General features: G+C 43.5%; 47 protein-coding genes and 1 tRNA gene. 24 read left to right on the top strand and 24 right to left on the bottom strand.

Annotation, left to right across the window (positions count from 1 at the left end; all coding sequences use genetic code 11):
- Together ndhM and RMO55_RS08350 are read left to right on the top strand one after the other, a co-directional pair.
- Window positions 1-150: NAD(P)H-quinone oxidoreductase subunit M (gene ndhM / locus RMO55_RS08345; RefSeq protein WP_310425796.1), on the top strand; the 150-nt coding region annotated here is incomplete at its 5' end.
- Window positions 151-442: 292 nt separating this feature from the next.
- Window positions 443-1786, top strand: a complete 1344-nt coding sequence (locus tag RMO55_RS08350) for an AMP-binding protein (RefSeq protein WP_310425724.1) — start codon at window positions 443-445, stop codon at window positions 1784-1786.
- Here RMO55_RS08350 and RMO55_RS08355 read toward each other — a convergent pair.
- Window positions 1762-1983, bottom strand: coding sequence for a hypothetical protein (locus RMO55_RS08355; RefSeq protein WP_310425725.1), 222 nt, complete (start codon window positions 1981-1983; stop codon window positions 1762-1764). The two genes, RMO55_RS08350 and RMO55_RS08355, sit on opposite strands and share 25 nt — an antisense overlap.
- A 190-nt stretch (window positions 1984-2173) precedes the next feature.
- Between RMO55_RS08355 and lepA the strand changes: the two genes are divergently transcribed.
- From lepA to RMO55_RS08380, 5 genes are all read left to right on the top strand, one after another.
- Complete coding sequence (gene lepA / locus RMO55_RS08360; protein WP_310425727.1) at window positions 2174-3988, top strand: translation elongation factor 4; 1815 nt, start codon at window positions 2174-2176, stop codon at window positions 3986-3988.
- Window positions 3989-4090: 102 nt separating this feature from the next.
- Window positions 4091-4885 carry a methyltransferase domain-containing protein gene (locus RMO55_RS08365; RefSeq protein ID WP_310425729.1) on the top strand — a complete coding sequence of 265 codons (795 nt, stop codon included), beginning with the start codon at window positions 4091-4093 and terminating at the stop codon, window positions 4883-4885.
- A 105-nt stretch (window positions 4886-4990) separates the two neighbouring features.
- Window positions 4991-5695 (top strand): HAD family phosphatase, encoded by a 705-nt coding sequence (locus tag RMO55_RS08370; protein ID WP_310425731.1) that lies wholly within the window; start codon window positions 4991-4993, stop codon window positions 5693-5695.
- A 669-nt stretch (window positions 5696-6364) separates the two neighbouring features.
- Window positions 6365-7699 carry a TldD/PmbA family protein gene (locus RMO55_RS08375; protein WP_310425732.1) on the top strand — a complete coding sequence of 445 codons (1335 nt, stop codon included), beginning with the start codon at window positions 6365-6367 and terminating at the stop codon, window positions 7697-7699.
- Between the two features lie 194 nt (window positions 7700-7893).
- Window positions 7894-8739, top strand: coding sequence for an MBL fold metallo-hydrolase (locus RMO55_RS08380; protein WP_310425733.1), 846 nt, complete (start codon window positions 7894-7896; stop codon window positions 8737-8739).
- 57 nt (window positions 8740-8796) lie between these two features.
- Here RMO55_RS08380 and dndC read toward each other — a convergent pair whose 3' ends face one another.
- Window positions 8797-10362 carry a DNA phosphorothioation system sulfurtransferase DndC gene (gene dndC / locus RMO55_RS08385; RefSeq protein WP_310425734.1) on the bottom strand — a complete coding sequence of 522 codons (1566 nt, stop codon included), beginning with the start codon at window positions 10360-10362 and terminating at the stop codon, window positions 8797-8799.
- Window positions 10363-10522: 160 nt separating this feature from the next.
- On the bottom strand, window positions 10523-11350 hold the full coding sequence (locus RMO55_RS08390; protein WP_310425736.1) for an HNH endonuclease: 828 nt from the start codon (window positions 11348-11350) through the stop codon (window positions 10523-10525).
- Between the two features lie 240 nt (window positions 11351-11590).
- On the opposite strand from RMO55_RS08390, the gene RMO55_RS08395 reads away from it, so the two are divergent.
- On the top strand, window positions 11591-11842 hold the full coding sequence (locus RMO55_RS08395) for a hypothetical protein (RefSeq protein ID WP_310425738.1): 252 nt from the start codon (window positions 11591-11593) through the stop codon (window positions 11840-11842).
- On the top strand, window positions 11820-12206 hold the full coding sequence (locus tag RMO55_RS08400; RefSeq protein WP_310425740.1) for a type II toxin-antitoxin system PemK/MazF family toxin: 387 nt from the start codon (window positions 11820-11822) through the stop codon (window positions 12204-12206). The genes RMO55_RS08395 and RMO55_RS08400 overlap by 23 nt, the downstream gene beginning before the upstream one ends.
- A 138-nt stretch (window positions 12207-12344) precedes the next feature.
- On the opposite strand, the gene RMO55_RS08405 is transcribed toward RMO55_RS08400, so the two are convergent.
- Window positions 12345-12614, bottom strand: a complete 270-nt coding sequence (locus RMO55_RS08405; protein WP_310425742.1) for an MbcA/ParS/Xre antitoxin family protein — start codon at window positions 12612-12614, stop codon at window positions 12345-12347.
- A 169-nt stretch (window positions 12615-12783) separates the two neighbouring features.
- On the opposite strand from RMO55_RS08405, the gene RMO55_RS08410 reads away from it, so the two are divergent.
- Window positions 12784-14292: a DGQHR domain-containing protein gene (locus tag RMO55_RS08410; RefSeq protein ID WP_310425743.1), complete on the top strand. Its 1509-nt coding sequence runs from the start codon at window positions 12784-12786 to the stop codon at window positions 14290-14292.
- 46 nt (window positions 14293-14338) lie between these two features.
- Here the strand turns inward: RMO55_RS08410 and RMO55_RS08415 are convergent, their stop codons facing one another.
- From RMO55_RS08415 to RMO55_RS08425, 3 genes are all read right to left on the bottom strand, one after another.
- A complete protein-coding gene (locus RMO55_RS08415; protein WP_310425745.1) occupies window positions 14339-14953 on the bottom strand; it encodes a TetR/AcrR family transcriptional regulator in 615 nt (204 codons plus the stop codon).
- 132 nt (window positions 14954-15085) lie between these two features.
- On the bottom strand, window positions 15086-15715 hold the full coding sequence (locus RMO55_RS08420) for a YqiA/YcfP family alpha/beta fold hydrolase (protein WP_310425746.1): 630 nt from the start codon (window positions 15713-15715) through the stop codon (window positions 15086-15088).
- Window positions 15716-15838: 123 nt separating this feature from the next.
- The gene (locus RMO55_RS08425) at window positions 15839-16303 is read right to left on the bottom strand and encodes a periplasmic heavy metal sensor (protein ID WP_310425747.1); all 465 of its coding nucleotides are present in this window, start codon (window positions 16301-16303) and stop codon (window positions 15839-15841) included.
- A gap of 142 nt (window positions 16304-16445) precedes the next feature.
- Here RMO55_RS08425 and hemB point away from each other — a divergent pair, with 142 nt between their 5' ends.
- Window positions 16446-17459, top strand: a complete 1014-nt coding sequence (hemB, locus tag RMO55_RS08430; RefSeq protein WP_310425749.1) for a porphobilinogen synthase — start codon at window positions 16446-16448, stop codon at window positions 17457-17459.
- Window positions 17460-17646: 187 nt separating this feature from the next.
- Window positions 17647-18666, top strand: coding sequence for a DnaJ C-terminal domain-containing protein (locus RMO55_RS08435; protein WP_310425750.1), 1020 nt, complete (start codon window positions 17647-17649; stop codon window positions 18664-18666).
- Between the two features lie 95 nt (window positions 18667-18761).
- Here RMO55_RS08435 and RMO55_RS08440 read toward each other — a convergent pair whose 3' ends face one another.
- From RMO55_RS08440 to RMO55_RS08455, 4 genes are all read right to left on the bottom strand, one after another.
- Window positions 18762-20042 (bottom strand): ATP phosphoribosyltransferase regulatory subunit, encoded by a 1281-nt coding sequence (locus RMO55_RS08440; RefSeq protein ID WP_310425752.1) that lies wholly within the window; start codon window positions 20040-20042, stop codon window positions 18762-18764.
- A 168-nt stretch (window positions 20043-20210) separates the two neighbouring features.
- Window positions 20211-21119: a DnaJ domain-containing protein gene (locus RMO55_RS08445; RefSeq protein ID WP_310425753.1), complete on the bottom strand. Its 909-nt coding sequence runs from the start codon at window positions 21117-21119 to the stop codon at window positions 20211-20213.
- Window positions 21120-21370: 251 nt separating this feature from the next.
- Window positions 21371-22243: an inositol monophosphatase family protein gene (locus RMO55_RS08450; RefSeq protein ID WP_310425755.1), complete on the bottom strand. Its 873-nt coding sequence runs from the start codon at window positions 22241-22243 to the stop codon at window positions 21371-21373.
- A 138-nt stretch (window positions 22244-22381) separates the two neighbouring features.
- A complete protein-coding gene (locus RMO55_RS08455; RefSeq protein WP_310425756.1) occupies window positions 22382-22588 on the bottom strand; it encodes a hypothetical protein in 207 nt (68 codons plus the stop codon).
- Window positions 22589-22900: 312 nt separating this feature from the next.
- On the opposite strand from RMO55_RS08455, the gene RMO55_RS08460 reads away from it, so the two are divergent.
- The 3 genes from RMO55_RS08460 to RMO55_RS08470 all read left to right on the top strand — a co-directional run bounded on the left by RMO55_RS08460 (window position 22901) and on the right by RMO55_RS08470 (window position 25825).
- A complete protein-coding gene (locus RMO55_RS08460; protein ID WP_310425757.1) occupies window positions 22901-23248 on the top strand; it encodes a ferredoxin-thioredoxin reductase catalytic domain-containing protein in 348 nt (115 codons plus the stop codon).
- A gap of 495 nt (window positions 23249-23743) precedes the next feature.
- Window positions 23744-24397, top strand: a complete 654-nt coding sequence (gene hisIE / locus RMO55_RS08465; RefSeq protein ID WP_310425798.1) for a bifunctional phosphoribosyl-AMP cyclohydrolase/phosphoribosyl-ATP diphosphatase HisIE — start codon at window positions 23744-23746, stop codon at window positions 24395-24397.
- 126 nt (window positions 24398-24523) lie between these two features.
- Window positions 24524-25825 carry a glutamate-5-semialdehyde dehydrogenase gene (locus tag RMO55_RS08470; protein ID WP_310425759.1) on the top strand — a complete coding sequence of 434 codons (1302 nt, stop codon included), beginning with the start codon at window positions 24524-24526 and terminating at the stop codon, window positions 25823-25825.
- Between the two features lie 4 nt (window positions 25826-25829).
- Here RMO55_RS08470 and msrA read toward each other — a convergent pair whose 3' ends face one another.
- The 8 genes from msrA to RMO55_RS08510 all read right to left on the bottom strand — a co-directional run bounded on the left by msrA (window position 25830) and on the right by RMO55_RS08510 (window position 31967).
- A complete protein-coding gene (gene msrA, locus RMO55_RS08475; protein WP_310425760.1) occupies window positions 25830-26537 on the bottom strand; it encodes a peptide-methionine (S)-S-oxide reductase MsrA in 708 nt (235 codons plus the stop codon).
- A 64-nt stretch (window positions 26538-26601) separates the two neighbouring features.
- Window positions 26602-27321 (bottom strand): molybdopterin-dependent oxidoreductase, encoded by a 720-nt coding sequence (locus tag RMO55_RS08480; protein WP_310425761.1) that lies wholly within the window; start codon window positions 27319-27321, stop codon window positions 26602-26604.
- Between the two features lie 75 nt (window positions 27322-27396).
- Window positions 27397-27996, bottom strand: coding sequence for a cytochrome b/b6 domain-containing protein (locus RMO55_RS08485; RefSeq protein WP_310425763.1), 600 nt, complete (start codon window positions 27994-27996; stop codon window positions 27397-27399).
- A gap of 134 nt (window positions 27997-28130) precedes the next feature.
- Entirely contained in the window at window positions 28131-28484 is a 354-nt protein-coding gene (locus RMO55_RS08490) for a DUF1257 domain-containing protein (protein ID WP_310425765.1), read from the bottom strand.
- Between the two features lie 170 nt (window positions 28485-28654).
- Window positions 28655-30166 carry an AAA family ATPase gene (locus RMO55_RS08495; protein WP_310425767.1) on the bottom strand — a complete coding sequence of 504 codons (1512 nt, stop codon included), beginning with the start codon at window positions 30164-30166 and terminating at the stop codon, window positions 28655-28657.
- Window positions 30167-30238: 72 nt separating this feature from the next.
- On the bottom strand, window positions 30239-30589 hold the full coding sequence (locus tag RMO55_RS08500; protein ID WP_310425769.1) for a hypothetical protein: 351 nt from the start codon (window positions 30587-30589) through the stop codon (window positions 30239-30241).
- A 297-nt stretch (window positions 30590-30886) separates the two neighbouring features.
- Entirely contained in the window at window positions 30887-31306 is a 420-nt protein-coding gene (locus RMO55_RS08505; RefSeq protein ID WP_310425770.1) for a VOC family protein, read from the bottom strand.
- A gap of 106 nt (window positions 31307-31412) precedes the next feature.
- Window positions 31413-31967: a TIGR02652 family protein gene (locus tag RMO55_RS08510; RefSeq protein WP_310425772.1), complete on the bottom strand. Its 555-nt coding sequence runs from the start codon at window positions 31965-31967 to the stop codon at window positions 31413-31415.
- A gap of 659 nt (window positions 31968-32626) precedes the next feature.
- Between RMO55_RS08510 and RMO55_RS08515 the strand changes: the two genes are divergently transcribed.
- The gene (locus RMO55_RS08515; RefSeq protein WP_310425773.1) at window positions 32627-33622 is read left to right on the top strand and encodes an Hpt domain-containing protein; all 996 of its coding nucleotides are present in this window, start codon (window positions 32627-32629) and stop codon (window positions 33620-33622) included.
- Here RMO55_RS08515 and hisA read toward each other — a convergent pair.
- Window positions 33609-34400, bottom strand: a complete 792-nt coding sequence (gene hisA / locus RMO55_RS08520) for a 1-(5-phosphoribosyl)-5-[(5-phosphoribosylamino)methylideneamino]imidazole-4-carboxamide isomerase (protein ID WP_310425775.1) — start codon at window positions 34398-34400, stop codon at window positions 33609-33611. The two genes, RMO55_RS08515 and hisA, sit on opposite strands and share 14 nt — an antisense overlap.
- A gap of 261 nt (window positions 34401-34661) precedes the next feature.
- Between hisA and RMO55_RS08525 the strand changes: the two genes are divergently transcribed.
- Both RMO55_RS08525 and RMO55_RS08530 read left to right on the top strand, forming a co-directional pair.
- A complete protein-coding gene (locus RMO55_RS08525; protein WP_310425777.1) occupies window positions 34662-35177 on the top strand; it encodes a hypothetical protein in 516 nt (171 codons plus the stop codon).
- Between the two features lie 33 nt (window positions 35178-35210).
- A complete protein-coding gene (locus tag RMO55_RS08530) occupies window positions 35211-36098 on the top strand; it encodes a hypothetical protein (protein ID WP_310425778.1) in 888 nt (295 codons plus the stop codon).
- Between the two features lie 74 nt (window positions 36099-36172).
- On the opposite strand, the gene RMO55_RS08535 is transcribed toward RMO55_RS08530, so the two are convergent.
- Entirely contained in the window at window positions 36173-36526 is a 354-nt protein-coding gene (locus RMO55_RS08535; RefSeq protein ID WP_310425779.1) for a hypothetical protein, read from the bottom strand.
- A 265-nt stretch (window positions 36527-36791) separates the two neighbouring features.
- Between RMO55_RS08535 and RMO55_RS08540 the strand changes: the two genes are divergently transcribed.
- Window positions 36792-36863 (top strand) — tRNA-Cys (locus RMO55_RS08540).
- Window positions 36864-36928: 65 nt separating this feature from the next.
- On the opposite strand, the gene RMO55_RS08545 is transcribed toward RMO55_RS08540, so the two are convergent.
- On the bottom strand, window positions 36929-37645 hold the full coding sequence (locus RMO55_RS08545) for a heme oxygenase (biliverdin-producing) (RefSeq protein ID WP_310425781.1): 717 nt from the start codon (window positions 37643-37645) through the stop codon (window positions 36929-36931).
- Window positions 37646-37820: 175 nt separating this feature from the next.
- Here RMO55_RS08545 and RMO55_RS08550 point away from each other — a divergent pair, with 175 nt between their 5' ends.
- Both RMO55_RS08550 and glgA read left to right on the top strand, forming a co-directional pair.
- A complete protein-coding gene (locus RMO55_RS08550; RefSeq protein ID WP_310425783.1) occupies window positions 37821-39191 on the top strand; it encodes a hypothetical protein in 1371 nt (456 codons plus the stop codon).
- 259 nt (window positions 39192-39450) lie between these two features.
- Entirely contained in the window at window positions 39451-40824 is a 1374-nt protein-coding gene (glgA, locus tag RMO55_RS08555) for a glycogen synthase GlgA (protein ID WP_310425785.1), read from the top strand.
- Window positions 40825-40921: 97 nt separating this feature from the next.
- Here the strand turns inward: glgA and RMO55_RS08560 are convergent, their stop codons facing one another.
- Window positions 40922-41065, bottom strand: a complete 144-nt coding sequence (locus tag RMO55_RS08560) for a tetratricopeptide repeat protein (RefSeq protein WP_310425787.1) — start codon at window positions 41063-41065, stop codon at window positions 40922-40924.
- A gap of 45 nt (window positions 41066-41110) precedes the next feature.
- Window positions 41111-41965, bottom strand: coding sequence for an FkbM family methyltransferase (locus RMO55_RS08565; protein ID WP_310425790.1), 855 nt, complete (start codon window positions 41963-41965; stop codon window positions 41111-41113).
- 146 nt (window positions 41966-42111) lie between these two features.
- Here RMO55_RS08565 and RMO55_RS08570 point away from each other — a divergent pair, with 146 nt between their 5' ends.
- From RMO55_RS08570 to RMO55_RS08580, 3 genes are all read left to right on the top strand, one after another.
- On the top strand, window positions 42112-42546 hold the full coding sequence (locus tag RMO55_RS08570) for an NUDIX hydrolase (RefSeq protein ID WP_310425792.1): 435 nt from the start codon (window positions 42112-42114) through the stop codon (window positions 42544-42546).
- Between the two features lie 76 nt (window positions 42547-42622).
- Window positions 42623-44071, top strand: coding sequence for a TldD/PmbA family protein (locus RMO55_RS08575; protein WP_310425793.1), 1449 nt, complete (start codon window positions 42623-42625; stop codon window positions 44069-44071).
- 225 nt (window positions 44072-44296) lie between these two features.
- A partial coding sequence (locus tag RMO55_RS08580; RefSeq protein ID WP_310425794.1) for an Hsp33 family molecular chaperone HslO occupies window positions 44297-44496 on the top strand: 200 nt, incomplete at its 3' end.

Consider the following 44496-nt stretch of genomic DNA (forward strand, 5'->3'; position numbering starts at 1 on the left):
ACTGAGTATAATCTGCGCCGAATCGGATCGGATCTCGAACATTTTGTGCGATCGCTACTCCAAAACGGTGAGATCGGTTATAATCTCGACAGTAGAGTGTTAAATTACAGCATGGGTTTACCCCAAGTAGTCAGTAAAACTGCTGGTTAATTCAGTTATCTACTGTGCTATTGCTTTTTCGACACCTCTATATCTCGTTTACTCAACTTTATATCTCCTATTCCCTCTTCTACAATCGTGTAAGTACGTAGTCGGGGGTAGTTTTTTTGAAACGCTAGATGTGCGACAGGATCAGGTGAGGGAATGGGAATAGCAACTGGAATTATACTTTGCACGGCCACAAATCTGTGAGCTTCACGACACTCTTGCCGATCCTTTACCCTCTATCTGAACAGCGCAAGCAATGCCCGTGTAAAGTATATCTGGCGATCGTGGAACTGCGATGAGTGAGTGGATTTATGCTATATTTAGCCGACGGTTGGAAACTGGGTGGATAGTTGGTGTCGATGGTCGAGCAGTAATCGATCGAGCCGATCGAAAAGTTGCTGAGTTGATCCAGTCTCAACCTAGTTTTATCTCGATCGTGCCAGATGTGCAAAGAGGCTTTGTCGCAGAATTTATCGCAGATTTGATGGCGGGATGGCGATTGGGGATACCAATTTTTTTAGGTAATCCTCAATGGGGTTCCGCTGAGTTGGCGCAATTCTCCAGATTAACCGCGCAGGTAAATCGACGGCAGCATCGAGATCTGATAATGATTCCCACGGGAGGATCTTCTGGGGGAGTAAAATTTGCCATGCATACTTGGCAAACTCTCAGCGCGTCTGTGTGGGGATTCCAGGAATTTTATGGGGTAAGTGCAATTAATGCCGTCTGTACGTTACCGCTCTATCATGTGAGTGGTTTGATGCAATTATTGCGATCGTTGTTGACTGATGGTAAGTTGTTCATTATCGATTTTCATCAGCTTTATCACGATCCCAATATATTTATCGAAAAGGTCTATATCGAACCTTATTTTATCTCGCTTGTTCCTACGCAATTAGCCAAGCTATTGGATTTAGATTCACAATGGCTAGCACAATTTCAGACAATTTTACTCGGTGGGGCACCGCCCATGATTAAATTGTTGACTAGAGCGAGAAATGCTCGACTTCCATTAGCTTTAACCTATGGAATGACTGAAACTGCATCGCAAATTACTAGCCTCAAACCCGCTGAATTTTTAGCTGGTCATAATAGTTGTGGCAGAGTTTTACCTCATGTCAATATTGAATTAATGTCGTCTGGTGAGGATTTCACACAGCGGCGGCTAGATCTACAAGCCAAGTCGATTCGGATTAAAGCAAACTCATTAATGATTGGTTATTTTCCAAATTTTAATTTAGCAAATTATTTCGATCCTGATGACCTAGGTGCATTCGATTTGGATGGCTATTTAACTATTTTCGGTCGAAATAGTGGCAAGATTATTACAGGTGGTGAAAATGTCTTTCCGATCGAGGTTGTCAATGCAATTATGGCAACTGGGCTAGTTTTAGATGTCTGGGTACTGGGTTTACCCGATAGTTATTGGGGGCAAGTTGTTACAGCAGTATATGTGGGGAAAAATGCGGCTGTTTCAGGGGAGATATTAGCTCAGGCGATTGGAGGTGAAATTAGCAATTATAAAATTCCCAAGCATTGGGTTCCTGTTCCTCAACTCCCTCGCAATTCTCTAGGTAAAGTATTAGCTGGTGAAATCGAAAAAATGTTATGTGCTCATCTCAATCGATCGATATACTGAAAAGCAAGCCGCTCGATTTTATCAGTATATTTTTGAGCATTTTTACGATCTAGTTGCCAATTCTTGCCGCTGAACTCAGTTTGGCTTTCCATGTCGTTATCGACTAAGAACACAGTCTTAGCGGCAAAAGTACCACCGACTAATAAACAGATAATTCCGGTTGAGAGCCAATGCGAAAAATTATTGTGATGAATCATCTAAAATGATCGGGTGTCAGTTTCACCCACTTTACCAAAATTTGCGATTTTCTTTCGCCACAGGCTACGCCAAAGAGTCTGACAGTGACTTTTGCAGAGACTCACTGTTTGCGGAAGCCTTGCGTTAAACTGAGAAATCATACAGTATCTTTACCCTCACCCCACAGCCCCAAAATCCTCAGACTTTATTATGACCAATGTTCCTGTCTCGCGAATTCGCAACTTTTCGATCATCGCTCACATCGATCATGGTAAATCTACACTTGCCGATCGATTGTTGCAGGATACGGGTACAGTCAGCAACCGAGAAATGAAGGAGCAGTTTCTCGACAACATGGATTTGGAGCGAGAGCGGGGAATTACGATCAAGCTCCAGGCGGCGCGAATGAATTATACAGCCCTAGATGGTCAGGAATACGTCTTAAATCTGATCGATACGCCTGGGCATGTAGACTTTTCTTATGAGGTGTCTAGGAGCCTTTTAGCCTGCGAAGGCGCGTTGTTGGTAGTGGATGCTTCCCAAGGGGTGGAAGCACAGACGTTGGCGAATGTGTATCTGGCGTTGGAGAGTAATTTAGAGATTATTCCCGTACTGAATAAAATCGATTTACCTGGAGCGGAACCGGAGCGAATCCGCGCGGAGATTGAGGAAATTATTGGCATCGATTGCAGTGGGGCGATTTTAACTTCGGCGAAGCAGGGGATTGGGATTCAGGAGATTTTAGAATCCGTGGTGTTGTTAGTACCACCACCAAGAGATACGATTAATGAGCCGCTCCGCGCTTTGATTTTTGACAGTTATTACGACAGTTATCGCGGCGTGATTGTCTACTTCCGTGTGATGGATGGAAGCGTTAAAAGAGGAGATAAAGTCCGGTTGATGGCGAGTGGGAAGGAATATGTTATCGACGAACTCGGTATTCTTTGCCCGATGCAAGTTCAAGTAGACGAGCTGCACGCTGGAGAAGTCGGTTATTTCGCTGCGTCGATTAAGGCTGTTGGTGATGCACGGGTAGGAGATACGATTACTCTCGTAAACAATCAGGCGACTATTGCTCTCCCTGGTTACGCGGAAGCTAAACCGATGGTATTTTGCGGGTTGTTTCCAACGGATGCGGATCAATATCCAGAGTTGCGGGATGCACTCGATAAATTGCGGCTCAATGATGCAGCATTAAATTATGAGCCAGAAACATCGAGCGCGATGGGGTTTGGTTTCCGCTGTGGATTCTTGGGTTTACTCCACATGGAGATCGTCCAAGAGCGGTTGGAGCGGGAATATAATTTAGACTTAATTACCACTGCGCCTTCGGTAGTTTATCGAGTAACTGATAATCACGGTGTGGAAACTTATATCGATAATCCGAGTACACTTCCCGATCCCAATCATCGTCAAAAGATTGAGGAACCTTACGTCAAATTGGAGATGATTACGCCTGAGGAATATGTCGGGACATTGATGGAACTCTGTCAAAACAGACGTGGTGAATTCAAGGATATGAAATACTTGACAAAAGGACGCACCACCGTAATTTATGAGATGCCTTTAGCTGAAGTTGTGACTGATTTCTTCGATCGCATGAAGTCAAATACCCGTGGTTATGCGAGTATGGAATATCAAATGATCGGCTACCGTGAAAATCATCTCGTCAAATTAGATCTCATGATCAATGGCGATCCTGTCGATGCCCTAGCGATGATCGTTCACCGCGATAAGGCTTACAATGTCGGTCGCGCCATGACTGAAAAATTAAAAGAATTAATTCCCCGTCACCAGTTTAAAGTACCAATTCAAGCGGCGATCGGTAGTAAGATTATCGCCAGTGAAAATATCCCCGCACTCCGCAAAGATGTCCTCGCTAAATGTTATGGTGGTGACATTTCGCGGAAGAAGAAATTGCTCCAAAAGCAAGCCAAAGGTAAAAAACGGATGAAATCTGTCGGTACGGTAGATGTACCACAGGAAGCATTTATGGCTGTTCTCAAGCTAAATAAAGACAGTTAGACTTAGTTTAGTTGAAAGCTGAAAGCGATCGAAGGTGGGCAATCCCCACCAGACAAGCTGGATGTAATTATACTAATAGATTAAAATTTACTCGATGTGATTATGGCGATTAGACAAGACACATTGTGGGAGCAATTTCTCTCGCCGTTAATTCAAGGTTTGCTGGACAAAAAGCAAATGAGTGAATTACGCGATCGCATCAATTGGCATGAGACAATCGATCGATATCAAGCCACAGAATTTAGCTATCCAGAATACTATCAAAGTCAAAACTTTCATGGAATTGAAGGTGGTTATCTAACGCAAACAGCCGCGATTTCTTACGATCCGATTACTCAATACGTGCTACCGCCATATGAGCCGTGGGTGCGTCAGAGTCTAATCGATGAAATTTACTTTCAACCTCGCAAAATTCTCGATTTAGGCTGTGGAACTGGCTCGACGACACTTCTACTTAAAAAAGCCTTCCCCAGTGCCGTTGTGATGGGTTTAGACTTATCTCCGTATATGTTAGCAGTCGCAGAAGATCGATCGAAACAAACAGGCTTAGAGATTGAATGGCGACATAGTACTGCAGAACTAACTCAATTTGAAGCAGGAAGCTTCAATCTAATTACAGCTTCGCTGCTATTTCATGAGACTCCACCAGCAATAACTCAAGCTATCCTCACCGAAAGTTATCGATTATTAGCACCTGGTGGCGAAATTCTCATCCTTGATGGCAATCAACGGACACTTCGCAGTCTGGATATGCTAAATAATATCTTTGAGGAGCCTTATATTCAAGCTTACGCCTCAGGTAATCTTGATGCGTGGCTGGGCAAAGCTGGGTTTGACGAAGTGCAAACAAAAGATGTATTTTGGCTGAATCAAGTCACTAGGGGAATTAAGTTTTAGACTTTAAATTGATAATTTAATTATCAATTATCTGCTTGGTGCGCTCAACCGTCGGGGAACCCGACGAACGTGCATCCGCAATTATCAATTATCAATTAATTAAGTGTGGTTTTAAAAGCAGTTTTATTTGATTTTAATGGCGTAATTATTAAGGATGAATTAATCCATCGTGAGTTAATCGATGAATTATTATTATCTGAAAATTTACCGCCACAAGGTAAGGAATTTTGGCAAGTATCAGTAGGCAGGAGCGACAAAGCTTGTCTCTACGAGCTGCTAAAATTGCGAGGGCGGTTTGTGACTGATGAGTATCTAGACAAACTAATCTCTAAGAAAGCGATCGCATATCGTCAAAGATTGGGGCAGTTAGATACTTTACCAATCTATCCTGAAGTTATCGAATTTATCAAGCAAATGTCTGAAAGTGGCTATAAATTGGCGGTGGTGACTGGAGCGATTCGATCGGAAGTCGAACTAGTATTAGAGCAGGCTGGGATCGATCGCTATTTTGAGACGATTGTTTGTGGTGATGAAATTAAGCAGAGCAAACCAGATCCAGAAGGTTATTTATTAGCAGTCGAAAGGTTGAATAAATTAGATCCCGATCTAGGTTTGTTATCGTCTGAATGTATCGCGATCGAGGATACATTCGCTGGACTGCAAGCTGTTAAATCGGCAGGGATTCAAGCAGTGGCGATCGCTAATACTTATCCCTTCCATATGTTGCAACGTCGCGCCAATTGGACGATCGATTGTTTTGCAGATCTGGAGTTCGATCGGGTGAACAAATTCTTTGAATCTAGAGTGTAAATACTGTCGAATAGTTTAGTGTTTATGCATGGCAAAAGCAACACCTCGACATTAACCTCTAAGCGATCTCCATGCTTTAATTAACAAAATGTGGAGTTGCACTAGCCTTGTAGTGGATGGCTCCCTTATTTAGCAGAATTGGAGATATTTGGGTTGGTGGTCGGTGTTGCCATTGCGGTTGAGATGAGACAGAAACACAGAAGTAATGGGGAACAGATTTTTTTCCTCTTAGATTAAGATCTAAACTAAACTGTAGCTGTCTGTCGATTGAGGCTATTCGCCTCTTGTCTCCTAATCTACCACCTAAATCCTTAGCGATCGGCAATTGTAAATAATGTTTATATAATCGATCGAATTTATTTCTTATTTTTTGGAGATATAATTAATCGGCGATTCTGATAAAATTTTGACTATGCTCACTGCGAGCATTCCAAATAGGACATCGCTTAGAACTTACGACTGATATTTAACTACATAACGCAAGTTGCTAGTTATAACCAAGGTTAAAGATTTGGGTATTAGGTGTTGGGTATTGGGTATTAGCGATGGGATAAAATCTAAAACCTAACAGCTAAAACCTAACACCCATCCAACTAAAAACCTAGAACTAGCAACTTGGGTTATATAATTCGGATCTAACTCCCAAATCCCAACTCCCCCACTAATTTTGTGATAGACCAATTAGAAGCTAGTTTCGATCGAGTTTTGGCAGGATTAACCCAAAATCTCCATGCGGACGAACAATTTACGTTGCGATTACAGGGTGAAGTCAGTCAGTTTACACGCTTCAATCATGCGAAAGTCCGCCAAACTGGGATCGTTAAAGATGGTAGTCTCCAACTGAAACTGATTTCCAGACAACGTAGTAGTTCGATGGAGTTTCCATTTACTGGCGACTCCGAAATCGATCTACCACAAGCACAATTTGCGCTAGAATCGCTACGGTTAGAAGTTCCCCAGTTACCTATCGATCCTTATTTGGTCATACCAACAGGAAATGCTACCAGCCATGAGGTCCACACAGGAGAATTATTGCCAGATGCGGAGGTGGTAAGTAGCTTATTACCTGTAGTTAATAACTTGGATTTTACAGGCTTATATGCCGCTGGAATGGTGATGCGGGGTTATGCCGATAGTAGCGGCCAAAAACACTGGTTTGCCGCTGAGTCTTATACTCTAGATTACTCCCTATTTACCAGTACCGGACAAGCCGTCAAAGGTACTCTAGCTGGCAGTCATTGGGATAATTTGGCTTATCAGGCAAAAATTTTCGAGTCGAAAACTCAACTGGTGCGGTTGGCACAACCTTTGAAAACAATCGAGCGGGGTAAGTATCGCACCTATTTGGCTCCAGCAGCGACTGCAGACTTATTGGGTATGTTATCCTGGGGCGGAATTAGCGAGGCAGCGTTACAGCAGGGGAGAAGCTGTTTTGGAGCATTACAGCGCGGTGAGCAATTGCTGTCCGAGCGATTGACGATCTCCGAAAATTTTCAACGAGGTTTAGTCCCAAGATTTAATGAATTAGGCGAAATTGCCCCAGCTAACCTCACCTTAATCGATCGGGGTCGGTTGGCAAATACCCTCGTAAACTCGCGCACGGCGAAAGAGTATCAAAAGCCACCCAATGGTGCAAATCGCGGCGAATCGCTCCGTTCGGCGGAAATTAGTACTGGAGAGCTAACACCCGATCGAATCTTAGCAACTTTAGATACGGGATTATACTTATCCAATCTCCATTATCTCAATTGGAGCGATCGACCGACTGGTAGAGTTACCGGAATGACTCGCTACGCCTGTTTCTGGGTTGAAGACGGCGAGATTGTGGCACCGATTGCCAATTTACGCTTTGACGAAAGTCTCTACCGTTGTTGGGGCGATAATCTCATAGCCTTGACAAATACCTTAGAATTTATTCCCGATGTCGATACCTATGGCAGTCGCCAACTTGGTGGGAGTTGGGTTCCAGGGCTATTAATCGCAGATTTTACCTATACTCTATAATCGAAATTAATTCTTCAAACATTTAGATCCTGTCTTAATTACCGATTCGATTGGGCATAATAACTGAAGTCATAGCGCGATAATTTCGATCTAACTTCGCTCAATACAAATATGACATCACTTTCAACTTCTTGCACTGAGCGTAGTCGCAATGAGCCAAAGTGTCAACTTTCCACTTTCAACTAATTCCATCCATGTCCAAACTGGAAGATCGATTCACAATTAATTTCTGGGGTGTGCGGGGGAGTATTGCTTGTCCTGGAGCCGCCACCGTGCGGTATGGTGGCAATACGCCTTGTGTGGAGATGTTAGTCGGTGGTTATCGGCTGATTTTTGATGCAGGAACGGGGATTTATGTATTAGGGCAATCTTTATTACATCATCTCCCTGTTAGCGGGCATATATTTTTCTCTCATTCCCATTGGGATCATATTCAGGGGTTTCCGTTTTTTTCCCCTGCATTTATGGAGGGTAATGAATTTGATATCTATGGAGGAGTAATTCCGCATGGTGTAACGATCGAACATCGCCTCCACGATCAGATGGAACAACCCAATTTTCCAGTACCATTACAGGTGATGGGTGCCAATCTGCGGTTTCATACGCTCGAATATGGTGCCAAAGTTAATTTGGGTGATGTGACTATTTCTACCGGATTATTAAATCATCCTGGTGGGGCGATGGGCTATCGAGTGAGCTGGGAAGATTATGCAGTTGCTTATATTACCGATACCGAACATTTTAGCGACAAACTCGACCCCAATGTTTTGGAATTAGCCGATCGAGCGGATGTATTAATTTATGATTGTACTTATACCAATGAAGAGTATTATCATCCCAAAACTAGCAAAGTTGGTTGGGGACATTCGACTTGGCAAGAAGCTGTCAAGATTGCTCAAGCAGCCGATGTGAAAAAGTTGGTAATTTTTCACCACGATCCCAGTCATAATGATGAGAACATGGAGGCGATCGAGATTGAATCAGCACGAGTTTTTCCTGCGGCAATCGTAGCACGGGAAGGTATGAAAATCCAGCTTTAGCTAAAAGATTGAGGTAGGGGTAATTCATAAATTACCCCTACCTCAATCTTTTAGCTTTCAACTTTCAACGACATCGGTTCCCGCGTCAATCTGAAACTTCATCTGTGCCCAAGTTAACTGCTTCACCTTGCCCACATCACCCTGACTTACCGCCTCCTTCAAATCTCGCTTCTCATGCGCGATAGCAATCGCCTCCTCCTTTGAGCGAGAGCTACTATCAAAACACTTCTCTAGGTTTTCAAACACCCCCCGCCGCGATTTCGTCGCATGTTGGCGTTCGGTATCGAGTAATTTTGCCATTAATTCTAGGTGCATGGCATCCTCACTACAGATCTCTTCTAAAATTGACCATTCATCACCACCTAATAGTTTCTTTTCCTGAATGCGAGTATCTTTAAAAGGTTTGCCCATGACTTCCTCATAAATGCGCGGTAAACTATCATCAAATTCGTGTTTCTCCTCCAACCAAATTCGCCTGATTTCGCCTAACTCCTCCTCCGTAATTAGCGTGATATCCTGCATGTCTAGCGGTGCTGTTTGACGAATTTGCATCTGCGCCTCTAATACTCGTCGTAACCAATGTTCGCGCCAAAATTTAGTATATGGTCCAGGAATTGGCACCACTTCAGTTGTGTCTTTATTCTCTTTAGACTTACGTTCAAACAGCTCAACCTTACCATATATCCGGCGAAAATCTCGCTTATCTCGATCGTCATAAATATCCAATTCATTCCGAATATCTAACAATGGTTGCAACCATTCTTTATCTTCATCATTTTGAATCATTGCCTCCATCGACTTGTCTTTACTCACCAACGTACACACCCAACAACCAAAGCGAGAATCGCCACAACTAGGCGTAGATGTATCTACTACCAACGGGCATTCATTATCAGCCGTTGCCCCGCGATATAGAGTAAATAAATCCTGATTATTACCACCCCAAGGATTGGGAAATTGCATCAGATACATCCACACCTCATCAGTGCGCCAATCCTCGATCGGGCTATATATGAGAGAATTAGCTAAATTAGGATTGGGACTCAATCTATCTCTGACTCTGCCTAGTTCATTTTTTTTCAGAACTGCGGCACGAACGTTACTTTCACTTTTTCGCACGCCTAAAACAACAATTGTTTCACCATAAACTCTCAAAATATTACGAACAAATTGATTGACAGGCTTAATTTTCATCCGTTCCGTACACCACCTAAATCCATGCCGTGGAGCTGGATAACCTTTACCTATCAAGCAAGACCAAAATGAATCTTTGGCTGGAGGATGAAGTAAATGAGGCTCAAATGGCATTAACTTTGCTTCAGCCGCAGCTTTTAATTGTTTCATAGATCGATCGACCCAAACTGATACAATCGGATTTTCGACCAATGTATCTGTGGTCATCACATAAACTTTTTTGTGTCGCTGCTCGACGGGTAAAGCTTCGATCGCTGTCCAAATTAACTGTAAGATTGTCGATGAATCTTTGCCCCAAGAAATGCCTAATATCCACGGAACACTATCACTCAGATACAAAGCTTGGATCTCTCTAGTCAGCTCTTCAATATGTTCTACTAACTGGGCTAAATTTCTTGATAAAGGTGCTGCGACTGGAAGACTACTCATGATGCTAATTATTGTATTCTGGAATTTATTAAGCTTTAAATTTATTTTTTCGATGCCATTCAAGTGCTTCTAATCTTGGAAAGTACTGTTCTTTACTCGGTAGTGAGATAGACTCATGATGGAAATCTTTCATCGACCTAGTATGTGGTGAATCATCATCTCAATCTTGTGCAACTAATATCTTATAATTATCATCGATACTAAACCAACCTAGATCGAATGCCCAATGATGATTCTTGCACAGATATAATCCATTATCAATCTTGCTATCTCCAAACTCAGCGAAAGGTTTAATATGGGCACCATCAACAATATTCTGTGTCGGGTTCCTGGTAATTCTTAATTGACAGAAAGCACATCTATAATTATAAGCATAGACGACTAATTTCCGAAACAGAGAATTCCTGACAACAGATTTACGCCAGATAACTTTAACATCAGCATCGAGGTTGTCTAATTCCAATTGTTCTATTCGCTCAAATTTTTGATTGATGTCGAATAAATCACTCAATTCTGTTTGACTATCTGCCAACCAAGTCGCAACTAAAACATCTATTAATACTTGTCTAGTCAATGGATCTTGAACTAGAACGAACAATTCATCATCTAAATAAGCATAATCTACCAGCTCTCTTAACTTATTAGTAGTTTTGATTCTTAAACCATCAGGTAGCATCTCAGCTTTAAGATGCCAAAACCCATCACGACGTAGATGGGTAAATGGGTAATGTATACCACTTTGATGACCAGAATCAAATTCTACAAAACTATTCCAGTATCTATTAAATATCTCAATTAATTCATCGGACACTAAAATGCGATTATTGCCAATCGATCCTTGAGCTATAAGTTCTAGCACTGATAACAATAAGATTGGCTTGTGTGGAGATTTACCACGACTTTTATTGTTGTTAACATTGAGGTTAGCAAAGCATTTGCAGTAATAAGCCAAATCTTGCGGCTGCGGTTTTTCTATTAATTCACTCATGATATGACATCTTCTCTGCTATCTCTGCGCCTCTGCGGTTGTTTTACTCTTATTTATCTAAGCCTACTAAGATCGATCTACTTATCAGTATACAAGCAAAGCATCAATCTGTTAAGTTTTTAAAAACTGTTAATTACGTCCCCACTGCGGACGTAATTAAACTGGACTCACCGCCGCCACTGGAATCTTATTCATATTCGATGTATCATAGTATCAGCCTTGAGTGTAGAGGTAAGGAAGGTGTTGACTACTGTAGAAGGTGTTTATCTAGATGGACAGATTGAGCGAAAGAATCTGCCTATCAAGGTGGCTGAGGAATCGAAGGTGATTGTGACTTTTGTGGATTCTAATGATGTCGATCTTGCTACTCATGGGATCGATAAATCTCAAGCAGAAGCTTTGCGAAATAGCCTCGCGACATTTGCGGAAGATTGGAATAGTCCAGAAATGAGTATTTACGATAATTACGATGCAATCAAATCCCAGTTATAAACAAGGAGATGTTGTTTTAGTTCTGTTCCCAAATTCCGATCTGACTACTGCTAAAACCAGACCAGCAGTGGTAGTTCAAGCAGATAATTTACAAATAGGTTTGCCTCAAATCGTTGTGGCAATGATTACTAGTCAGATGTCTCGAAGTCAACATCCGAGCCGTTTAACTATATTGATAGGTACGCCAGAAGGTCAACAGTCAGGGTTAATATCGGATTCAGTGATTATGACTGATAATCTGGCAACTGTGACACTATCGGCTATTTCCCGCGTGATTGGTTCGATTCTCACGGGAGAGGCTCCGCCAACGAAATCGATAATCTCTGCAAGAGTCTACGCAATACTTTTGGACTATAAGCACTAGCGATGAGTTTACGCTCAGATCCTAATTCTGAAATTGTGTCAGCACTGCTGACACAATTAAGCTTAATTCATCATTCGAAACCCATCATGAAATTGCGTCCGCATTGCGGACGTAATCAAATTCGCCAGATAATTTTGCTCACATGTATACACCGTGTCTAATTGCATTCACCAGATCGATTACCCGCTCTAATCCAGCGAGGCTGTTTAATAACTCAGCAGGAGTAGCCCCATTTAACGATGAGTTCTTTTCTTCTAGCCAATTTTGAACAGTATCGCTATTTTCAAAGACATCTAGAGCATGAATTTTGGCTTGACGTAAATAAATTTCTGATTGATATTTGACAATCTCTGTTTCTAGTTGAGATTTGATGATACTAATATCTGCGGTGAGAGTAGCTTCAGTCATAGATCGCGCTCGACAGATCGAGTAGTTGTATTTACTCTTTGTGTTAATTAATTATAACCCTAAATAGTTAGCCGATTGCAATAATCATCAATTAAGTTTTTAAAAACCTTGCTAATCTAGGGCAAAAGCTGCTAGTCTAGTTGCGGTAACATCACTCATCCGTTGACAAATGCCAGCCAGCAACATTCCTAGCATCCAGCCAAATCAGATTCTCGTTCAACGTACCCAGATGGGTGGAAGTGAGTCATATATTGGCACAGTTACGCTGCAATGGTTGGCAGATCGAGTAAAATATGCCTCAGAGATGAGTTTACTATCGGAGCAATATCAGCCCCAAGAACAGAATATTGCGATCGATAGTGACACCATTGAAATCATTCAACAGCGTCCACTGGATTGGACGAGACAGGCGGCTTTAGTTCAATATTTAGCAGGGCGAACTACCCATAAATTCCCACCCGTATTAGTTACAATCGATCGAGCTTGGATTGACAATATTCATGCGCCGGAATGGGGTAGAGGTGGGAAAGCAAATGAGTCGGCGGCGATCTTTACAGCCATCGAGGGTAATGATAATGTGGGTTTATTAGACGTTGGTGAATCCGTGCGGATTTATGCCCTCGATGGACAACATCGGTTAATGGGTGTGCAGGGATTGATGGATTTATTACGCACGGGTGAATTAGCTCGATACAATAAGGATCGACATCCGGTGGGGAGTAAAATTACTCGTGCTGAAGTGGGTACATCGGATGATTATTTAGAGAGTTTACCGCAGGAAACGATCGGGATTGAATTTATTTCAGCGGTGGTGGAAGGGGAGACACAATTAGCGGCACGAAGGAGGATTCGATCGATCTTTGTGCATGTGAATTTAATGGCGGTTGCCTTGAGTAAAGGACAACTAGCTCAATTGGATGAAAATGATGGCTTTGCGATCGTCGCGCGAAATATTGCCGTCAATCATCCGTTATTAAAAGATACTCACGGACGCAAACCGCGAGTAAATTGGGATAGTGCGACGGTGGCGACGAAGACAACGGTGTTGACTACTTTGCAAGCATTGCAAGATATGGCGGCTAAATATCTTCAGTATCAATTCCCAAATTGGAAACCCAAAGCCCAAAAAGGTTTAGTGCCCCTACGTCCAGAGACAACCGAACTAGAATCGGGTGTAGCGGCTTTTAGTGCGTTGTTCGATCGAATGTCCCAATTTACCAGTTACGGACGGTTGAAGGGGGAAGATACCCCCCAATTACGTCGATTTAGCTTTGAACCTGGTGGTGGTGAAGGACATATCTTATTTCGCCCCGTCGGACAAGTTGCCTTTGCGCAGGGGGTGGGAATGGCGGTTTTTAAAAAACAAATGGCTGAAACCGAGGTTTTCCGTAAACTCGATCGTTATGATGCTGATGGTGGGTTTAGTAATATTAATACACCCCAATCGCTTTGGTATGGGATTTTGTACGACCCGAATAAGAAACGGATTCTGGTATCTGGAAAGGATTTAGCTGCTAAGTTGATTGTATATTTACTCGGTGGCGTGGATAATGATTTCGATCGGGCTGAACTGCGCAGTCAAGTAGCCGAAGCTAGAACTATCGGGGAATATGCGATGAGTTTCGAGGGTAAATTAGTCACGCCAAAGGAAGTTGGGTTGCCATCCATCCTCACCTAATCGGGACTATTCCGAATCCCTCTATTTATATTTACGCCCAAAAATACTAATTGGGTTTGAGAGCTGGCGGGGAAAGAGATAAATCATTGATATATTGATGGAGATGAGTAATGGCTCGATCGAGATAAATATCGGTACCATACAATTTACTCATCATAATTGCACCTTCGATCGTCACAAAAATAACTGTAGATACTTGTTCGTGCTCTGTACTCGTAGCTATTTCACCCTGGCGAATGCCTAACTCGACGATACTGCTAATCAAAGCGCGAATATTATTTACGGCTCCCTGTACGTGTAGCCGCAATCGGGGATGAGTGTCATCACTTTCTACCGCAGTGTTTAAAACTGGACACCCACCAGTGCCAATCGGCTGTGATGTAAAACCTCTAAACGTATCCACAAAAGCATGTAGTCTGTCGATCGCGGTGTTTTCCGAACCTACTTTCGCGATTGCGGCATCGACAATTAGGCCGAGTGTGTAGTCAAAAGCAGCTACCGCAATCTCATCTTTACTTTTGAAATGATTGTATATACCACCCTTCTGTAGCCCAGTTGCCTTCATTATATCATTAATTGAAGCACCTGCATAACCCTTTTTATTAAATATAACGGCAGCTTTTTGAATAATTTTTTGTTTAGTTTGTTCTGCTTTTGACACTGCAATTTAACTAATCTCAAGACTAGCTAACATCGTAATCTGATGCAGCTAGATATGTCAATCTCCATTTAGATCTTTCTGATGACGCTTCAATGGAGTGGCTTCGCTAACAAAAATTTATATTGCTGATAACTACACTCGGCAAAATCGACAGATCTCTTGCCAGATTCGATCGCTAACATTGGTAAGCTGATGGTCACTATCCCACTCTAACAGCTCTACCCAGGGACGATCCTTAGCAAAAGCGTGACTAGCAGAAATGGGGATTACCTCATCATTAGTACCATGAATAATTAGAGTGGGTAGGATGCGATCGATCTCAGAAAGAGGATATTTACGAGCGTCAGCAAGGAAATCGTAATGTAAGGGCGATAAATTTTTGATAGCATGATGGTAGATTGTTAGATAGCCTGTCTGTTCCCACGAAATTAATGCTCGATCCCCAATTTTTGGTAGCCAATGATTCAGAAAATCAAAAGCAGGTGCTAGTAGTATTAATCTCTCCACTTGAGGATAAGCTTGCGCAATAATTGTTGAAATCCATCCCCCCAGGCTCGAACCAATTAGAACAACTGGCGATCCATTTTGAGGAAATAAATCGACAACCTGAGTAATTTGTCGAGACACCGTCAAATGAGTAAAGTTGCCCTGATTGAGATCGGGAACTTGTAACTCAATCCCCACTAAAGCAAACTGTTCCTGAATATATCTAGCTTTTGTAGATCCAGGTCCAGAGGCAAAACCGTGCAGGTAAATATACATTTAGTAGTGGAAAGTAGCAAGCGAACAGTGCGCCCCAAGTAGAGCACCTTTTCAAAACAGTGGAAAGTTGATGGCGATAAAAGTATTCTTACCCCCATCTCTCACTCTAATTCTTCACTGCCACTAATCCAAATTCCGCCGATTTTGACGGCGTTGCTGCATCAATTGTTGTAATTTTACTCGCTGCTCGGAAGAGAGAATCTCCCTAATCGCCAAAGTATTTTCAAAATTGGTGTCAGCAACTTCTCGCTGCAAAGATTGCACCTGCTGGCGTTTTTGCCGAATTTGGTCGGAATTAGCACTCCCCTGCAGTAATTGAGTAAGCTCCTGTTTGGCTATCCGCAAAGCTTGGCGGCGGTCCTTGGTTTTACCCTTAGAATTAGTTCGCAGTTGTTGGAGCCGTTGGATTTGATCTGGTGAGAGGTTGAGTTCTTTAACTAGATTGCCCACACCACCTGCCGGAATTTTCAATTCACCATTGGGCAAACGATCTTTTTGGGTAGTGAATAAATCGGCTCGTGCGGGTGAAATTGTGGTCGAGTAGGATATGAAGATCGAGAAGAGTGTCAGAATCCGAAACCAAGACATAATAGTTCGATCGAGCGTGATAATTTTTAGACTTGGGATCGATCTAAAAAGTTCAAAGGAAGTAGTTCACAATCCTTAACCTTCCCTATTTCAATCCCCTAAAGAATCTATAATCAATGGCTACTGCGATCTACTTATCAATATGTCTCAATCAAATCCCGACTCCGCTCCTCAACTCCAACTGACCAAACGCCCTCGTCGCCTGCGCCGCAACCCCAGTATTCGCAGCCTAGTGAGCGAAACCAAACTCACTGTTGACGATCTGATTTATCCGATGTTCGTGATGGAAGGTGAAAATCAGCGGGTAGAAATCGTCTCCATGCCAGGTTGTTACCGCTATACGCTCGATCTACTCCTCGCAGAAATTGCCGAATTATATACTCTCGGGATTAAAGCAGTTGCTTTATTTCCGGTCGTTTCTGAATCAAAAAAAGATGATAATGGTACCGAAAGCTACAATCCTGAAGGACTAGCACAACAAGCAGTGAGAGCGATCAAAGCCCAAACGCCAGAGACAATTGTCATTACCGATGTCGCACTCGATCCCTTTACCACCCACGGACACGATGGCGTAATTGACGAAAATGGGGTGATCCTCAACGATGAAACAGTCGAAATCCTCGTCAAAATGGCTGTTTCCCAAGCCGCAGCGGGCTGCGATATGGTTGCCCCTTCAGATATGATGGACGGACGGATTGGGGCAATTCGTCAGGGTTTAGATGCTCAAGGATTTACTGACGTAGCAATTCTCGCTTACTCAGCTAAATATGCATCTGCCTATTATGGGCCATTCCGCGACGCGCTAGATTCTGCACCCAAATTTGGCGATAAAAAAACCTATCAAATGGACCCAGCAAATGCCCGCGAAGCTCTAACAGAAGTCGAACTCGATATTGCTGAAGGTGCAGATATGGTGATGGTCAAACCTGCTCTAGCATATCTCGATATCATTCACCAAGTGAAGGCAAACTGCAATGTTCCAGTTGCTGCTTACAATGTCAGTGGTGAGTACGCTATGATCAAAGCTGCGGCACAACTCGGCTGGATTGACGAGAAAAAAATCGTCATGGAAACTCTATTGAGTATCAAACGTGCTGGTGCAGATCTAATCCTCACTTATTTCGCGAAGGATGTCGCTTTGATTTTGCATAAGTAGCCCAATTTGCTTGCCATAGCCTGAATAGTGAATAGTGGATAGTGAATTCTGCTGGTTTAAACTCCAACTCAGGATGGGACGATCAGACTAAAAATGTATCAAACTTTGCAAGTAACAAGGGCATAATAGAGTAACGATAGACCAATATTTAGCTCTAACCACTATTTACTAGCCACTGACTCAGAATATGGCAGCGACAAATTTTCGGGATTATTACGCTCTCTTGGGGGTGAATAAGAACGCCAACGCCGATGATATCAAAAAAGCCTATCGGCGATTAGCGCGTAAATATCATCCAGATCTCAATCCAGGGGATAAAACTGCTGAAGCAAAATTCAAAGAAATTACCGAAGCAAATGAAGTGCTCTCGGATGTCGATAAACGCAGTCAATACGACAGGTTCGGACAATACTGGAAACAGTCCGAACAACCCACAAATAACACTCGATCGACTAATAATACCAGTCCTCGCAATTATCCGACCGGTGGTACGAACGAGGTTGATTTCGGTCAATACAACAACTTTGATGATTTTGTCAACGAACTGTTAGGGCGGTTTAATAATCCCAATCCTGCTGGTGCGAAAACCACTGGTACCAAAGCCACCGGCTCAAATGGTAGCGGTGATGGTTTCAATGCAAATGCTAACACGAATAGTCCCAATAATCTCGGCGGCGATCGCGAGGCAACGATCGGTCTATCCCTGACAGAAGCCTTTAAAGGTGTCCAAAAAAGCTTTAATCTCGGCACTGAAACGATCAAAGTTCGGATTCCTGGTGGTGCCAAAGCCGGAAGTCGGATTCGCGTGCGTGGCAAAGGAAATGCGAATACCTACACCAAACAACGGGGAGACTTATATCTCACCGTTGAATTGCAAGCACATCCCTTCTTCCGGCTCGATGGCGAACAACTGATCTGCGAAGTTCCTGTCACTCCTGACGAGGCTGTACTAGGTGCCCAAATTGAGATTCCCACCCCTGACGGCATGGTGACAGTTAACGTGCCTGCTGGCGTGCGATCGGGTCAATCTCTGCGTCTCCGTGGTAAAGGCTGGGCAAATCCCCGAGGCGAACGCGGCGATCAATTAGCGAAAATTATTATCGCTACCCCCAAAAGTGTCAGTCCCACGGAACGCGAACTCTACGAAAAAATCCGTGCCAATCGTACTTTTAATCCCCGCAATCACTTCGACCGAGTCATTCTCTAGTGCTTAATTTGAGGGTAGAGGTACCGACTGGATTAACTTAAGTATTACCCTGGGCATACTTAAGTAGCCTCGACCACCGAAGAAACGGATATTAATTAAGCAATAATTTCGCCCAATCGTTCCAGTTTGACCCCATCTGCACTTACCCAGGCAATTTGGGCGATGCCCCGATCGATCGCAACTTGGCGGATTTGAGCTGGTGCTCCATCGTTAAGATAGATTTCAACTCGTACTAATTCAGGAGTCGCTCTCAACTCGTTACTATATTTGAGCGCGGCTGAATGGGCAGTGGGTGAAATCGCCACTACTAACCAGTCCGGTTTAGGGGTATGGTGCGGCATAGAAGCATTCGTTTGCAGCACTTGTTGTAAATCTTCAATATTCAAGGCAAAGCCGATGCCTGGGTAATTTTGACCCTGTGGGTGATATAGCGCGAGCAGTCGATCGTACCGCCCGCCTTTGCCGAGAATATGCGTGCGATCTTCATGAATACTGACAGCTTCAAACACTATCCCCGTATAGTAATCGAAAGTCTGAATCAGGCTTAAATCCAAGATTAGTGGTAGTGGAGCTTTGCTGCTGGTAGTTAATAATTCAATTACTGTCTGAAGATGGGCGATTGTCGCTTGACTGTCAGCATCTAGTTCCAGTCGTGCTAGTTTTGCCAATACTAACTCTGGTTTACCTCGCAAATCTAAGAGCGAGAGAGCTAACTCTTGCTGCGCGGGGGCGAGGGGGAGTTGCTCTAATGTTACTCGATCGAGATGTGCCAAACATCGCCGAATTTGAGTCTGAAACTCGATCGGGAATCGCTCGAGTAATGCCCGACTTAAACCCGCTTCACCCAAGATGATTTGATAATTAGGTACGGCTAAAGATTGCAAACAATCCATCATCAGCAAGATGGCTTCAACATCTGCCAGGATGCCGCTCACCCCAAGGAGTTCTATCCCTGCTTGGTAAAATTCTTGTTGTCTGCCGTGATGTTCTAGATTGGCTCGCCGGAAAACGTTAGCATTGTAGTACAAACGTTGAGGGTACATATCCTCCATCCGCGTCACCGCCGCCCGGGCGATCGAAGCAGTTAATTCTGGGCGCAAACCCAGCATCCCGCCTTCTGCTGCCGGAATTTGAATCACAGTTTCTCGATCGACGGCACCACCTGCAATCAAGGTTTCCAAGCGTTCCAGTGTCGAAGTAATAATTCGGTGATAACCCCACCGATGGAATACATCCTGAATTCCTCTTTCTACCCACCGTTTTTGCGCCACATCTAACGGTAGTAGATCCCTCGCCCCTGGAGCGTAAAAATTCGAGCGAGGACTGGAATTATCGCCTGGTTCGGACAGGAATACAGCGAGATTTCGATCGGTCATGTGTTTAGAATCGACAACAAGCAACTTCCTATTTTAATCGATAATCTCCAGTTACTTAACCCAAGTTTTGAGTTATGAGAGGGTAGATGTTAGGGAGTAGAGATTAGGAAGGGATTAGGGAGGGAGAAGAACCATTGGTTCTCTACCATCTACCATCTACCCTCTAGCTTACTTCTTACCAAATAAATTACCAAAGATGCCTTCATTCGGTTTTTTAGCCGTCGTCTTGCTAGTCGCACCATTGCCAGTGCTACTAGAACCGCGATCGAATTCTTTCTTAGCTTCGATTACGTGAGGATCTTTCGGTGCAAGTTGGATGGCTTTGTTCATGGAAATTTTCGCCATCGTCTTTTGTTGCTGATGTAGATATACTAATCCCAGCAAAGCATGTGCGCGAGCATTATTTGGCTCGACACCGATAGCATCACGCAGTTCTGGCACTGCTTTTGCCCAAACTTTCTTGCTCATGTAATCTTCCGCTCGTCGCAGCGCACCTTCAACCGGAGATGTTTTAATGACATCACCTGAGTTAGTGGGCTTAACGCCACCAGAGATCGGATCGATTGAAGCTGTTGGTGGTGTGGATCTCGTCGATTGCAACTGTTTTCGCAACAAGTACACCATATTCAGTTCACTAATTTGATTGACGATCTGCTCGCTCTCAACCAAGTCTGTATACTGTTTTGCGGCCATTTCTGTCAGCAATCGATCGTAAACTAGCTCAAAGTCATTACCGCTTTGATAAAGTTGTTGGCACAACGGATCGGCAATCTCAACTTGATTCCCTTGTTCGACTAATCTTTTACCCAAGAGTTCTAACATGATCGTCTGTTCTTTGAGTTGAGAAGATCGAGACAATTGCCCATAAGCATGAGTAACCAGCCGAGAAAAAAGTTTGACGGCTAACTGTTGCTCCGCATCGGTTTTCCATTTACCACTATCAGGATGCAACAATCTGGCAATGGTTTGATATCGTTCTCTAATATTTATTTCTTCAGCATTCACACTCACACCTAAAATAGCATGTCGATCGGTGAATTCAAACTGAAATAATCCTCGATCTAGTTGGAAACTCATAAACTTTGGGGCGCAGCAACAGGAGTTGTGGGGGAGCATACCCGATCAACAGCAAACTCCAAACATCAGCTATTGATGTTTAAATATTCTGCTACTTTCTCGAAGTCATTCGTTATCTACAGACTCGATCGGATACACCATATATATATATTCCCCATCTCAAGGACAATATTCACATTTGCAACTAAATTAGGTTTTGGGTTTTGGATTTTAGATCTTTAGGACGCAAGCGTTCCTCTCATCCCGAATCCCTAACCCCTAACCCCTAACCAAGACCAAGGCTCAATCTGGGCAACATGAAGTAACTCCTGACTGAGTTCGGCGTGGATTTGTCCGTTGGTTGCCAGAATTCGACCCGATCGAATATCGAATGGACGGCGATCGTAGGCAGTAACGGTGCCCCCAGCAGCCTCTAAAATCGCCACGCCAGCCGCTAAATCCCAGGGAGATAGTCCTCGCTCCCAATAGCCATCTAACCTGCCACAGGCGACGTAAGCGAGGTCTACAGAAGCTGCTCCTGCCCGCCGCACGCCTTGAGTGATATGGGTGAGATAGCAAAATTCTTGATAATTATTATCTAGAGTTTCGCGTCGATCGTAAGCGAAGCCCGTAACTAGTAAACTTTGAGCTAATTTATTTACACTGGAGACGTGAATGGGTTTGTCGTTACAAGTGGCTCCCAGTCCAACAGCACCGCGAAATAGTTCTTTGTGAAAAGGATCGAAGATTGCGCCGACAACAGGCACCCCATTAATTAATAACCCGATCGAAGCAGCCGAAAATGGGTACTGGTGAGCATAATTAGTCGTACCATCCAATGGATCGATCGCCCAGAGATACTCAGCGTTTAGATCGCCAAACTGACCTGATTCTTCAGCGAGGATCGAATGATCGGGAAAATGCTGGCGGATTATCGCCAAGATTGCGGCTTCTGCTTGCTTGTCAGCTTCTGTCACCAAATCGCCCGGACGACCTTTCTCGACGATCGATTCCAATTTGCCCCAACAAGCTTGCAAGACTTCGCCTGCTGCCAATGCTGCTGCTGTCGCTACATCTAAATAAGTAGAAAGTTGATTTTCCAGAGGAGCACCTGCGCCAATGGAGGATAGCTGGGGTGAATTCATTATATTGATTTATCGGATAGATATATGCAGTTGTTATTGTATCGAAAAAAAGGCGATCGATCGGGCGTTTGTACATCACCACAAAAAACCCCTCATTAATCGAGGGAGATCTGTTGAAAATTGACCGATTTATTGTAATTAACTGGAGCTAGTATGCGTCGGGATATTGCATACTAGATCGTACTGTCTTTTGGTCTCTATGTAAAATTGACGATGTGGCTGCAACTGTTGGTAGTAAAGGCTAAGTGCTTGCTGAATTACCGACGGACGATCTTGATTTGTATGGTTTTGAATGGCATCCAATTGACGGGATGCTTCAGGATCTAATTCAATTACGATCTGCATATAAAAAACCTCGATTGAGAAATAAAGAGTATAATAATAACCACATTATAGCATCCTCCGTTTAGGCGGATATTCTAGCGATGCTTAAACCTCGTTCTAAGTTGTTAACTATCATTCTTCTCTAACTGCTAAAACTAAGGACGAAGACATTCCTAGACAATTGTGATTTAATTCTAAATATTTCTGATGGAATCGATCGATCTCTAGCCTTCGATTCTGTCGGATCGCAACTTACCGATCCCAATCGCCAGATGACAAGTTTTTCGGTAAAATGCTAGAGCAAGTAATCACTCACTCCCAAACTCGATCGTCATGAACCCAGCAGCACCAAAAGACCCCAGCGACAAAACGTTGGAAGCAATGAGACATTTCTCCGAAACTTATGCTAAAAATACCGACACTTTCTTTTGTGTCGATCTTTCTGTCACTGCTGTAGTAATTAAGGGACTGGCAAAAAATAAGGAAGATCTGGGTTCACCCCTTTGCCCCTGTCGTCACTATGAGGACAAGGAAGCTGAAGTTAAAGCTGCTTTTTGGAACTGTCCCTGCGTACCCATGCGCGAACGCAAAGAATGTCATTGCATGTTATTCCTGACTCCAGATAATGACTTTGCAGGGAAAATGCAAGATATATCGATCGAAGAAGTCAAAGCTGTATAAACTCGCATCTTGCATCAAAACATAGTTACTAGTGTTTTAGTGAATATAGGAGTGGATTTTGAGGCTATTTTCACCATTTTTTATGTACTGTCTTGACGCGCTGTCTTGTCGTTTTCTTATTCGGGGGTTCCCCAAGACCACTGGGCGAGTCACCCGACCAGCAGCACTTTTCGCTGCTTGGTGCGTTAAACCCTCGGCAAAGCCGAGGAGCGCGCATCCGCAAACCGTCGAGAAACCAGGGCGTGCGCACGTCGCTGGTGCAAGATGTGAGTAAAGCAATGGGCGGAGATATTTGAGTACCCATGAAGATTTCCCCTACAGCAAGCATCTGTAGGGTGCTCACTACCTTGTATCCCTCCGAGTAATAGAAATATGAGCAATCTTGACTTGTTCGACGATCGATCTCGGCCTCAATTTTGAGGTCAGCACATCCAAATGCTAGAATACCTAGTAGGTGTATATTCACCGTTTCTTAATATTTTTAGCTTCAAACCCATGTCCGTTGATGAATCGATCGGTTTGCCTCATCCTATTCCAGTCAATAGCATCAAATACGACGATCGTGGTTTAGTACCCGCGATCGTTCAAGACTACTTGGATGGTACGGTACTGATGATGGCATGGATGAATAGTGAATCGCTCCAAAAAACGATCGATACAGGTGAAACCTGGTTCTGGAGCCGTTCGCGTCAGGAATTTTGGCACAAAGGTGCAACCAGCGGACATATTCAACACGTCAAAGATATTCGCTACGACTGCGATAGTGACGCACTCCTAATTTCTGTCGAGCAAGTTGGCGATATCGCCTGTCATACTGGCGAGCGCAGTTGCTTTCACCAAATCGACACCAATCTAAAAGCCGCACCACCTGCTGATACCCTCTCAGATTTATATCAGACTATTTGCGACAGACGCGATAATCCCCACGAAGGTTCTTATACCCAAAGCTTATTTGCAGGTGGAGACAATAAAATTCTCAAGAAAATTGGGGAAGAAGCAGTAGAAGTGGTGATGGCTTGTAAAGACGATCGACCCGAAGAAATCGCAGGCGAAGCTGCCGATTTGTTTTATCATACTCTCGTCGCCCTCGCTCACCATCGTGTCAGTATTCGCGATGTATATAGAGAGCTGCAAAAACGACGTAGGTAGCTGAAAGCTTACCCTGAAACCTCTCGAAGGGTTGAAAGCGAAATTTGGAAATCTTATGCTGGGCAATACTAGCCATCAGAGTTTCAGCTAGCTCTAATGTTATAAATACTTGTATTTCTTTTATTTATGCTCACAGAAATCGGTCAAAGAACTCGACTAGCCGCTCAACATTTAGCTAGCCTTTCTACTGAGGCTAAAAATGAGGCGATCGAATCAATTGCCAAGTCTTTAGAAAGCTATACAAACGAAATAGTCGCCGCAAATACTGCCGATTGTCAAGCTGCCCAAGGGCAAATTGGATCGGCTTTGTTTGCAAGACTAAAACTCGATGCAACCAAACTCAAAGGCGCGATTGTTGGCGTGCGAGATGTGGCTAAATTAGCCGATCCAGTCGGTCAAATTCAGATTCATCGAGAACTCGATGCTGGATTGGTTATGCACCGTGTGAGCTGTCCTGTAGGTGTCTTAGGCGTGATTTTTGAGGCTCGTCCCGATGCGGTAATTCAGATTGCTAGTTTGGCAATTAAATCGGGTAATGGGGTAATTTTAAAAGGTGGTAGTGAAGCGATCCAGTCTTGTACGGTACTAGTTAAAGCAATTAAAGCTGGATTGGCTCAGTCGCAAGTCGATCCCAATGTAATTCAAATCTTAACGACTCGATCGGAAACTACCGAACTACTCAAACTCGATCGGTATGTCGATCTAATTATCCCTCGCGGTTCCAATGAATTTGTCAAATATGTCCAGGATAATACCCGCATTCCCGTTCTCGGACATGCGGATGGGATCTGTCATTTATTTATCGATTGTGAAGCAGATATCGATAAAGCGATTGCCATTACAATCGATTCCAAAACTCAATACCCAGCAGCCTGCAATGCGATCGAAACTCTTTTAGTTCATCAATCGATCGCATCTGAGTTTCTACTGCTAATTATTGGTCGATTACAGGCTCATGGAGTTGAGGTTAGATTGGATGAAATTGGACATCAACTATTAGATAACAAAATGAATCTAACTGTAGATCTAGCCATCGTAACTGACTGGTCAACTGAATATAGCGACTTGATTCTATCGATTAAAGTTGTCCCCGATCTTGAGTCAGCAATTACGCATATAAACACCTATGGTTCGCGGCATACAGATAGTATCGTCACGGAGAATATTACCACTGCCAAAATGTTTATCGATCGAGTCGATGCAGCCAACGTATTTCACAATTGTTCGACCCGATTTTCCGATGGTTTCCGATATGGTTTCGGAGCTGAAGTTGGTATTAGTACCCAAAAAATGCCCCCCCGTGGTCCAGTTGGACTAGAAGGATTAGTTACTTATAAATATCAACTCAGTGGCGATGGACATATTGCAGCTACATATACTGGAGAAAATGCAAAACCATTTACACATCGCGATCTGATTAAAAGTTAAAGTTTTAAATTTTAATCAGATCGGCGAATTGCTGGCGCAATAGATTGAGCTTTGGTCGATCGTTAACAACTACATAAGGATAATTGGGATTACGAACGATAAAGTTTTGATGGTAATCTTCAGCCGCGTAAAATTTATCGAGGGCAACTAATCGGGTGGCAATTGGTTCTGAAAAAATGCGGGATTGATTGAGTCGATCTATATAGGCTTTTGCCACTTTTTCTTGTTCGGGATTAGCAAAAAAGATTGCCGATCGATATTGGGTACCGTTATCTGGCGACTGTCTATTTATCTGAGTCGGATCGTGGGCAATTAGAAAGTAAATTTTCAATAATTTACCAAGAGAAATCTGCCGAGGATCGTAAGTGATTTTGACTGCTTCGGCATGACCTGTCGTGCCATTACTCACAGTATCATAGTGAGCAGTTGCCGCCGTACCGCCAGAGAAACCAGAAACAACATTAGAAACACCTTTAAGATGTTCAAACACTGCTTCCACACCCCAAAAACAGCCACCAGCTAATACAATTGTTTGTTCTCCGGTTACTTTTGCAGCAGCAAGATCGATGGGTGGATCGATATTCATTCCAGCTACGATTGTGGGCTTTGAGTTGGCAGTGGAATTAGAAAAAATCGTGCGCGGTGCAATAAAAGCAACTACAAAAAATGATAGAATCGATAAACCAAAAAGTAGCCGATAGTTAGGTGACATAATAAGAAATTAGATAAATTTAAATATTTCTGAAAGAAGTGCTTTAATTTTTCCAGAATATATACTAAATTCCCCCAAACCATTCATAACCTTGCTCTTCCCAATAACCTTTTCCTCCCTGGGGAATTTGACTAACAAAGGTAACTTTCGTGACCCATTTAGATAGTTTGTAGCCTAATTTAATCGGTGTAGCCAACCGTAACGGTGCACCATTTCTAGCAGGCAAAGATTGTCCATTGAGTCGATCGGCCAGCAGAGTTTGAGGATGCAATGCAGAGGCAAGATCCCAGCTTTCAGTATATTTATCTGCTGATTGAAATAGGACATATTTGGCACTATCTTTCGGTTGTACCATTCTAGCTAAATCGCGCAATCTAAATCCGCCCCATTGGACGATCGCCGCCCAACCTTCGACGCAAACATGTTGCATAATTATTGATGTTTGAGGAAGCTGTTTTAATGCCTTTAAGTTCAGTTCCATCGGAAATTTGACCTCGCCGTCGATAGTCAATCGATATTCATTGCGATCAATTTCAGGAGTGCCATTATAGCTATTGAGGAGGAGGGCTTTGGGATCGATCGAGCTTTTAGGAAACTCAGGAATAAGCTGTTGGGGTTTGACGAGCAATTCGCCAAAAGATCGATTTAATGGTTCTGTTAGATCGCCTACTTTAGCTGTAAATTCATTGCTACAACTATTCAGTAGATAGCCCATGCCGGACATCCCCAGAAGTTGAATCAATTGTCGGCGATTGAAATGAGCGGGAAGTTTAAGATAATTCATATAATTAGTTAATAGTGGATAGTGAATGGTAAATATCCAGATAATTGCGTGATGTAATAAATTAAATACAAATTTTCAGGGTTGGAACATCGATCGAGTTAATTTCAAACCACCAGCCTTAATTCCCATGATGATATGAACTATGATAAATAGTAGCGAAATTGGCACAGTTAAAAAATGTACAGTGCGCAAAACTTGCCAATTGATAAAAAGCCAAGATAGCCAATGTAATTGAGCTGGTTTATACATTGCTAATCCTGATGCGATCGCTAGTAATAAGATAGGGATAATTCCTGTATAGATTAAGCGGTGCCAAGCATAAGTACGTCGCTTGGAATTTTGCCCAACCTTTAACGCTTTTAAATCCTGTCCAGAAAGAAACTTTCTTTTCCATCTCTGAGTGAGAAAGATATAAATGCCATAAATTAACAAGGTAAAAGCAAATATCCACATTGTCGTAAAATGCCAATTTCTCCCCCCAGCTAACCAACCGCCTAAGGTCGCCCACTTAGGAAATGACCAACCACTTTTACCGCCAAATACTGGAGTAGCATTATAAATTTGTAAGCCACTACCAATCATGATAAATAGGCTGATGATAATTAAACTGTGGAGGATTTTAATAAAATTTGTCTGTGCTGGGATGGGTGGAGATTTCTTAGCTTGTTTGCTCATAATTAATATCAATATGAGAATAATTGCATCCTAATATTGTCTGAACTTTGATTAAAATGATTAGACTCTAAAATAAAAATGGGTCGATCCGAGAGCGGATCGACCCAGGAGAATGGGAACGCGCAGAATAATTACTATTGAAGAACCAGAGTGACATTGGCGTTTTGGAGACCACCACGTTGTTGGACTTCAGATAATGTTTTATTGACTGCGTATTTTTGATTGATGGAGTTGATTAACTCGGTTTGGTTGTGCTTTTTAGCAACGCCCCAGAGGTCAGCGATTAGGTCGAAGGAACCATCGCTGTTGCGAGACCAACCTAGATCGTATTCACCTTCGAGAATAGCGACGATATCAGCACGCACGCGCTGACCTTGATAACCGCGCAGATCGGTTTCAGTCTTGACATTAATGCCGAGATCGCGTAGGGAACTTTTGAGAATTTCAGCGTCGGTGATTTTGGTACGGAGAGTGCTAAAGTGGGACATATCGATTTCCTCCAATAAATTGAGTTAATAGAAACGACAACTTGAACTGTAGGGTGCGCGATCGATCGGATGATTCGATCGTGTTTGGTCTCCTCGCTAGTGTCGATAGGTTTATTATTCCCCAATCGAGGCTACTAGCACCTTGACTCCAGTAATTGGAGCAAGCTTGGTTAAAACTCCAGTCGGTGGTATTCAGCGACTGAGGCAGCGGCGGGACGCGCGCGCTGTCTTGCCCAATCTCGCAAAGCAGTTACCTGCTCGCTCATTGTCCGCGAAAGGGGCAGAGTAGCTTTAATGGCGGCGATAATGTCCAGTTGCGTAAACTCTCGGTTCTGGGCAAAGGCATCATACATCGCGGCGATCAAAGCTTGTTCTATTTCAGCTCCCGAGAATCCATCAGCAACTTTAGACAGTTGCAACAGATCGAAGCGATTTAAATCTCGGTTACGCTTACTCAAGTGAATTTTAAATACAGCTTCACGTTCGGACTGGGTGGGTAAGTCTACGAAGAAGATTTCATCAAATCGTCCTTTGCGTAAGAATTCCCCTGGTAGTCGCTCGACCCGGTTGGCTGTTGCCATCACAAAGATGGGTGAGGTTTTTTCCTGCATCCAAGTCAGGAAGGAACCAAAGATCCGACTAGAGGTACCACCATCAGAGTCGGCTGAACCTGACGATCCGGCGAAGGCTTTATCAAGTTCGTCGATAAATAGAATCGCTGGAGAAATCGATTCGGCAGTTTTGAGTGCACCGCGCAAGTTAGCTTCAGAGCGTCCTACCGTGGAGCCGTCATAAACTCGACCCATATCGAGTCGGAGTAACGGTAAACCCCACAACCTCGCTGTAGTCTTGGCAATTAGGGATTTACCACATCCAGGTACGCCGAGAATTAGCATTCCTTTTGGTTGAGGCAATCCATACTCTCGCGCTCGTTCGGTAAAAGCGTTAGAACGCTGCACCAACCAGCCCTTGAGTTCGTCTAAACCACCTACTGCATCGATAGTTTCATCTTCTTCAATGAATTCGAGAATGCCATTGCGACGGATTAATTGTTTTTTCTCCGAGAGAACAATGTCAACTTCGGCTTCAGTAATTTTGCCGCGTTTGACATAGGCTTTGCGGTAAACTTTCTCAGCTTCATCTTGAGTTAACCCCAATGAAGCTTTGAGTAGTTTTTCTCGTCCTTCGCTCGATAAGCGGTTTTGACGAGTTGCTTCTAGCTGCTTGGTCAGGACTCGATCGAGTGCGGTTAAATTAGGTAGCGCAAAATCGAGAACTACTACTTCCTTTTCTAACTCGATCGGGATTTCCTGAACTGGCGACATCAAGATAATCACTTTTTGCGTCCCCTGAAACATGGCAATCGCATCTCGCAACCATCGGGTTACTCCAGCAGCATCTTTGAAAGGGTGCAAGTCCTTGAATACAAAGATTGCTGGTTCGCTGTATCTGGTCGTCCAGGCGATCGCGGCTTCTGGGGCCAGGGTAGTATTGCTCTCGTTGGATCGATCGCGTTCGTACTCCACCATGCCGCTATTCTGCGTCCAGATGTACAATTTACGTGGGTGCTGCTTGTTTTGGGCGATCTTAGCGATTTCTTTCCCAGCGCGATCTTCCTCAGCCGTAACCAAATAGATTAGGGGATATTGAGCTTGGATGAGAATATTTAGCTCTTCTTGCATGACTATCTACCCTTTGAGATGGTGACTACACTAACCTCAATCCACTACCATGACAGTAGTCAAAAAAGTTATTTACCTAACAGGAACTGCCAGGTTCGGCTGCGTTTGAGCGTGCGGAGAAACTTCGATTTCGCCCGTTGTCAAACTCGATCGATCCTCAGCTAACAATCCTGGTTGTTGTCCGAGAGCGACCATTTCTCCGTCTCGAATGACAACTGGATGTTCACATTCGGGACAGTTATAAACTTGGTGGGTCGAACCGTGAGACTCGACACCATCGACCACATCGGAGTGGTTGAGATAGAATTCCACAGCTTTTTCCACGATGTTAGACATCGAATCAGCATCTACTGCCGATCGAATTTTCAACTGGCGATGTAGTTGTGGCGGCAGGTACAAAGTGACCTTTTGCTTGTCTTCCATACGATTCTCAACTGCTTTACCCGGGTATGTAACTACTCTAATCGCTTAATTTTTAACTGTCAAGCTGGTAAAGCATTTTAGCGTCATACCTTAATATTTGTTTACAAAGTTTGCAATATCCCCGACCAAAGGTGAGCTGCTGCTTGGGTATGGGTCACGGATGGGGAACCCATCCGACCCATACGGTGGTACAGGCAAGTGGACCACCTTTTCAAGGCAGCGGATGCGCGCTCTGGAGGTTTCCTCCAGGTTCAGCGCACCAAGCAGCGAGACAAGACAGTCGAGCACATGTCAGCACTAATTCAATCGGCGGATAAACTCTATTGGCAAACTGTCAGGATCGGCGATAAACATTACTTCATAGACATTTGTACCGATAATTTGTTGGGTTGGAGCGAGTAAGACAATTGATGCTGGTTGAGCTGCGGTTTGTAACGTTGTAGTGAAATCGTTCAGCCAGGTAGTTAAATCTGGAGTTCGATCGGTAAGATCGAAGGAAAGATGATAATAGCCAACATAATGCTCGTCACCAAAACTATCTGGAGCTGGCTGGGGTTCGGGAATTTGAATTAGTTCGAGCCTGCCACCTAAACCTTCCAGCCAGCAGGCAAGAGTATAGCCAGTGGTAAATCTTTCGCCGACAGTGAATCCCAGACACTCGTAGAATGAGATCGATCGATGAATATCGGCAGTGCGGATGGAGATGTGGTGAAACATGATTTAGGTATTAGGTATTAGTGAAAAATAACCATCCTACACAGATTTACCACCGTGAAGATCTAGTCGAAAGCCTAACACCTAACACCTAAACGCCAATACCTTTCTACGGAGACATCCGAAAATAAGGATACTGAATCGGAATCCCAGGTTCTGTTTCGAGATTGAAATTAATTACTTTCCAGCAGGGTTCGGTGGTGGACTCGGGGCTAAACTCGACAGGTAGACCAAAAAGACGCGGTAGGATCGATCGATCTGTCGATTCAGTCCGCGAGTGATGGTTTTCCTTAACAGAATCTGTGTCTGAGATCAGATTTTCACCAAAGCCGACGAGATAGCCACCAATCAATTCACGATAGCGTTCGGCAATAATGACCTTGGTAGCACGATAGCCTTGAGTGTAGAGCTTATCTAGCGCATCGTGAATCTCGAACCGAATTCCGTCGGGATGAGTGTGTTGGCGGTACCATTCGCCCTCCCATAGACACCAATGTCGGCTCGACTGAAGATGTACCAGTTCGCTCGTTTGCGGATCGGCTTCAAACGCCCCATGTCGAGAGCATAAATAGGTATCTGTCAGGGTGAGTGCGGGAATAGTTTGCCGACAATGAGGACATAGAATTTCTGGGCCGAAAATGGGGTATTGAAGAGCAAAATTCATGTCAGAAGCGCAGCAGGTGGAATACCTGTGCGGGATGAGTAAAAAGAATGGAGATACTTGTGTTTATTTTAGTGAGTTATATTTTAACCCAAGTTGCTAATTCTGAGTGGTTGGGGACATTGGACAATCAGCAGTGGAATTGACTCTATTTTGATTTGCGGCGGCTTGTTTGAGGATTGGGATAACAACACACCAAAGACAATATTGACATGTTGATAGTGGCAATAGCAGAAGTGTTTCAACGAAAAACGATCGTTTTTGAATATTTGTGGGAATTATAGTTCTATCTCAGTGAGATCGCGATCTGCTGTTTCCACAGCCTCGGCGTTGCCGAATTGTTGTTTCTCTTCCTCCAGAGAAGCTAATCGTGCCTTGGTAAATTCATAGATTGATACATCTATTGAGTAATGTGGGTAAACTAATGTTGATACGATCGCTTTTACACAATGTGTAGTGGATCTTATCAATCATTTTGTCTGCCTAATATATCTATTAAAATCACGATATATACTTAAAACCGCTCGAACGGCTTGCCGTCTGAGATCGCAATCAAAATTTAACTAACTCAAGTCCGGTTATGATTCAGCCCATAATCAAAGGGTCGATCTTAACTTTTTCTCGGATTGAGATATAAAAAATATCTGTTTAGGAACAGGAAAATGGACGATAACAAGCAGCAGATTATTCACTACTTCATTGAAGAAGCACAGGAACATCTAGAGACAGTAGAACAAGGATTATTAGATCTAGCGGAAGTTATCTCTGACGCAGAACGTGTCAATGAAATGTTTCGTGCTGCTCACTCGATTAAAGGTGGTGCAGCCATGCTTGGTTTTGAAGGCATTCAAGCAACAGCTCACAAATTAGAAGACTGTTTCAAGCTTTTACGCGATCATCCCGTTAACATTGACGAGAGGTTAAAATCATTGTTTCTCCAAGGCTATGATGCGCTCAAAGCATTAGTTGAAGAATTAGCAAATTCGCCTACAACCAGTCTCTGTCCAGAAATTGTCGATAGTATTCTCTCTGGTTCTGCCGCAAATTTTGTAGCCTTGCAAGAGTATCTCGAAGAATTACTCAATACCAACACTCACGACACTGCCAATAGAGAACCAGCAGTGATTGCAAATAATGTTGGTGGTGGTACCGCAGTGATGGCGCCACCGATTAATGTTGTCGCAACAGTCACCGCGACACTGCAACAAATGTTGACTTTATTTAAGCAAAGTGACAGCCCCAATAATCGCCAACAATTAGTCAGTATTGCTAGATCTCTATCTGCATTAAGGCCTGATGCCACTAATTGGCAAGCTTTGATCGCAACTACCGCACAAGCGATCTCCAATCAGCATAACACTTATAATGCAATCGCTCCACTGGTTATCCGCGAGTTGAAACAAGCTGGCGATCTGTTAGCAGCCAACCGCGATGGAGATATTACCATTTCTAGCAATCTTCAACAGGCGATAACAACTGCAGCTCCAGTGGCTCCAACTCCTGCAGCTTCCACCGCAACAACACCAGCAACCCAAATTACCATTCCTGTTGATGTTCGCGGCGCAGCACAAGGGATCTTACAAAACTTCAGTCGTCAGCAGGTGACTGAGTTGGTACTCTTACTTCATCGGGTTATTTCTAATTCTAAGCAAAACTAGTAGTACCTAAATCGGGGGGGATGTCTTGCCATCTCCCCTCGCCGACGGCTCGAATTGCTTCAGTGAGATCCACTTCTCCAGTATAAATTGCCCGACCGACGATCGCGCCAGTCACACCCATTGCTTCGAGGGATAATAAATTCAATAGATCTCGCAGCGAACTCACGCCTCCAGAGGCGATGACGGGGATAGAAATTCTATTAGCCATTTCCCTGAGCGCGTCCAAATTTGGCCCTGTCATTGCGCCATCTCGATGGATATCCGTGTAAATAATTGCCGCTACTCCGATGCCCTCCATCCGTTTTGCTAAATCTGTCGCTAGCACTTGGGAAGTTTCGATCCAACCTTTTGTAGCTACTTTACCATCGCGGGCATCGATACCAACAACTATTTGTTGGAGGTATTTTTGGCATAAATCTTCGACTAATTCGGGTTGTTCTACTGCTACTGTTCCGAGAATGACTCGATCGACTCCTAAAGTCAATAGCTGTTTAACGCTAGCTTCAGTTCTCAATCCACCCCCAATTTGAATTTGGACTGGTTGAGTAGCAGTTTTTCTGACCATCTCTACAATACTGGCGATCGCGTCCAGATTTACAGGTTTCCCCGCTTTCGCACCATCCAAATCTACTAGATGTAATCTATTCGCACCCTGTTCGAGCCAAGATTGCGCCATCGCAGCCGGATTGTCATTAAATACCTGAGATTTGGCATAGTCGCCCTGATACAATCGCACGCATTTACCATCGAGTAGATCGATCGCCGGAAAAATGTCCATAGTTTTGAGAATAGGATAGAAGATGGATCGATCGAATTATACAAATAAACCACGATCTCAATCCATTTGGATATTCTCGATCGTCAAAAGTCAATAATATTCTGTCGATCGAAATAGACCATAGTCTAATTGTAACAAATCTTCTAAAGCCTAAAACCTAAAGCCTAAAACCTAAAGCCTAATTAAGATCGGTTTTCCTACCACAAAAGTGACGGGAATAGGTCAGAATAAGAATGTTCAACTCTATAGATTGGAGCAAGTATGATTGTTTCTAATTGGCGTAAGGCACTAACGCCGATCGTCTTATCGGTAGTTTTACTATTCTCAGCTTGTTCGAGTAAAGAACCATCTAAATACGCTGCAACCCAAAAAGAGACCACAGGTAGGAATGCACCCACCGCAATCGCCAAAAATGCCGAAGCTGGAGGGGATTTTAATAAATTCTTCCCTCAAGGTGATGCTGGCTTTGCACGAGTATTCTCCCAAGAGAAGAAGGGTTTTGCTGAGGCAAAATTAAACAAAGGTGGCAAAAATGTCGCGGTAATGTCCATCAGTGACACGATCAGTCTCCCTGCTGCTGCTAAAAAGTACGAAAGAAGCACTAGTAAAATCGGTAGCTATCCGCTCTTAGATGAAGCTCCACTCAAAAGCACTGGAGTATTGGTCAATAATCGTTATCAAGTTAAAGTAGCTTCTCGCGATCCTTCTTTTACAGGAACCGATCGCAAAGCTTGGTTGCAAAAGTTTAACCTAGATGGATTATCAAAGCTCAAGTAATTTAGTAATTGTAATTATCTTCAGGAGTCATCCATGAGCAAAGCAATTTTTGAACTAGTAGACGAGTTACCCACTGGGGGATTAACCGTCATGTCATTGAACGCCCTAGATTTTGTCATCCCTGGACAATGGCAAAATACTGTTGGATTTGACAATACAATTAAAGTCGTAACTGGTACCGACGATCCAGAATATGTGCAAGCGATCGGCGAACGCGCAGTTGCTTTATATAATGACAAAGGTGAAGGCTATCAAACCGCCATGTGGCTCTACAATACGGTAGATTCCGGCTCTCGCCTCCTCGGTGCGGCAGCGATGGCCAATAAAGTTGGCGAAAAATTCTCAATGTTGGGCTTTTTGGGCAACATTACGCCGAAAGCAGAAACCGCCCAAACTATTGACTTGAGCGTCAAGTTAGTAGCCGAAATCGTTGCTTACTGTCAAATTAATGGCATCCCTGGCGATAGCGTTGGTGATTTCCTCGCTGGTTTAGCTGATTACGGTGGTGAGTCGCTGATGCGGATGACTGCGCTAATTTGTTTCGACGGGTTGATTCCCCTCGGCCCCGATTTTATCGGCATGGTGATGGATAAAATGGGTGGGATGAGTCCTGATGAGTTGGCAGGAAATCAAACCTTCAAAGGCATCAAAGACCAAATCCCTGGCGGTGATACTGGCGGACAATTGGGCTTTATTACGGAAAGTTTTGGCTCTGTCAGCGGTTGGATGAGTGATTTTGTGGCTTCCCGTGGTTTATCGCCCGAAGTAATCGTCGGCAATCTCCGCAACTTCGTCGATGTCAGCGATGATAAGCTCGATTATCTCGGAGCGTTTCTGGATGTGAGTACCAATTATTATGTTCATACTGGGACTCAAACGCTAGCCCGACGTTTAATCGAACGTGCTGCTGCCGAAATGTAAGAAGTACAGGGGGCAATCCCTTGCCAGCATTCCGTGCTGTCGAAGTGTGGTTGCCCTTATTAACCTAAAATTTCTTAGCGTTTGCGAGTTGCCGGAAGATTGTAGATCGGATTGCAGACATCTACGTTTGCACTGACACTAGCTCCAACGGAGCCAGAATGACTAGTATTGTTAGTATTTTTAGATTTCTTACAACTGTCATTTACTCCAATTTGAATATCATTGTGGACATTTGCTCCAGTGGGGTTTTCGATCGCACTTTTAGAGTTACGGGTGCGAGTAGTCGGTTTACCACCGCTACCCATCCCATCAAAGACATCCGTTTGATTGACAGTATTACCGCCGCCAGCCAAAGCTGGATCGATCGACTGAAAACTGCACAAGGCAACAGTAGCGACGATTGATAGGCTTAAATATTTGATAAGCATTTAGAAAACTCCAATTTTAGTAGTTTATGAAAAATTGAATAAGAATTCGATTGTTTCAATGTACTCTAAATTATAGCAATTACTTAGGTAGCTAGTAGATTAGACCTCCTGCAAAAGTAAAAACACAATTTTTTTAGTACTGTTTTCATCTACAGTTACCTCATGTCATATTCCCTAACTTTCGGAGGAAGTCTATTAGTAATTTTGTCCCTCTTGAAATTCAGACTTGCATTTCGATCTAAGTGTTGCTATACTAGTGAGCTGTGGCAGCATAGCCAAGTGGTAAGGCAGAGGTCTGCAAAACCTCCATCCCCCAGTTCAAATCTGGGTGCTGCCTCTAATCAAAAATCCCCACCTGCAAAGGATTGGGGATTTTTAGTCGGGCTTTACAACGTTTTGTAACTATTCAGCAGTAACTAATTCATTGTCATTCCGATTGCGTTTGCGAGTCAGCAGGTTGAATAATTGAATGCCGATGGCTTTAATGAGATTACCTTCCAACTCATTGAACATCGTCATGTTCATGTCAAAAGCGGCGTTAGCTTCATCGACAACCTCATCGGCTTTAGCTTCATCGATGGGTAAATCGTTCATCACTTGACGATAATTATTTTTAAAAGCCTTTTCATCGGGTATTTGCGTAAACTCATAAAAGGCGGTTCCTTCACCGTCAGTAAGATTCATCGCATTCTGAGCAATTTTCTTGAGAATTTGGCCGCCAGAGAGATCGCCCAAGTAGCGGGTGTAGAGATGCGCTACCATCAGCGCGGGATCTCGATCGGCAACTTCGTGAATCCGTGCGATATACTTTTTGGTAGCCTCAGAGGGAGCTACTTGCTCTTTCCAATTAGGGCCATAATAGAAAGCTAGGTCTTGCTCTAAAGCAGCCTTGCGATCGAGTTCGGGAAAAAAGACTTTAGATAAAATCGGATCGCTAGTATGTTTGTGCATTTCCTCTTCCATCGCTGAGTAGACGAAGTAGAGATTATTTACCAGCTTGCGATAGGATTTTTTCTCAACAGTTCCCTTTAGGAAGCAAGCGATGAAACCCGTACTCTCAGCCATGCTATGGGATTTTTTGGTACCTTCACGCAGTTTAGTAGCTAGATTAGAAGTCATGTTAAAAATTTCCGAATATATATACCGACTAATCTGTTAGCTTAGGATAATTTGCTGAGAATTTCCATTAAGATTTGTGACTAGTACTACATTCCCACTGAGTTGCATCCTAAATTGGCGGTTTGAGAAATACTTTCACTAGACAGGGTATCTCCATTATTTAGAGCGCAATGATATGAATTCTATTTCTAGACCGACTCAAAAAGTATCCCGTAAATTTAATACACTCCAACTTTTACGCAGTGGTTGGTATGCCACATGGGGAATAAGTTTATTACTATTAATCGTTAGTATTTATGGCGTTAATTCCCAACGACAGGCGATCGACGCAGTAGGTAAAAATGCAGCTCCAAGTATTTTGACGGCCCAACAGTTGCAAGATTCATTTGCAGATATGGATGCAAGTTTGGCAAATGAATTGCTATTGAAGCCAGGTGAAAATCGCCAAGCTTTAATTGATTTTGACAAAAATCGTAAAAAAATTGCCGATCGATTGGTAGCTGCTGCCAGAAATATTACCTATCCAGAAGAAGAAACGATTATTCAAAGTTTACAATTCAGTAGCAGTGCTTATCTATTAAAATTGCAGGAGGCTCGCGATGCTCATAAACGTGGTGATGCTGTCAACACTTTAAATATTTATCAAACTGCTGCTAAATTGATGGATCGAGAGATCATTCCCCAAGCAGAAAAACTCAGTCAAGTTAATTTTAATTACTTAGAAACTGCGTATACTGGACAAAAATTTACGAATGGAGGGATCTCTTTATTAATTTCAGTTGTGGGATTAGTGCAGATCGGTATTTTAGTTGTCATCCAGATCTTCTTATACCAACGGATGCGCCGAATTTTGAACTTACCATTGCTCGGTGCTACAGCGATCTCCATTATCTTTTTGGGGCATACAGTCGGTTCATTTGTGGGTGCAGCCTCTAATCTCAAAATAGCTAAGGAAGATGCTTTTAATTCCTTGTATGCTTTACGTCAAATGCGTTCCCTGTCCTACAAAGCTAATGCTGATGAGAGTCGTTATTTACTAGATAGATCGAATGCAATTCTGCATGAGCAATCGTTTAATGATAAAGTCAACAAAATCGTGGTGATACCACCCAGTCAATCGATCGATAGTATTATTGCTAATACTCAAGCTGGACAATCTAATCAAGGATTAAGTGGATTATTAGCAGATGCATTAAATAACATTACTTTTACTGGTGAAAAAGAATTAGCGATCGATACTTTTAAATCTTTCAATGAATACATTGCAATTGACAAACAAATTCGCCAACTTTACCGAAGTGGTAAAATTGCTGAAGCGATCGCTTTATGCGTCGGCACAAAGCAAGGTGAATCAAATTGGGCATTCGATCGCTACCGAAATTTCCAGACCCGTTTAATCGATCTAAATAAGAAAGAATTCGATCAAAATATAGAAATAGGCAATAGCCGACTGACATATTTTGAAGTAATTGCGACGATCGCACTAATAAGTATTGCTATTTTAACATTGATGGGACTGAGACCGAGATTGATGGAGTATTTGTAGAGAAAGTTCCTAATCTTTAGAGAGCCAACGACTGGAAGTCGTGGCTAGGAATACAAAGTCCGCGTAGGCGGACTAGGTTTATTAGTTCTTGTAGGCAGACTTTGGATCGCTAGCCGCTGTGAAAGCTGTGCCGTCAACCGTAGAGGTTTACGACTAGCAACGGTTAATAATAATTCGGTGTCTAGATGACTGGTATGATGGCTGATGTGGCGATTTCAATCGATCGAGTATTAGGCACCTAAAATATAAAAAAATATCTATGAAAATTTTATTTGTCGCAGCGGAAGCTGCACCCATTGCCAAAGTTGGGGGGATGGCTGATGTCGTAGGTGCTTTACCCAAATTCTTGCGTAAAATGGGCCATGATGTGCGAATTTTCATGCCCTACTATGGTTCGCTCGTTGGTAAATTAGATATCCCCATCGAGCCTGTCTGGTGGGGATATGCGATGTTCAATCACTTTGCGGTGTATGAGACAGTACTGCCAGGTACCGACGTTCCCTTGTACCTATTCGGACATCCAGTATTCGATCCGCTGCGGATTTATGGGGGGGAAGATGAAGATTGGCGATTTACATTCTTTGCCAATGGTGCGGCGGAGTTTTGTTGGAATCATTGGAAACCGGAGATTCTTCACTGTCATGACTGGCATACGGGAATGTTACCGGTCTGGATGCACCAAGATCCAGATATTAGTACTGTCTTCACTATTCATAACTTAGCCTATCAAGGGCCGTGGCGGTGGTATCTGGAGAAAATTACTTGGTGTCCTTGGTATATGCAAGGACATAATACGATGGCTGCTGCGGTACAATATGCCGATCGAGTCAATACAGTTTCACCTACTTATGCCGCTCAGATTCAGACGATCGAGTATGGTGAGAAAATTGAAGGTTTACTATCTTTTATTAGTTCTAATTTGTCGGGAATTGTCAATGGGATCGATACAGAAGTTTACGACCCAGCAAAGGATAAAGCTCTAGTCAAAACTTTTACCGCAAAAACGATCGAAGATCGGATCGAGAATAAAACAGCACTTCAGAAGGAAGTCGGTTTAGCGATAAATCCCGATACCTTTTTAGTGGGGATGGTATCCCGATTGGTAGAGCAAAAAGGATTGGATCTGATGCTTCAGACACTCGATCGATTTCTTGCCTATACTACCGCTCAGTTCGTCGTATTGGGCACGGGAGATCGTCATTATGAGACGCAATTGTGGCAATTAGCCTCGCGTTATCCTGGGCGGATGGCTACTTATCTGATGTACAATGAATCCCTGTCTCGGCGCATTTATGCTGGCTCTGATGCCTTCTTGATGCCTAGTCGGTTTGAACCTTGTGGGATCTCTCAGATGTTAGCGATGCGCTATGGTTGCGTCCCGATTGTACGGCGTACTGGGGGATTAGTCGATACGGTTAGTCACCACGATCCTCAACATCAAAAGGGTACAGGGTATTGCTTCGATCGGTATGAAGCATTAGATCTGTTCACTTGTATGGTACGTGCTGAGGAAAGTTTCCATTATCAACCCCAATGGCAAGCACTTCAACAACGAGGGATGGAGACTGATTTTAGTTGGGATAAATCCGCGCAAGCATACGACGCGCTTTATAAGTCGATTATCGATGTGTAATCGGTGAGGGCATACCCCCGACTTCTTAGAGAAGTCGGGGGTATCGCAGGTCTTTCACATCATCTTTAGCTGGATAATATAAAAAATCACATCGATACTAAGCAATTGCCAGACTGGGATTGAGTTCGATCGATTGAGTGTAGTCAATCTTGGCATTCTCTTCATCACCCAATCGATAGTACACAACACCTCGACAACAAAAAGCTATTGCATCATCAGGATCGAGAGAGTAAATCGTCATACTCTCGATCTGGATCTTGAAATGGACGAATATCGGCACATTATGTCACACGCTGGGACTTCTTACCATCAAGCAATCAAACTCAACTACTCGCAGTCCAGATTTTTCCGTACTGACAGGATACATACCAGCGATATCAAATCCAGCCTGCTCGAAGAATAAAATACTGTCTGTTAAATGAGGCATTTCTTGATAGATAGGGACAACAGACACCTCCGATTGCAATGCAAATACTTGTTCGTGTATATTCCCCAGCCCCATAAAAACTTCTAAATCGTACCCTTGAGTATCCATTTTTAAATATATTCTAGCTCGATCTAGATTGTCTACAGTTTCATTTAACAACTCATCTAGCCTCCGAACAATTACGGTCTCTTCTTGCTTGCCTACTGATTCTTCACCAAATTCTTGCTCGCACCAATCATTAGATTTTAGAAATGAAGTAAAGACAGAATCATTAGAAATATATATTTTCTGCTCGGCATTTTGCTTGCCCAAAGCTAATTTATGAATGTCCCAATTTTTGTCATTCGAGGCGGCTGCCTTTAATATTTCAAAAGCACTTGATATTGGTTCAAACGAAATAATTTTCCCCTGATAACCAATTTGGCGGAGATCTGAGGCAAACTGTCCTTCATTCGCCCCAACATCAATAACAAGATTTATTTGATACTTTTCTAGTAGCGTTTTTAATCTACGTTGACATAAATAGTCATAAACTCTCCGAGTACTGTCTATTTCATCGTCTCTTGTTTCCGTTAAAATAACGGTTGCGGGATATAAAAATTTGGCCTTAACATTCCCCCTCGCCAGCGCAAAGCTGCTGCGACCAACACCTTGCACTTCATAGCCAGTGATGGTTTTGATAATGTTTTTTAAAACCTGTTTTAATTTGCTCATACTAGCCTCTACAATGGTGCGTTTTTTACATCTAACAAAATACTAGTTGTTCCAAGTTTAGTCTACTATCTACTTGCTTTTTTGTTAAGATTGGTACATGGAACAGCGATCGCCTAAACTATTGACACCAGCTTAATTATTTAACAGTGACTTACCGCAATCCCACGCCCACCGTAGATATTATTATCGAACTAATCGATCGACCCCACCGCCCAATTATCTGCATCGAACGGCTTAATCCACCCCACGGGTGGGCATTACCTGGCGGATTTGTAGACTATGGCGAATCCTTAGAAACAGCCGCAATTAGAGAAGCACAAGAAGAAATCGGGCTAGATGTGCAACTGCTGGAACAATTTCATGTTTATTCCGCACCCGATCGCGACCCCAGGCAGCATACTATTAATATTGTATTTATCGCTACTGCTACCGGAGTACCGATCGCCCAAGATGATGCCAAAAGCGTTGGGATATTTGCACCCTGGGAAATCCCCTCTCAACTATGTTTCGATCATGGCCAAATAATTCAGGATTATTTACAGTACCGAAATTATTATCGTCGCCCAGGAATTAGGAATTAGGTTTTAGGTTTTAGGTTTTAGGTTTTAGGTTTTAGGTTTTTTACCTCCCACACTCCCCACACTCCCCACATTTCCAATGCTCCACACCCTCACTCTAGAACTCGGCGATTTACTCGATTCGATCGATCTACCTGTAGACTGGGTGGGATTGAGAAAAGTGCGGGAAGTGGCGATCGGTCGATCGGCACGGGACGGAATGCCGCAAAATAATAGTACGACCATTAGCGAAGGTGTGATGGTCGAAGTCCTGATTAATGGACAAATCGGCTATGGTGCAACGAATATTCTTAGCCCTACAGGAATTAAAGCCGCCGCTACCGCAGCATATCATCAAGCGATCGCAGCTAGTGCATATCAACTTTACCCCGTCACCACCGCCCAGCGACCCAAGGTAGTCGGACAATATGTCTCCCCGACAGTCCAACCATTTAATACCCTGACTCCTGGCGAAATTAGCGAACAACTGAGCAAGATTTGCCATACGCTGAAAGTAGGTGAAAAAATTGTTCAAACCAGTGCGACGATTATTACCCGCGAATTAGAAACTTGGTTCGTCAGTAGTAATGGTTCCGATGTCTATCAGAAATTCTTGCTGATGACGACAGATTATGCAGCTACAGCCCAGGATGGAGCTATTATCCAACATCGGAGCGATCGCGGCGGATTAGCTAGATGTTATCAGGGCGGAATGGAATATTTTCTCACCCCCGATTTGTGGGCGCGGGTGCAACGAGTTGGCGAACAGGCGGTAGAATTGCTGACGGCGATGGAATGTCCCACAGAGACGACTACGCTTGTACTTGCGCCAGATCAACTGCTATTACAAATCCATGAAAGTGTCGGACATCCCCTCGAATTAGACCGAATTTTGGGCGACGAGCGCAATTATGCGGGGGGAAGTTTTGTCAAGCCATCAGATTTTGGCAACCTCGTCTACGGTTCGCCCCTGATGAATATTACCTTCGATCCTACCGTCGCGGGAGAATTTGCCAGTTATAGTTTCGACGATACTGGAGCTACTGCGACGCGAGAATATATCATTCGCGATGGGATACTAGAGCGGGGCTTGGGGAGCCTGGAGAGTCAAGCACGTCTGGATCTGCCAGGAGTAGCTTGCAGCCGCGCCTGTAGCTGGAATCGCCCACCGATCGATCGGATGGCAAATATCAATCTCGAACCTGGGAATAAAAGCTTCGACGAAATCATCGGTGGGATCGAGCGAGGAATCTATATGGAGGCTAATCGTTCTTGGTCGATCGACGACCAACGCCACAAATTCCAGTTTAGCTGTGAGTACGCCCAACTGATCGAAAATGGTAAATTGACTCAAACTATCCGCAACCCCAATTATCGCGGTGTTACCCCCCAATTTTGGGGCAATCTGGCTCAAGTTGGCAATACCAATACCTGGGAAATGTATGGCTCTCCCTTTTGTGGTAAAGGCGAACCCAATCAAATCGTCTGGGTGGGACATGGTGCGCCTGTAGCCGCATTTACAGATATTGAAATCTTTGGTGGGGATTAATTACTACGCAAATTTCTTTGTCTTGTGCGCGGAGGGGTAGGTGTAGATTTTCGTTGGTGTGTTTGAGAGGGTTCGATCGAGCATGGTGTAAGGGTTTGAGATGGGTCGAGTCGATCGATCGAATTAATACACCTCAAACCCTTTCAGGGATTGAAACATTGCCAAAAACTGGAATCTAAGTTGAGCAAGACTTAAAATATGTAAAGGAATATTTAGAGTAAGTTTATGACCGATCGACTGATTCGAGCAACGGCAGCAGATGGAGGAATTCGAGCAGTAGGGGCAATTACCACCAACCTCACTGAAACAGCCAGAGTCAGACATCGACTTTCTGCGGTATCCACAGATGCATTAGGGCGGGCGATGACAGCCGGATTATTACTGACATCGGGCATGAAAACCAAGTTTGCGCGAGTCAATCTCCG

Origin of the sequence: Chamaesiphon sp. VAR_48_metabat_135_sub, from assembly GCF_031418915.1 — a bacterium.
Taxonomy (GTDB): Bacteria; Cyanobacteriota; Cyanobacteriia; order Cyanobacteriales; family Chamaesiphonaceae; genus Chamaesiphon.

Coding starts and splice junctions, on each gene's coding strand:
- RMO55_RS08350 (WP_310425724.1), top strand. CDS start 443: ATGAGTGAGTGGATTTATGCTATATTTAGCCGACGGTTGGAAACTGGG.
- RMO55_RS08355 (WP_310425725.1), bottom strand. CDS start 1,983: ATGATTCATCACAATAATTTTTCGCATTGGCTCTCAACCGGAATTATC.
- lepA (WP_310425727.1), top strand. CDS start 2,174: ATGACCAATGTTCCTGTCTCGCGAATTCGCAACTTTTCGATCATCGCT.
- RMO55_RS08365 (WP_310425729.1), top strand. CDS start 4,091: ATGGCGATTAGACAAGACACATTGTGGGAGCAATTTCTCTCGCCGTTA.
- RMO55_RS08380 (WP_310425733.1), top strand. CDS start 7,894: ATGTCCAAACTGGAAGATCGATTCACAATTAATTTCTGGGGTGTGCGG.
- dndC (WP_310425734.1), bottom strand. CDS start 10,362: ATGAGTAGTCTTCCAGTCGCAGCACCTTTATCAAGAAATTTAGCCCAG.
- RMO55_RS08390 (WP_310425736.1), bottom strand. CDS start 11,350: ATGAGTGAATTAATAGAAAAACCGCAGCCGCAAGATTTGGCTTATTAC.
- RMO55_RS08400 (WP_310425740.1), top strand. CDS start 11,820: ATGCAATCAAATCCCAGTTATAAACAAGGAGATGTTGTTTTAGTTCTG.
- RMO55_RS08405 (WP_310425742.1), bottom strand. CDS start 12,614: ATGACTGAAGCTACTCTCACCGCAGATATTAGTATCATCAAATCTCAA.
- RMO55_RS08410 (WP_310425743.1), top strand. CDS start 12,784: ATGCCAGCCAGCAACATTCCTAGCATCCAGCCAAATCAGATTCTCGTT.
- RMO55_RS08420 (WP_310425746.1), bottom strand. CDS start 15,715: ATGTATATTTACCTGCACGGTTTTGCCTCTGGACCTGGATCTACAAAA.
- RMO55_RS08425 (WP_310425747.1), bottom strand. CDS start 16,303: ATGTCTTGGTTTCGGATTCTGACACTCTTCTCGATCTTCATATCCTAC.
- hemB (WP_310425749.1), top strand. CDS start 16,446: ATGTCTCAATCAAATCCCGACTCCGCTCCTCAACTCCAACTGACCAAA.
- RMO55_RS08435 (WP_310425750.1), top strand. CDS start 17,647: ATGGCAGCGACAAATTTTCGGGATTATTACGCTCTCTTGGGGGTGAAT.
- RMO55_RS08440 (WP_310425752.1), bottom strand. CDS start 20,042: ATGACCGATCGAAATCTCGCTGTATTCCTGTCCGAACCAGGCGATAAT.
- RMO55_RS08445 (WP_310425753.1), bottom strand. CDS start 21,119: ATGAGTTTCCAACTAGATCGAGGATTATTTCAGTTTGAATTCACCGAT.
- RMO55_RS08450 (WP_310425755.1), bottom strand. CDS start 22,243: ATGAATTCACCCCAGCTATCCTCCATTGGCGCAGGTGCTCCTCTGGAA.
- RMO55_RS08455 (WP_310425756.1), bottom strand. CDS start 22,588: ATGCAGATCGTAATTGAATTAGATCCTGAAGCATCCCGTCAATTGGAT.
- RMO55_RS08460 (WP_310425757.1), top strand. CDS start 22,901: ATGAACCCAGCAGCACCAAAAGACCCCAGCGACAAAACGTTGGAAGCA.
- hisIE (WP_310425798.1), top strand. CDS start 23,744: ATGTCCGTTGATGAATCGATCGGTTTGCCTCATCCTATTCCAGTCAAT.
- RMO55_RS08470 (WP_310425759.1), top strand. CDS start 24,524: ATGCTCACAGAAATCGGTCAAAGAACTCGACTAGCCGCTCAACATTTA.
- msrA (WP_310425760.1), bottom strand. CDS start 26,537: ATGTCACCTAACTATCGGCTACTTTTTGGTTTATCGATTCTATCATTT.
- RMO55_RS08480 (WP_310425761.1), bottom strand. CDS start 27,321: ATGAATTATCTTAAACTTCCCGCTCATTTCAATCGCCGACAATTGATT.
- RMO55_RS08485 (WP_310425763.1), bottom strand. CDS start 27,996: ATGAGCAAACAAGCTAAGAAATCTCCACCCATCCCAGCACAGACAAAT.
- RMO55_RS08490 (WP_310425765.1), bottom strand. CDS start 28,484: ATGTCCCACTTTAGCACTCTCCGTACCAAAATCACCGACGCTGAAATT.
- RMO55_RS08495 (WP_310425767.1), bottom strand. CDS start 30,166: ATGCAAGAAGAGCTAAATATTCTCATCCAAGCTCAATATCCCCTAATC.
- RMO55_RS08500 (WP_310425769.1), bottom strand. CDS start 30,589: ATGGAAGACAAGCAAAAGGTCACTTTGTACCTGCCGCCACAACTACAT.
- RMO55_RS08505 (WP_310425770.1), bottom strand. CDS start 31,306: ATGTTTCACCACATCTCCATCCGCACTGCCGATATTCATCGATCGATC.
- RMO55_RS08510 (WP_310425772.1), bottom strand. CDS start 31,967: ATGAATTTTGCTCTTCAATACCCCATTTTCGGCCCAGAAATTCTATGT.
- RMO55_RS08515 (WP_310425773.1), top strand. CDS start 32,627: ATGGACGATAACAAGCAGCAGATTATTCACTACTTCATTGAAGAAGCA.
- hisA (WP_310425775.1), bottom strand. CDS start 34,400: ATGGACATTTTTCCGGCGATCGATCTACTCGATGGTAAATGCGTGCGA.
- RMO55_RS08525 (WP_310425777.1), top strand. CDS start 34,662: ATGATTGTTTCTAATTGGCGTAAGGCACTAACGCCGATCGTCTTATCG.
- RMO55_RS08530 (WP_310425778.1), top strand. CDS start 35,211: ATGAGCAAAGCAATTTTTGAACTAGTAGACGAGTTACCCACTGGGGGA.
- RMO55_RS08535 (WP_310425779.1), bottom strand. CDS start 36,526: ATGCTTATCAAATATTTAAGCCTATCAATCGTCGCTACTGTTGCCTTG.
- RMO55_RS08545 (WP_310425781.1), bottom strand. CDS start 37,645: ATGACTTCTAATCTAGCTACTAAACTGCGTGAAGGTACCAAAAAATCC.
- RMO55_RS08550 (WP_310425783.1), top strand. CDS start 37,821: ATGAATTCTATTTCTAGACCGACTCAAAAAGTATCCCGTAAATTTAAT.
- glgA (WP_310425785.1), top strand. CDS start 39,451: ATGAAAATTTTATTTGTCGCAGCGGAAGCTGCACCCATTGCCAAAGTT.
- RMO55_RS08560 (WP_310425787.1), bottom strand. CDS start 41,065: ATGACGATTTACTCTCTCGATCCTGATGATGCAATAGCTTTTTGTTGT.
- RMO55_RS08565 (WP_310425790.1), bottom strand. CDS start 41,965: ATGAGCAAATTAAAACAGGTTTTAAAAAACATTATCAAAACCATCACT.
- RMO55_RS08575 (WP_310425793.1), top strand. CDS start 42,623: ATGCTCCACACCCTCACTCTAGAACTCGGCGATTTACTCGATTCGATC.